55 protein-coding genes and 1 tRNA gene (1 of these 56 cut by a window edge) are annotated in these 55,618 nt (G+C 59.4%); 31 read left to right on the top strand and 25 right to left on the bottom strand.

The features are described from left to right. From ACIOWE_RS16320 to ACIOWE_RS16265, 12 genes are all read left to right on the top strand, one after another. On the top strand, positions 1-1,313 hold the 3' portion of the coding sequence (locus tag ACIOWE_RS16320) for a GumC family protein (protein WP_401393269.1). Its footprint begins 280 nt before the window's first position; the window shows 1,313 of its 1,593 coding nt (coding positions 281-1,593); the start codon falls outside the window, past its left edge; the stop codon is at positions 1,311-1,313. After that, positions 1,310-2,404, top strand: a complete 1,095-nt coding sequence (locus ACIOWE_RS16315) for a glycosyltransferase family 4 protein (protein ID WP_401393266.1) — start codon at positions 1,310-1,312, stop codon at positions 2,402-2,404. The genes ACIOWE_RS16320 and ACIOWE_RS16315 overlap by 4 nt, the downstream gene beginning before the upstream one ends. Then, positions 2,401-3,768 (top strand): O-antigen ligase family protein, encoded by a 1,368-nt coding sequence (locus tag ACIOWE_RS16310; protein ID WP_401393263.1) that lies wholly within the window; start codon positions 2,401-2,403, stop codon positions 3,766-3,768. The genes ACIOWE_RS16315 and ACIOWE_RS16310 overlap by 4 nt, the downstream gene beginning before the upstream one ends. Next, positions 3,765-4,733, top strand: coding sequence for a glycosyltransferase (locus ACIOWE_RS16305; protein ID WP_401393260.1), 969 nt, complete (start codon positions 3,765-3,767; stop codon positions 4,731-4,733). Before ACIOWE_RS16310 ends, ACIOWE_RS16305 begins: the two co-directional genes overlap by 4 nt. After that, positions 4,726-5,862, top strand: coding sequence for a glycosyltransferase family 2 protein (locus ACIOWE_RS16300; RefSeq protein ID WP_401393257.1), 1,137 nt, complete (start codon positions 4,726-4,728; stop codon positions 5,860-5,862). The genes ACIOWE_RS16305 and ACIOWE_RS16300 overlap by 8 nt, the downstream gene beginning before the upstream one ends. A 9-nt stretch (positions 5,863-5,871) precedes the next feature. Further along, complete coding sequence (locus ACIOWE_RS16295) at positions 5,872-6,885, top strand: polysaccharide deacetylase family protein (protein ID WP_401393254.1); 1,014 nt, start codon at positions 5,872-5,874, stop codon at positions 6,883-6,885. Continuing rightward, positions 6,882-8,189, top strand: a complete 1,308-nt coding sequence (locus ACIOWE_RS16290) for a lipopolysaccharide biosynthesis protein (RefSeq protein WP_201239003.1) — start codon at positions 6,882-6,884, stop codon at positions 8,187-8,189. Before ACIOWE_RS16295 ends, ACIOWE_RS16290 begins: the two co-directional genes overlap by 4 nt. Further along, on the top strand, positions 8,186-10,108 hold the full coding sequence (locus ACIOWE_RS16285) for a hypothetical protein (protein ID WP_401393251.1): 1,923 nt from the start codon (positions 8,186-8,188) through the stop codon (positions 10,106-10,108). Before ACIOWE_RS16290 ends, ACIOWE_RS16285 begins: the two co-directional genes overlap by 4 nt. A 215-nt stretch (positions 10,109-10,323) precedes the next feature. Continuing rightward, positions 10,324-11,013: an N-acetyltransferase gene (locus ACIOWE_RS16280; RefSeq protein WP_401393248.1), complete on the top strand. Its 690-nt coding sequence runs from the start codon at positions 10,324-10,326 to the stop codon at positions 11,011-11,013. A gap of 4 nt (positions 11,014-11,017) precedes the next feature. Further along, positions 11,018-12,202: a GNAT family N-acetyltransferase gene (locus ACIOWE_RS16275; RefSeq protein WP_401393245.1), complete on the top strand. Its 1,185-nt coding sequence runs from the start codon at positions 11,018-11,020 to the stop codon at positions 12,200-12,202. Further along, the gene (locus ACIOWE_RS16270) at positions 12,174-12,965 is read left to right on the top strand and encodes a ChbG/HpnK family deacetylase (RefSeq protein ID WP_401393242.1); all 792 of its coding nucleotides are present in this window, start codon (positions 12,174-12,176) and stop codon (positions 12,963-12,965) included. Before ACIOWE_RS16275 ends, ACIOWE_RS16270 begins: the two co-directional genes overlap by 29 nt. 114 nt (positions 12,966-13,079) lie before the next feature. Continuing rightward, on the top strand, positions 13,080-13,772 hold the full coding sequence (locus ACIOWE_RS16265; protein WP_401393239.1) for a GNAT family N-acetyltransferase: 693 nt from the start codon (positions 13,080-13,082) through the stop codon (positions 13,770-13,772). A gap of 127 nt (positions 13,773-13,899) precedes the next feature. Here ACIOWE_RS16265 and ACIOWE_RS16260 read toward each other — a convergent pair whose 3' ends face one another. Further along, positions 13,900-14,706 (bottom strand): class I SAM-dependent methyltransferase, encoded by an 807-nt coding sequence (locus tag ACIOWE_RS16260; RefSeq protein ID WP_401393236.1) that lies wholly within the window; start codon positions 14,704-14,706, stop codon positions 13,900-13,902. A gap of 205 nt (positions 14,707-14,911) precedes the next feature. On the opposite strand from ACIOWE_RS16260, the gene ACIOWE_RS16255 reads away from it, so the two are divergent. Next, complete coding sequence (locus ACIOWE_RS16255) at positions 14,912-15,205, top strand: type II toxin-antitoxin system RelE/ParE family toxin (RefSeq protein ID WP_201239010.1); 294 nt, start codon at positions 14,912-14,914, stop codon at positions 15,203-15,205. Positions 15,206-15,207: 2 nt separating this feature from the next. Beyond that, positions 15,208-15,516 (top strand): addiction module antidote protein, encoded by a 309-nt coding sequence (locus ACIOWE_RS16250; protein ID WP_401393232.1) that lies wholly within the window; start codon positions 15,208-15,210, stop codon positions 15,514-15,516. 57 nt (positions 15,517-15,573) lie between these two features. On the opposite strand, the gene ACIOWE_RS16245 is transcribed toward ACIOWE_RS16250, so the two are convergent. Continuing rightward, complete coding sequence (locus ACIOWE_RS16245; protein WP_401393229.1) at positions 15,574-16,473, bottom strand: LysR family transcriptional regulator; 900 nt, start codon at positions 16,471-16,473, stop codon at positions 15,574-15,576. A gap of 160 nt (positions 16,474-16,633) precedes the next feature. Here ACIOWE_RS16245 and ACIOWE_RS16240 point away from each other — a divergent pair, with 160 nt between their 5' ends. Both ACIOWE_RS16240 and ACIOWE_RS16235 read left to right on the top strand, forming a co-directional pair. After that, positions 16,634-17,656, top strand: a complete 1,023-nt coding sequence (locus ACIOWE_RS16240) for an alpha/beta hydrolase (protein ID WP_401393226.1) — start codon at positions 16,634-16,636, stop codon at positions 17,654-17,656. Between the two features lie 240 nt (positions 17,657-17,896). Continuing rightward, the gene (locus tag ACIOWE_RS16235; protein ID WP_401393223.1) at positions 17,897-19,324 is read left to right on the top strand and encodes a mechanosensitive ion channel domain-containing protein; all 1,428 of its coding nucleotides are present in this window, start codon (positions 17,897-17,899) and stop codon (positions 19,322-19,324) included. A 195-nt stretch (positions 19,325-19,519) separates the two neighbouring features. Here ACIOWE_RS16235 and ycaC read toward each other — a convergent pair whose 3' ends face one another. The 6 genes from ycaC to ACIOWE_RS16205 all read right to left on the bottom strand — a co-directional run bounded on the left by ycaC (position 19,520) and on the right by ACIOWE_RS16205 (position 26,082). After that, complete coding sequence (gene ycaC / locus ACIOWE_RS16230; protein WP_103520016.1) at positions 19,520-20,143, bottom strand: isochorismate family cysteine hydrolase YcaC; 624 nt, start codon at positions 20,141-20,143, stop codon at positions 19,520-19,522. Between the two features lie 69 nt (positions 20,144-20,212). Next, positions 20,213-22,051, bottom strand: a complete 1,839-nt coding sequence (locus ACIOWE_RS16225; protein ID WP_401393219.1) for an amidohydrolase — start codon at positions 22,049-22,051, stop codon at positions 20,213-20,215. Positions 22,052-22,083: 32 nt separating this feature from the next. Next, positions 22,084-22,710: an antibiotic biosynthesis monooxygenase gene (locus ACIOWE_RS16220; RefSeq protein ID WP_401393216.1), complete on the bottom strand. Its 627-nt coding sequence runs from the start codon at positions 22,708-22,710 to the stop codon at positions 22,084-22,086. Continuing rightward, positions 22,703-23,119 (bottom strand): DoxX family protein, encoded by a 417-nt coding sequence (locus ACIOWE_RS16215; RefSeq protein WP_401393213.1) that lies wholly within the window; start codon positions 23,117-23,119, stop codon positions 22,703-22,705. Before ACIOWE_RS16215 ends, ACIOWE_RS16220 begins: the two co-directional genes overlap by 8 nt. 118 nt (positions 23,120-23,237) lie before the next feature. Further along, on the bottom strand, positions 23,238-25,010 hold the full coding sequence (locus ACIOWE_RS16210; RefSeq protein ID WP_401393210.1) for a hypothetical protein: 1,773 nt from the start codon (positions 25,008-25,010) through the stop codon (positions 23,238-23,240). A 148-nt stretch (positions 25,011-25,158) separates the two neighbouring features. Next, entirely contained in the window at positions 25,159-26,082 is a 924-nt protein-coding gene (locus tag ACIOWE_RS16205) for a LysR substrate-binding domain-containing protein (RefSeq protein WP_401393207.1), read from the bottom strand. A gap of 212 nt (positions 26,083-26,294) precedes the next feature. On the opposite strand from ACIOWE_RS16205, the gene ACIOWE_RS16200 reads away from it, so the two are divergent. Both ACIOWE_RS16200 and ACIOWE_RS16195 read left to right on the top strand, forming a co-directional pair. Then, positions 26,295-26,732, top strand: coding sequence for a helix-turn-helix domain-containing protein (locus ACIOWE_RS16200; protein WP_401393204.1), 438 nt, complete (start codon positions 26,295-26,297; stop codon positions 26,730-26,732). 134 nt (positions 26,733-26,866) lie between these two features. Next, entirely contained in the window at positions 26,867-29,770 is a 2,904-nt protein-coding gene (locus ACIOWE_RS16195) for an ATP-binding protein (protein ID WP_401393201.1), read from the top strand. On the opposite strand, the gene ACIOWE_RS16190 is transcribed toward ACIOWE_RS16195, so the two are convergent. Further along, complete coding sequence (locus tag ACIOWE_RS16190; RefSeq protein WP_401393198.1) at positions 29,735-31,204, bottom strand: ATP-binding protein; 1,470 nt, start codon at positions 31,202-31,204, stop codon at positions 29,735-29,737. The two genes, ACIOWE_RS16195 and ACIOWE_RS16190, sit on opposite strands and share 36 nt — an antisense overlap. A gap of 90 nt (positions 31,205-31,294) precedes the next feature. Continuing rightward, positions 31,295-32,245 (bottom strand): GlxA family transcriptional regulator, encoded by a 951-nt coding sequence (locus ACIOWE_RS16185; protein WP_401393196.1) that lies wholly within the window; start codon positions 32,243-32,245, stop codon positions 31,295-31,297. A 221-nt stretch (positions 32,246-32,466) separates the two neighbouring features. On the opposite strand from ACIOWE_RS16185, the gene ACIOWE_RS16180 reads away from it, so the two are divergent. Beyond that, a complete protein-coding gene (locus tag ACIOWE_RS16180; RefSeq protein ID WP_401393193.1) occupies positions 32,467-33,189 on the top strand; it encodes a pirin family protein in 723 nt (240 codons plus the stop codon). A 49-nt stretch (positions 33,190-33,238) separates the two neighbouring features. On the opposite strand, the gene ACIOWE_RS16175 is transcribed toward ACIOWE_RS16180, so the two are convergent. Together ACIOWE_RS16175 and ACIOWE_RS16170 are read right to left on the bottom strand one after the other, a co-directional pair. Next, positions 33,239-33,715: a hypothetical protein gene (locus ACIOWE_RS16175; RefSeq protein WP_401393190.1), complete on the bottom strand. Its 477-nt coding sequence runs from the start codon at positions 33,713-33,715 to the stop codon at positions 33,239-33,241. 185 nt (positions 33,716-33,900) lie between these two features. Then, entirely contained in the window at positions 33,901-34,776 is an 876-nt protein-coding gene (locus ACIOWE_RS16170; protein WP_201239025.1) for a LysR family transcriptional regulator, read from the bottom strand. A gap of 110 nt (positions 34,777-34,886) precedes the next feature. Between ACIOWE_RS16170 and ACIOWE_RS16165 the strand changes: the two genes are divergently transcribed. From ACIOWE_RS16165 to ACIOWE_RS16155, 3 genes are all read left to right on the top strand, one after another. Beyond that, positions 34,887-36,134 carry a YbfB/YjiJ family MFS transporter gene (locus tag ACIOWE_RS16165; protein ID WP_401393187.1) on the top strand — a complete coding sequence of 416 codons (1,248 nt, stop codon included), beginning with the start codon at positions 34,887-34,889 and terminating at the stop codon, positions 36,132-36,134. Then, the gene (locus ACIOWE_RS16160; protein ID WP_401393184.1) at positions 36,131-37,129 is read left to right on the top strand and encodes an NAD(P)H-quinone oxidoreductase; all 999 of its coding nucleotides are present in this window, start codon (positions 36,131-36,133) and stop codon (positions 37,127-37,129) included. Before ACIOWE_RS16165 ends, ACIOWE_RS16160 begins: the two co-directional genes overlap by 4 nt. A 112-nt stretch (positions 37,130-37,241) precedes the next feature. Continuing rightward, positions 37,242-38,186, top strand: coding sequence for an alpha/beta hydrolase (locus ACIOWE_RS16155; RefSeq protein ID WP_401393181.1), 945 nt, complete (start codon positions 37,242-37,244; stop codon positions 38,184-38,186). Here ACIOWE_RS16155 and ACIOWE_RS16150 read toward each other — a convergent pair. Then, complete coding sequence (locus ACIOWE_RS16150) at positions 38,183-39,994, bottom strand: ABC transporter ATP-binding protein (RefSeq protein WP_401393179.1); 1,812 nt, start codon at positions 39,992-39,994, stop codon at positions 38,183-38,185. The two genes, ACIOWE_RS16155 and ACIOWE_RS16150, sit on opposite strands and share 4 nt — an antisense overlap. Positions 39,995-40,270: 276 nt before the next feature. On the opposite strand from ACIOWE_RS16150, the gene ACIOWE_RS16145 reads away from it, so the two are divergent. After that, positions 40,271-40,684, top strand: a complete 414-nt coding sequence (locus tag ACIOWE_RS16145; RefSeq protein ID WP_401393176.1) for a VOC family protein — start codon at positions 40,271-40,273, stop codon at positions 40,682-40,684. A 56-nt stretch (positions 40,685-40,740) separates the two neighbouring features. On the opposite strand, the gene ACIOWE_RS16140 is transcribed toward ACIOWE_RS16145, so the two are convergent. The 5 genes from ACIOWE_RS16140 to ACIOWE_RS16120 all read right to left on the bottom strand — a co-directional run bounded on the left by ACIOWE_RS16140 (position 40,741) and on the right by ACIOWE_RS16120 (position 46,171). Then, entirely contained in the window at positions 40,741-41,070 is a 330-nt protein-coding gene (locus ACIOWE_RS16140) for a hypothetical protein (RefSeq protein ID WP_201239031.1), read from the bottom strand. A 149-nt stretch (positions 41,071-41,219) separates the two neighbouring features. Continuing rightward, a complete protein-coding gene (gene rtcA, locus ACIOWE_RS16135; protein WP_401393172.1) occupies positions 41,220-42,245 on the bottom strand; it encodes an RNA 3'-terminal phosphate cyclase in 1,026 nt (341 codons plus the stop codon). Positions 42,246-42,253: 8 nt separating this feature from the next. Next, a complete protein-coding gene (locus tag ACIOWE_RS16130; RefSeq protein ID WP_401393170.1) occupies positions 42,254-43,042 on the bottom strand; it encodes a nucleotidyltransferase domain-containing protein in 789 nt (262 codons plus the stop codon). Positions 43,043-43,056: 14 nt separating this feature from the next. After that, positions 43,057-44,283, bottom strand: coding sequence for an RtcB family protein (locus ACIOWE_RS16125; protein WP_401393167.1), 1,227 nt, complete (start codon positions 44,281-44,283; stop codon positions 43,057-43,059). A 340-nt stretch (positions 44,284-44,623) separates the two neighbouring features. Then, a complete protein-coding gene (locus ACIOWE_RS16120) occupies positions 44,624-46,171 on the bottom strand; it encodes an RNA-binding protein (RefSeq protein ID WP_401393164.1) in 1,548 nt (515 codons plus the stop codon). Positions 46,172-46,375: 204 nt separating this feature from the next. On the opposite strand from ACIOWE_RS16120, the gene rtcR reads away from it, so the two are divergent. The 3 genes from rtcR (at position 46,376) to ACIOWE_RS16105 (ending at position 49,078) form a co-directional block, all read left to right on the top strand. Further along, complete coding sequence (gene rtcR, locus ACIOWE_RS16115; protein ID WP_401393161.1) at positions 46,376-47,977, top strand: RNA repair transcriptional activator RtcR; 1,602 nt, start codon at positions 46,376-46,378, stop codon at positions 47,975-47,977. A gap of 83 nt (positions 47,978-48,060) precedes the next feature. Beyond that, positions 48,061-48,339 carry a hypothetical protein gene (locus tag ACIOWE_RS16110; protein WP_401393325.1) on the top strand — a complete coding sequence of 93 codons (279 nt, stop codon included), beginning with the start codon at positions 48,061-48,063 and terminating at the stop codon, positions 48,337-48,339. A 196-nt stretch (positions 48,340-48,535) separates the two neighbouring features. Next, positions 48,536-49,078 carry an NADAR family protein gene (locus ACIOWE_RS16105; RefSeq protein WP_401393158.1) on the top strand — a complete coding sequence of 181 codons (543 nt, stop codon included), beginning with the start codon at positions 48,536-48,538 and terminating at the stop codon, positions 49,076-49,078. A 138-nt stretch (positions 49,079-49,216) separates the two neighbouring features. On the opposite strand, the gene ACIOWE_RS16100 is transcribed toward ACIOWE_RS16105, so the two are convergent. Both ACIOWE_RS16100 and ACIOWE_RS16095 read right to left on the bottom strand, forming a co-directional pair. After that, positions 49,217-49,438, bottom strand: a complete 222-nt coding sequence (locus ACIOWE_RS16100; protein WP_401393322.1) for a YceK/YidQ family lipoprotein — start codon at positions 49,436-49,438, stop codon at positions 49,217-49,219. Positions 49,439-49,581: 143 nt separating this feature from the next. Then, entirely contained in the window at positions 49,582-49,932 is a 351-nt protein-coding gene (locus tag ACIOWE_RS16095; RefSeq protein WP_401393155.1) for a hypothetical protein, read from the bottom strand. Between the two features lie 210 nt (positions 49,933-50,142). Between ACIOWE_RS16095 and ACIOWE_RS16090 the strand changes: the two genes are divergently transcribed. The 3 genes from ACIOWE_RS16090 (at position 50,143) to ACIOWE_RS16080 (ending at position 51,656) form a co-directional block, all read left to right on the top strand. After that, positions 50,143-50,493, top strand: a complete 351-nt coding sequence (locus ACIOWE_RS16090; protein ID WP_401393152.1) for a hypothetical protein — start codon at positions 50,143-50,145, stop codon at positions 50,491-50,493. A 311-nt stretch (positions 50,494-50,804) separates the two neighbouring features. Continuing rightward, entirely contained in the window at positions 50,805-51,233 is a 429-nt protein-coding gene (locus ACIOWE_RS16085; protein ID WP_401393149.1) for a hypothetical protein, read from the top strand. Between the two features lie 99 nt (positions 51,234-51,332). Then, on the top strand, positions 51,333-51,656 hold the full coding sequence (locus tag ACIOWE_RS16080; RefSeq protein ID WP_401393146.1) for a hypothetical protein: 324 nt from the start codon (positions 51,333-51,335) through the stop codon (positions 51,654-51,656). 5 nt (positions 51,657-51,661) lie between these two features. Here ACIOWE_RS16080 and ACIOWE_RS16075 read toward each other — a convergent pair whose 3' ends face one another. Next, positions 51,662-51,838, bottom strand: coding sequence for a hypothetical protein (locus tag ACIOWE_RS16075; protein ID WP_401393143.1), 177 nt, complete (start codon positions 51,836-51,838; stop codon positions 51,662-51,664). 397 nt (positions 51,839-52,235) lie between these two features. Beyond that, on the bottom strand, positions 52,236-52,370 hold the full coding sequence (locus tag ACIOWE_RS16070; RefSeq protein ID WP_401393140.1) for a hypothetical protein: 135 nt from the start codon (positions 52,368-52,370) through the stop codon (positions 52,236-52,238). A gap of 678 nt (positions 52,371-53,048) precedes the next feature. Between ACIOWE_RS16070 and ACIOWE_RS16065 the strand changes: the two genes are divergently transcribed. After that, a complete protein-coding gene (locus ACIOWE_RS16065; protein WP_401393137.1) occupies positions 53,049-53,504 on the top strand; it encodes a hypothetical protein in 456 nt (151 codons plus the stop codon). Positions 53,505-53,567: 63 nt separating this feature from the next. On the opposite strand, the gene ACIOWE_RS16060 is transcribed toward ACIOWE_RS16065, so the two are convergent. Further along, a complete protein-coding gene (locus tag ACIOWE_RS16060) occupies positions 53,568-53,954 on the bottom strand; it encodes a hypothetical protein (protein WP_401393134.1) in 387 nt (128 codons plus the stop codon). Between the two features lie 148 nt (positions 53,955-54,102). On the opposite strand from ACIOWE_RS16060, the gene ACIOWE_RS16055 reads away from it, so the two are divergent. Then, the gene (locus tag ACIOWE_RS16055; protein ID WP_401393131.1) at positions 54,103-54,276 is read left to right on the top strand and encodes a hypothetical protein; all 174 of its coding nucleotides are present in this window, start codon (positions 54,103-54,105) and stop codon (positions 54,274-54,276) included. A 791-nt stretch (positions 54,277-55,067) separates the two neighbouring features. Here the strand turns inward: ACIOWE_RS16055 and ACIOWE_RS16050 are convergent. Then, positions 55,068-55,144 (bottom strand) — tRNA-Pro (locus ACIOWE_RS16050). A gap of 89 nt (positions 55,145-55,233) precedes the next feature. Next, the gene (locus ACIOWE_RS16045) at positions 55,234-55,590 is read right to left on the bottom strand and encodes a MerR family transcriptional regulator (protein WP_401393320.1); all 357 of its coding nucleotides are present in this window, start codon (positions 55,588-55,590) and stop codon (positions 55,234-55,236) included. Positions 55,591-55,618: the final 28 nt, after the last annotated feature.

Raw genomic sequence — 55,618 nt, 5'->3', positions numbered from 1 at the left:
TTCGTCAGACCATCAGCGAACTGCGCGACAAGGGTGAATACACGCCTTCGCCGGGCGTCTTCAACAGACTGGTGAGCGAGCCGTTCAAGCGCTACGTCAGTTCGCCGCTGCGCCAGTACGTGATCAACCCGGTACGCAACATGCTCGGGCTGGAAACCGATCCAGTGCGTGACACTGCACTTGATGCGCTGACGCAAGAGGCCATCGACAAGCTGAAAATCGAGACCCTGCCGGGCTCCAACGTGATCTCGATCATCTACAGCTTCCCGGATCCGCACCAGGGCACGACGTTCGTTGCTGCGCTGCTGCAGAACTACCTGTTCAGCCGTCAGGCACTGCAGTCGATTGACTTGCCGCAATCCTTCTACGAGACGAAGAAGCATCTGTATCAGGTACGTCTCGATGGCCTCGAAGGCAACCGCCAAGCGCTGCTGGAAAGTGTTGGCTCGTCCGATCCGAAGGAAGAAATCACTTTCCGCCTCAACGCGATCAACACCGAAGAACAGGCCCTGAACCTGTATCAGGATCGCTTGTTGCAGAGCCAGCGCTGGCTGGAATACCTGAAAACCGCACTGACCGCCGCCACCAATAACAAGCTCAACGACTACACCTTCCCCTACACCTTCACCACCACCGTCGACAACGTGGCGTTCGAAGACCGGGAAATCAAACAGATGGGCGAGCAACTGACCACTCAGGTCAGCCGCTACATGAACGATCTGGCGGTGTTCCAGCCCGGCAGTGAACCGATGCTGCTGACCCGCGAGCAGATCGCCCGCACCCGTCAGCAATTCCTCAAAGTGGTGAGCAACCGCATTCAGGAACGCACCAACGATCTGGCCGTGGTCCAGCAGGTGATCGATCAGAAAACCGCGCGCATCGCCGAGTTCAAGCACCGCATCCACGAGTTGCAGCAGACCCAAAGCAAGCTGCGGCAGATGGACACCGAAATCGATGCGCTGCACGCCGCGTTCTCAACCTACGCCCAACGGTTTGCCGAAAGCAGCACCACTGGCGCGCTCAACGACGATCTGTCCAACGCCCGGGTGCTCAGCCCGCCGTTCGAACCGACCGAAGCAGCGTTCCCGAAACCCGGCCTGATCATTCCGTTCGGATTGTTCACCGGCTTGCTGTTGGCGATTGCCCTGGTCTACGTGCGTGAGTTCTTCGATCACCGCTTCAAACACCCGGCGCAAATCAGCCACGAGCTGGGCGTACCGGTGCTGTTGGTGATCAACGACCAGAACGCGCTGCCGAACAATCCGCACAAGAACTGGACGGTGCCAAGCTTCCTGCACTGGGTGCGCAATTGAACACCGGACCTTCCCCGAACGCCGCGCTGCCGATCATTCATTTGCTCAGCAGCGGCGGTTTCTACGGGGCCGAGCGGATGTTGCTGGATCATTGTCTGGCGACGCCGGGACAGCATCAGGTGCTGTTTCTCGACGCGCCGCCAGAACTGATCACACGCTTTGCTCAGGCCGGAGTGGACTGCTGGGGTTGCGCCGGGCTAGGGGAATTGTTGCGGCACTTGCGCCAGCGGCAAAGCGAACGGCCGCTGATCAATACGCACAATTTCAAAGGGCTGTTGTTCGGCTGGGTCGGCGCAACCCTGTTGCGCCTGCCGCTGGTGATCACCCAGCACGGCTTCACCCCGCGCAGTCGCAAGCAGAAGTTCTACACCTGGCTCAGTCTGCAACTGTGCCGCACCGCATCGGTGGATCGGGTGGTCTGCGTGGCGGAAAGCATCGCTGTGCTGCACCGTCAGGCCAGCGTACGGGCGGAGAAGTTGCAGGTGATCCCCAACGGCTTGCCCGCCGCCCATGGGCAGATGATTCATGACGCTGATCGGCTGCGCTGGCTCGCCGGTTATGTCGGGCGTTTGAGCAGTGAGAAAGGCCCGGATCTGTTTCTCGATGCGCTGATCCCGCTGTGTCATCAGCATCCGCAACTGGATGCGGTGATGCTCGGCGATGGCCCGGAGCGCGAGGCGTTGCAGGCACGTATTGATAACGCCGGTTTGCAGCAGCGGATTCGCCTGCCGGGCTACCAGACCGTCATGCAACCGTGGTGGCAGCGGCTCGATGCGCTGGTGATCAGTTCGCGCACCGAAGGCACGCCGATGATTTTGCTCGAGGCGATGCAGGCCGGTGTGCCGGTGGTCGCCTTCGGCGTGGGCGGGATTCCCGATGTGCTCGAGCATCGGCACAACGGCCTGCTCGCCGAACCCGCCGACAGCAGCGCCCTCGCCCGTCAACTCGACACGCTGTTGACTGAACCGAAGCTGGCCCGGCAGCTGCGCGACAACGCAAAACGCACGCAACAGGATCGCTACGACCTCAAGGCTCTCGCCGAACGCTGGTCGCAGCTGTACATCCGCACGGCACGGGAGGCACGCGCATGATTTTCCCGCTCTCGATCGTCAGTTTGCTCGGTCTGGTCTGCATTGCTTTGCTGGCCAGCCCTTATCCGTATCTGGCGCCGGGAGCGGTGCTGGGCCTGGTGGGCTTAGCGGTGCTGTATCGCAAGCCAACCTGGGGCCTGCTCGGGATCGCGACGCTGATGCCGTTCGAAGGTTTCTTCAAGGACAGTTCACTGTCCGGCAGCAAACTGCTCGGTGCTTCGCTGGCGGTAATCCTGATGTTGCAACTGGCACTGCACCAGATTCCCTCGGAACGCCTGCGCAGCAATATCTGGCGTTACCTGCTCTGGTTCATGGTTCTGTACTTTCTCAGCCTGCTCAATACCGATGACATGGGCATGTCGCTGGCGCATCTGCGGGAACTGAGCGTCGGTCTGATTCTGTTTGTTATCACGTTGTTGATCGGCCGCGAACTGAACCTCGACCTGTTCGCCCGACTGGTGACCCTGGCCGTCACCACTACCTGTGTAATGGCAATGTTTTCGACCAAATTCCAGGATCAGGGTCGTGCCGCCGGCCTGCTCGAAGACCCCAACGCCTTCGCGATGTTGATCGCCTTTGCCATTCCGCTGGCACTGCTGCTGGTGATCCGCGGCCCGAACCTGCTGCATCGATTGTTCTGGGGCGGTTGCTGCTTGCTGTTGCTTGGCGGCATGACCAAAACCGAATCGCGCTCGGGGCTGGTGGTGCTGGCCTTGAGTCTGTTGATTGGCTGCTGGCATTACCGCGCACAACTGTCACTGATTCGGCCACGGCACCTGGGCTTTGCGATGCTGGGCGCCGCGATTGTGATCCCGCTGGCGATCTATGCAATGCCCGCCGGTTACATGGCGCGCATCCAGTCGCTGAGTATTCTCAGTGCCGGCTCTAAAGCCCAGGACGAATCCCTTGGCCGTCGCGCCTCTTACATCGTGGTCGGGGGCCAGATGATTCGCGAAAGCCCCCTGCTGGGCTCTGGCCCTGGCACCTTTCCCTTGCACTACGCCACCACCGGTTACGCCAAGGTGTTTTCCGCCAACCGCAAGATCGGCGACCTGTACCGCCGCGCCCACAACACCTACCTGGAAATCTTCAGTGAACTGGGAATTCCCGCCGGCCTGCTGTTCGTCGGCATGCTTGCGCAGGGCCTGCTCAACCTGATCCGTGCGCGTCGCGCCTGGATGAACAAAGGAGACAGGGAGCAAGCTGACCTGATGACACACCTGAGCGTGAGCTTCCTGTCGCTGACGTTGTTCCTGATGTTCCTCAGTGCACCGAACCAGAAATACGTATGGATCATGCTTGCGCTGGCCAGTGTACTGCGCCTGAAGGCCGAGCAAGCACCAGCGAAGGAGGCCATGGCATGAGTCGGATCAGTATCGTCATCCCGATGTACAACGAGGCCCGCCACATCGGTCGCACGCTGCTGGCCGCGCAAAAAGCGGCGCACGTGGCCAATGTCGACTGCGAATTTATCGTGGTCGACAACGGCTCGACCGATCAGGGCCCGCAGATTGCCCGCCAGTTCGGCGCGCAAGTACTGGTACTGCCCGGTCTGCTGATCGGCGCACTGCGCAATCGCGGCACCGCCATTGCGACGGGTGAATGGCTGGCGTTCATCGACGCCGACATCGAAATGCCGGAAGACTGGCTGCCCCAACTGTTCGACATCGAAGCCAGCGGCCAGGGCGATATCTTCAGCCTGGATCTACACACTCCCACCGCCGCACCGTGGTACGCCACCGCGTGGCAGCGCCGCACCTTGCGTCCGAACAGCCATACCAGCCAAATCGTCGACTGGATGCCCAGTTCCAACTTGCTGATGCTCAGGAGCTGGTTCGACAAGGTCGGCGGCTTCAATGAAACCCTGCGCACTGGTGAAGATAAAGAGTTCACGTTGCGCCTGCGCGAACACGGCGCCCGGCTGTTGTCGATCAACCAAAGTGTCGCCTTGCACTGGGGTTATGAAATGAACTGGCGCGAATGGATGGGCAAGGAACTGTGGCGCCAAGGCAGTCATCTGCAACTGCTGCGCACCCACGGTTTCAGCCTGCGCCTGCTGCGTTTTCCGCTGCTGTCGATTGCCATGTGGATTCTCGATTTCCTGGCCATCTCGGCACTGTTCAACGGCTTCCCGCATCACGCCGCGATCATGGTGGCCCTGACCAGTGTGCCCGGGCTGGTGCTCAGCGTGCGACAGAGCATCAAGCACCGCAACATCGGCCTGACCCTGCAATTGTGGGGTTTGCACTGGGTACGCCTGCACCTGGCCGGTGCGGCGTTCATCCTCAGTCTTTGTCATTGGAAAGCAAGGAGGCCTGCCCGTGGCTGAATTCATTTTCTGGTTGTGCCTGTTGATGCCGGCGTACGCCTATCTGGGGTACCCGCTGTTGTTGACGGTCGCCGGGCCGCTTTTTCCTCGACACAGACCTGCGCCGCTGCCTGCGCAAAAGGTCAGCGTGGTCGTCGCCGCGCACAATGAGCAACGCAATATCGAGAACAAACTGCGCAATCTGCTGGCCCAGGACTATCAAGCCGCCAGCTTGCAAATCATCGTCGCCAGCGACGGCTCCACGGATCAGACCGTGGCCCTGGCGCGCAGTGTCAACGACCCGCGCATTGAGGTGCTCGACCTTGCGCGCCAGGGCAAGAATAGTGTGCTCAACGCCGCTGTCAGCAGCTGCACAGGCGATATCCTGGTGTTTACCGACGCAGATGTTCACTGGCTCGACGGCACCTTGCAGTCACTGTTGGCGCCGTTTGCCGACCCTGAGGTCGGTGGTACTGTCGGCAACATGAACATCCCCGTCCCGGGTTCAGGCCTGAGTCTGGGCGAAAGCCTGTATCGCCACTACGAAGCGTGGTTGCGACGCGTGGAAAGCCGCATGGGCTGCACGGTCTCGGCCGACGGTGCGCTGCAGGCGTTGCGGCGCGAGCTTTACCAACCAATTCCAGCCCTGGTCAACGACGACTTCTTTATCAACACCTGTGCACCAGTCACGGGCAAGCGTGTCGTCTATGTCGACGAGGCCAAGGTGCTCGATCAAGGCGTTGACGAGGCCGAACGACAGTTCAGTCGCCGCCAACGCGTCACCGTCGGTGGTTTGATCAGCCTGTCGGCAAGGCGTGAACTGCTCAACCCGATGCGCCATGGCTTGTACGCCATCGCGCTGATCAGTCACAAGCTGATCCGCCGCCTGGCACCGGTGCTGCTGTTGCCCCTGTTCCTGGCCAACCTCTGGTTGCTCGATGAACATGGTTTCTACCGCCTGACCCTGGCCGCCCAGTTGCTCGGCTACGCCTTCGCCGTGGCCGGTCTGCTGGACGTGCGTCACCGCCTGCCCAAACCGTTTCGCCTTGCCGCGTTCGTGCTGGTGACCCTGGCGGGAATGATCGTCGGCCTATGGCAGTTCTTGCGCGGACACAGCTACAACCAATGGAACCCCGACCAGACTCGATGAGTGCCTGCCATGCCAATCAAGACCAGTATCAAAAAAAGTATCAAGCGTGCCAGCGGCTGGGTGTACTTGAACTCCTCCCTGGGCAACCGCCAATTGCGTGGCGCCGGGGTGATTCTGATGCTGCACCGCGTGCTGGCCAACGACCGCGCCGCCGATCTGCCGCACCGCAACGAACTCTGTGTGGGACCGAAAGCCTTCGAGCATTTGCTGGTGTGGCTGCGCCGCCATTTCGATTGCGTGCCGCTGATGGAGATCCTCCAGCCCAATTCGTTGCGCACTGAGCGCCCACGGGTGGCGCTGACGTTCGATGATGGCTGGCGCGACAACGCGGTCAATGCCTATCCGCTGCTGCAAAAACATCAGGTGCCAGCGAGCATTTTTCTCTCTACCGATTTCATCGGCAGCCGTCAGCGCTTCTGGTGGGAAAGCCTCGGCGAAACCCTGTGGGGCAGCCACGGTGAAAAAGCGCGGATGCATTTGATCGAATGCCTGCACGCCATGCATCACCCATTGCCGGTGCTGCTCGACGACATTGATGTTGATCGGCGCAGTCTGGCGCTGCTGCATTACCTGCAAGGCTTGAAGTCGATTGACCCGCAGGAGCTTGAACGGCTGACCGACGAATGCCCGCAAGAGTCGCAACCGCAAGCCCTCGACTGGCATCAAGTGCGCGCACTGGAAGCTTCCGGGCTCGTGCGTTTCGGCCCGCACGGCGCCAGTCACGCGATCCTCACCGGTCTTGACGATGTGCGGCTGGACGAAGAGATCAGCCGCAGCCGCGATGCTCTGCACAACGGCTGCAACCGGCCGCTGCCGGTGTATTGCTACCCCAACGGCGACAACGATGAACGCGTGCGCCAACAGATCGCCAGCCATGACTATCCGTTTGCGCTGGGCACCGGCACCGGCATCTATCGCGGTGAAGGCGATCCGCTGAACCTGCCGCGTTTCGGCGTCAGCCAGCGCACCGCGCGCAATCCGGAACTGCTGTCGTGGCGGATCTTTCGCGGGGCGCGGCCATGAGCCGAGGCAGTTACCTCAAACATCTGGCGCTGAGCATGGGCACCAAACTGGCGATGATCGCCCTGCGTTTGCTGCGCAACGTATTGCTGGCGCGGATTCTTGGGCCGAGTGAGCGTGGCTTGTTTGCGTTGCTCAGCACGCTCCCGGATCTGATCAGCGCAGCGACCAGTGGCGGCTTGAATTCGGCGGTGGGTTATCAGGCGGCCAAGCAGCGGCCGATGGGCCTGCTGCTCAGTCAGGTGTTGGTGTTCGGCTGTTTGCTCGCCGCGTTGCTGACCTTGCTGGTGGTGGCGTTGGTGCGCGAGTTTGGCGGTGAACTGGATGTGACCGTGCAACTCGGCCTGCTCGCCTGGTTGTTGTTGCTGGCCGTGCCGCTGACGGTGCTGAAAAGCGGTCTGCTGACCTTGCACAACGCGTCGGGCGGCGTGGTCGCCTTCAACGCCTTGCGTCTGGTCGAATCTCTGGCACCGCTGCTGCTGTTTCTCGGCTTGTTCTGGATGTGGAAAAGCGCCGCCCTCGAAGCGGCGTTGATCAGTTGGCTGGCCGGGATCAGTCTGGTGGTGCTGGTCGGTTGGGTCTGGCTCAAACGCGCACAACCGTTGCAACTGCAATGGGACCGCGCCAGTCAGAAAGAACTGCTGCGCTACAGCGCCCGCAGCCATCCTGACTTGCTCTTTCAGCAGGTGATTCTGCGCTCGGATTATCTGTTCATCGGCGCCCTGCTCGGCAGCACCGCCCTCGGCCATTACGCCATGGCCAGCGCCGCTGCCGAACTGCTGCTGATCGTCCCGGAAGCGGTGACCACGCCGCTGATGAAACGCCTGCTGCAACAGGACGAAGGCATGGACAAAGTCACCCCGCTGGCGTTGCGCCTGACCGCGACCGTGATGCTCGGCGCTTGCCTGACCATGGCGGTGATCGGCGAATGGCTGATCGTCACCCTGTTCGGCGTGGCTTACCAACCGGCGTATCCGGCGCTGCTTGCGCTGCTGCCAGGACTGTTGGGCCTGTGCTACGCGAGCATTCTGCGCCTCGACTTGCTCGGCAAGAATCGTCCCGGCACGGTGTCGCTGCTGATGGGTCTGGGCGCCCTGCTCAATCTGGCGCTGAACCTGGTGCTGATTCCGGCCTATGGCATTGTTGGCGCGGCGGCGGCTTCGTCGATTGCCTATCTGGCGGTCACCGTAGCGATGCTGGTGCTCTACTGCCGGTTGAGCGGCGTGCCGTTCTGGCAAACCCTGATCATCCTGCCCAGCGACATCACGCCGATGTGGCTGATGCTGCAACGCCGGAAAGCCGCATGAAAGGCCTGGCCCTGCTGCTCGGTCTCGGCCTGTCGCTGGACGCGTTTGCCGCGTCGATGCGCTGGGCGGATATTCGTGACGGGAGCCTGTATCTGCGAGCGGATCGCCCTGACACCGTGACCGTGCGCTGGGTCCCGGCGTGGCAGGCGGATGCCAACGAAGAGCATCTGTACCTGCTCGATGGCGAAGGCAAATTACAAGGCGATCGGCTCATCAAAGCCAGCGAAACCGGTGGTAGCCAGAGTTGGCCGTTGATCCCCGGCGCCAGCAGTTATCGGCTGGAGATTCCAGGCTACAGTTTCCGCCGCTATCGGGTTGAACACGACGAACGTACGGTGGCGCTGTTCGCACCGGCCAAGGTGCATTTCAGCGTTGAGACCCGAAGCGGCGATGATCTGTATTTTCGGATCGCACCGGGTGAACACGCCATTCTTGCAGGCAAATACCACGGTGGCGTCAGTGCCCTTCAGGCACAGCGGGTCGGCGATGGACTGCCGCTCTCGTTGGCGCTGAAACCCTACCGTGCCTATTGGCATTTCGATCAGATCGCATTGCCCGTCAGCGACCGCGAGCAAGTCTGGCGTCTGCGCTTGCAAGGTAGCGGCAAAGCAGCATTCTGGCTCGACGGCACGGCCAATCTGTTTGCACAGAATCCGCAGCAACTGCAACCGCTACGCGAAGACGTTGGGCAGACACGTTTGACCCTGCACGAAAAAGTTCTCGGACGCACGCCGGATCTAGGCATCGCCCTGCCCTACGTGATGCCGCCACAGACCAGCCATGTCTTCCTCGATGCATTGCAACCGACAGCTGCCAGCTACTACAGCTTCGTCGACGTGACAGAGAAAAATCCGCACTTCGAGGATGCCTTTCGCCAGATCTATCAGGATCGTTTCGGCATCCGGCAGGACATCACCCTGCTCGCCGGCAGCCAGCGCCAGCACGACCTGCGCGTCAATGCGCAAACCAACAGCGGCCTCGAAGCCTGGCTCGCCGGCACCCGCGCGCTCGGTGGCAAAGGCACTCATTACATCGGTTTTGCCGACGAGCCGAACCTCAACTATGCGAGCTACGACCAGTATCGGGAGGTTTTCACCAACATGGCCCGGCAGGTACGCCGTGACCCGGCCAATGCCAAGGCTGGCGTGCGGATTGCGATGCCGGCCAGTTCAAGGTTGGTTAACGGGCCGCTCGCCGAGAACGCAGCGGACAAGCGCGGCATCGACTGGGCGCGGCGCCTGCTGAGCGAATCAGCCGATCAGGTCGATGCGCTGGCATGGCACGAATGGATGATTCGCGACCTGCTGGCTACACGTGTCTACCGCGACAGCGTACGACGTGCGGCTGAACTGGTGGGCCTCGATGGCAACGGTCAACCGCGCAAGGCCCTGCTGCTGGATCAGACCAACTTGTCCAGTGGCTCAAGTCTCAGCCCCTACGATCAGGAAACCCATTACACCTCGCTGTGGTGGGCTTCAGTTGTCATCAATGCATCACAGGACGGTTTGCTGACCATGCTCGGCTGGTTTCAGGCTGCCGACGAGCCGGAATACCCCAAGGGCATGCTGCGCGTCTCGGAGGATGAACAACACTTCGAGCTGAAACCCGTGGGCCTGGCCCAACAGTTCATCCAACAACATTGGCTGCACACAGTGCTGTGGCTGGAAAACGACGCTTTTGAAGTCGATGTACTGGCAATGGCCGGCGACGATAAACGCGGCCTGCTCGGCGTCAACAAAGGCACGCGTTTACAGCGAGTCGAACTGAGCGGCACCAAGTGCCCACTGAACAATGGCGCACTGCGCTACTTCGGAGCCGACAATCGCAGTCGCGACGCGCCAGTGACCTGCCGCGACGGACGCGTCAGCTTCGACTTGCCAGGGGAAACCCTGTTTGCATTGAGCTGGATCGCGTCATGAAGCCAATTCCGATTATCAGAACATGTAAGGCGAACATAGATTTGTGGGTAGGGAGTTTTTGTGGCGAGGGGATTTATCCCCGATCGGCTGCGCAACAGTCGTCGCTTTTAACCTGTAAATGCGGGGCCACTTCGCAGCCCATCGGGGATAAATCCCCTCGCCACAGAGCCCCTCACCACAGTCATTCGCCTTGCCGGAACTCCGGAGCACGCACAATGGGCATCGTCAGCAAACTCAGCGAACACATCAAGCAAAAAGGCCTGCGCGTCACCCTCGCCAAAGCGTGGAAGCACTACGTTTTTTCCCATCAGGAATTGCTCTGGATGGAGCGCGACCTGGTCAGCCCGGTACCGCCGCACAGCCTCAAACCTTACCCGCCATTACGGGTGGTGAAGATCACACCAGACAACGCCAGCGCCTTCGCCCGCTACTTCGGCGACCGTGTCGGCACCATGGCAGAGCTGGCCAGCGAGGGCCACACCGGGCACATGCACCTGGACGATCAGGGCGATGCCGTGGCGTTCATCTGGGGCAGCGCGCGGGACTATTTCGACCGCCATTACTACGGCTGCATGTTCCCGGTAAAACCCGGCGAGTTCTTCGAATTCGGCGGTGAACTGACTCGTGCCTATTGGGGCACGGAGTTGTCCGTGGATCTGCAACTGGAGCTGTGGAAAGCCATGGCCGCCCAGGGCTGCGACAAAGTCGTCGATGTCTGTGAGTTCCACAATATTCCGGCACTCAAGCTGCACCTGCGCATGGGCTATACCGAACAGCAGCGGATCATGAACGTCTACACCCTGTTCAACCGCTGGCGCTTCTACCGCGAAACCCGCTACAGCGGCTCGCGTCTGGATGCATTGCGCAAACCTTCCCGTCCACCTGTTACAGCTACGGCGGCCTGAGCCTATGGTGACGCGATTCGAATGGCGCACTTCACTGTGCGCCGCCGATTTCCCGGCAACAGCGTATGAAGCGCTGCGCCTGCGGGTGACGGATCACACGCCGTTCAACAACCTCGGTTGGTTGTGTGCGGCCGAGCAGGCACTCGGTGAGGGTGAGCGTCTGCACACCCTGCTGGGTTGGGAGGCGGATGAATTGCGTCTGTGCCTGCCGCTGGTGGCGAGTCGCGAACGCTTTTTCGGCGTGCCGTTTCGGGTGCTGCATCACTTGGGTTATCCGCTGGCGGATCGCTTGGCGTTGCTGTCCTTGCTGGACAGCGAAGACATGCACAAGGCCTTGCGGTTGATCCGCCAACGTCTGCCCCACGCGCTGCTGCAGCTCAATGAATTGTCCGAACCTGCCGGTGAAGAAAGCGCGCTCACCGAATGGATGGCGCTCAGCTCCACTGCTGAGCGGCGACTGAGTTGTCGAGTGCCGGTGCATCTGATCAGCGAGGCGGATCATCAGGAAGTCTCTGGCGATCCACGCTACAAACTGCGCCGGGCGCGCAAACGGATTGCCGCGTGTGGCGCCGAGGTACGGCGGATCATTCCCGATGCGATCAGCATGGCGCCGCTGTTACAGGTGATCAGCGAAGTCGAGGCGGTGAGCTGGAAAGGTGACGAAGGCGTCGGCATTTTCGCCAGCGAACGCAGTCGGCACCTGATCGAGCGCGCCTTCACCGCCCTCGCCGGCCAAGGTCTGGTGCGGGTGGTGACGCTGGAGCTGAACGGGCGTTGCATCAGCTATCGGCTCGGCCTGCTCGAACAGGGTCGCCTCTACGATTACAACCTCGCCTTCCTGCCGCAATACGCCGATCTCGGCAGCGGCCGGGTGTTGCTGGAGGAATGGATTCGCTGGGGGCTGGACGAGCACTGGCACTGGATCGATGCCTCGCGGGTCAGCCTGGAAAACTCCAGCCATCAACTGCATGAACGCGTGACCGGGCAACTGGAGCACTGGCGCTGGAGTTTTTATTCCTGGCGCCCGAGTGGCCTCGTCCTAGGTCTGGGCTTGCGTCTGTGGCATCGACTCAAGCCGCGCGTGCAAGCCTGGCGGGCGCGGCATGCCGAGCCAGTGAAACCCACCCTGAAAGCCGTCGCGATCACCACGGAGGGCGAACATGCCTCGCCAAGTCATAGTCAACGCTGACGATTTCGGCCTCAGCCCGAATGAAAACACGGTGATCTTCGCGGCGTTTCAGGCCGGGGTCATCAGTTCCGCCACCGCCATGGCCAACATGCCGGCGTTTGAAGCGGCGTGTGCCATGGCTCGGCATCCGGTGCTGGAAGGCCGGGTCGGACTGCACTTCAACCTGACTTACGGGCGTCCGTTAAGTCAGGCGATTCTGTTGCGCCGCACGTTCTGTGACAGCCAAGGCGTGTTCGACCTCAACCTGCCGCGCCACCGTCTGTGGCTCAGCCGTGAGGATCGCGAGGCGGTGCGTGAAGAGTTGCAGGCGCAGTGGCAGCGTTGTGCCGATCATGGCGTGCGCCCGAGCCATATCGATTCGCATCAGCACGTGCATAACATCTGGCCGATCGGCGAAATCGTCGCCCGCTTCGCAGCGCATCAGGGCGTACCGATTCGCCTTGCGCGCAACCTTGGGCAAAACCTCAATCTGCCGAAACGCGTGTTCAAGGGTTTACTCAATTGGCGTTTGCAGGGTCTGGCCGGTGTCACCGCCGATTATGTGTGCACGCCGATCGACCTGCGTAACGACATCGCGCCGACCGACGGCGTGTTGGAAATCGTCGCTCATCCGACTCAGCTTGGCGCCGATTTTGGTGACGCCTACCTCAATCCCGACGAATCCCTGAGCCGCGTGCTAGAGCAGCGGCTGGCGGGGGTTCCACGGGTTTCCTACGCCGACTTGAACAAGGATTTTCTACGCGGTGCTGCGGCACTCGATTGACTTACATACCTTGCAATACTTTCGAAGATGGCACTTTGAAATGAATTTTCACGGGTGATCTATACCCACAAAAGCACCATCCACAACACCCGGGCTACGGCCACGGAGGGCATCATGAGCGTCATCGAAAAGCTACAAGAACGCATCCGTCACAAGGGCATTGGTCGCACCTTCGGCACGTTGTGGAAACGCTACGTGTTCTTCCATTGGGAACTGCTGTGGATGGAGCGCGACCTGGTCAGCCCGGTGCCGCCGCACAAGTTGCGCCCTTACGATGGCCTGCGCAGAGTCGACATCACGGCGGAGAATGCCATTGCGTTCAGCAAGCATTTTGGCGACCGCGTGGAGACCATGGCGGAGTTGGCGACCAAGGGCCACACCGGCCACATGTACCTCGACGCTGACGGCCACGCGGTAGCGTTTATCTGGGGCAGTATTCGCGACTATCACGACCAGCATTACTACGGTTGCAATTTCCCGGTCAAACCCGGTGAGTTCTTCGAATTCGGCGGCGAAATGACCCGTGCCTATTTCGGCAGCAGCCTGTCCGTGGACGTGCAGGTCGCGCTGTGGGAAGCCATGGCGGCGCAGGGTTGCAACAAGGTGGTGGATGTCTGCGAGACCCACAATATTCCGGCGCTGAAACTGCACATCCGCATGGGTTATCACGAACAGGGGCATGTCACTCACGTTTATGGACTGTTCGGTCGCTGGAGGTTTTTCCGTGAAACGCGGTACGAGGGCTCACGGCTTGAGCCACTGCGTAAACCGGGGCGGCCGGTGGTGAGTGCGGCGGCGCAGGCTTGAGTCAGATCTGAAATGTTTAGCGGCAGTGATGCCGTCATCGCGAGCAGGCTCACTCCTACAGGGGAATGCATTCCAAATGTAGGAGTGAGCCTGCTCGCGATGAGGTCAGTGGCCGCGACGATGAATATCAAGATTTTGTGGCGACCAGGGTAAAGCACATCGGCATCTGCGCTTCCTGATTCAAATACCGGTCATACAGCTCTTCCCGGTTCGAATGCGGGTATTCCTTGAAATGCGCAATGTTCAGCCCCGCCGCAATCGCGCCGCTGAAGATCGCGCCGAGGTTGTGCACGAACCAGTACGACTTTGCCGCCTGCTGCTCGACCTTGCCGACATAGACAATCGGCTCTTCCTGCACGAAAGGCTCGGCGCGGAAGTAGGAAGTGGCAAGGCGAAACGGATCTGCCGCATCAGGATCGACCATTTCCAGAAACGGGTGGGTTTCGTAGATCACCAGTTTCCCACCCGGTTTCAGCGTTGAGGCGACGTGGTGGAAAAACTCGCCGATATCGGGCATCCAGTTCAGTACACCGATAGTGATCAGCGCCACGTCGAAGCGATTCTGCAGCGACGCCGGCAGGTGATGGATATCGGCCTCGATGAATTCGGCGTTGTGTGCTGAGCGGCGGTTCAGTTCACGGGCCTGCTCAAGGAAGGCCTGCGATTGATCGACACCGACCACCCCGCGCGCGCCGAGGGCGAACAGCGACAGGCTTTCGCGACCGTTGTTGCAGCCCAACTGAATCACCTCTTTGCCGTCTACGCCGACCTGCTCCAGCAAGCCGCGCAACGTGTCATCGAGGCAAGAGAAATCAGCCTGAGCAACGTCGTTCAACAAGGTCTGCCAGTCAGGGGAATCCTGATGATGGCGGGCGGAATCGTTCCACGCCTGTCGATTGCTCTCGATGGCGTTTTTATTGTTCGGCACTTCCATGGCGCACTCCGGGTACTGCTCGTGATTGAGCGGACCCGAGTCTAGATGAGCCCGGCAATGCAGATTGTTGCAATCTTGTAAGCCACCCCCTGCGGCAACTCCTACAAATGAGAAAACTCTCGCCTACAAATACCGACGATTTTTCTAGATTTGATAGGAGACTTGGCTGACTGCTTGTCTGTATCTACTTGGATACAGTCAGGTAATGAATTATCTTATTCGACAAACAGCGGTCTTCCAGGCTTGGCACCAATCGGTTCGAGACCTGCGAGCCAGGGTGGCCATCGCTCGACGCATTGATCGGGCCTCAAATGGGAATCTCGGCGATGTAAAATCAGTGGGTGATGGCGTATCTGAAATGCGCGTAGATGTGGGTGCGGGCTTTCGGGTGTATTTCACGATACGTGACGGTGCAGTCATCGTTCTATTGGCTGGAGGCGACAAATCTTCACAAAGCGCAGACATCCGACGCGCACAAAAAATGGCTAAGGAGGTTTAACCATGAGCCAGACGTTGACGAATTTCGACGTGGCAGCATTGCTGGACAGTGACGAAGCCATCAGCGAATACCTGTCTCAGGTTCTTGCAGATGGGGATAACGAAGAGTTTCTTCGCGCAATCGGCTATGTGCTCAAAGCGCGCGGAATGACGCAGATCGCCAAGAAATCAGGTATGGGTCGGGAAAGTCTGTACAAGGCGTTCGCGCCGGGTGCGAAACCGCGCTTCGACACGGTTTTGAGAGTCATGCATGCCCTCGGCATCGAACTGTGTGCACAGCCGGGGCATGCGATCACTCATCCAATTGCTTGAATCCATGGCAGCCAGGGTTAGCAGGCGCAGGCTTACAGATTTTTATCTGCGTACAGCTTAGAGGGCGACATTGGTTTGATTCAGACGTTCGCGCAGGAATTCAACCAGTGCCTGCACCGGGCGCGACGCCTGGCGATGCTGCGGATACACCGCCGATAACGTCAGCGGCTCCGGACGAAGATCATCCAGCACCGGCACCAAGCGCCCGTCCTTCAATGCCGCGCCGACGATGAACGTTGGCAGATAAGTAATCCCCATCCCCTGCACCGCCGCATCCCTGAGCAATTCGCCGTTATTGACGCGCATGCGCCCGGTGACATTCACCAATTGCGGCTTGCCCTGCCCGGCATTGAACCGCCATTGCACCGAGCGCCCGTGGCCATAAGGCAGGCAGTCGTGGCTGAGCAGGTCCTCAGGCTTGAGTGGTGTACCGCGCTCGGCCAGATACGCGGGGCTTGCGCAGTACACCCGATCAATCGACGCAATGCGCCGGGCGATCAGCGTCGAGTCTTCCAGCACACCAATACGCAGCGCCAGGTCATAACCTTCGCCTAACAGGTCCACCGGCCGATCACTCAAATCGACCTCCACCGTGACCTCACGATAACGCTGCAAAAACAGCGGCAGCAGGCAACCGAGATGCGCCACGGCAAACGACAGCGGCGCACTGATGCGGATCGTCCCGCGTGGCTCGGCAGTCTGCCCGGCGATGCCCTGCTCGACCTGTTCCACCTCCACAAGCAAGCGTAACGCTGACTCGTAATAACTCTGACCCAGCGGCGTGACGTCGAGACGGCGGGTCGAGCGGTTGAGCAAGCGCACGCCGAGGCGCTCTTCGAGTTGCATCAAGCGGCGGCTGACGAACTGCTTGGACAGGCCCAACTGATCGGCCGCTGCGGTGAAGCTGCCGGAGTCCATCACCTGGCAAAAAATACGCATGTCTTCGAACGGGTTCATTGTCACTCTCTGGTGGACAGTTAAACGCTTTATAGCCGCTTTTTCACTTCTCGGCACCCCATTAATCTGTGCTCACGGTGTTGCTGAGGCCTGAAACCCAGCGCCACAGCAGCCCGCAACCCAGGCAAACAAATCAAAAATATTCAAAAGGATTTCCACCATGAACCTCGTCAAAAAAACCCTGACCGCTTCCCTCCTCGCCCTGTCCATCGGCAACGCCTTCGCTGGCGAAAACACCGGTGTCGAACACAACACCCAGGCCTTCCTCGATGCCCTCGCCGCCGGCGGTGGCAAACCTCTGGAGCAACTGAGCCCGAAAGACGCCCGTGCGGTGCTGACCGGTGCTCAGGCGTCGGTGAAGGTTGACCTCTCCGGTGTCGAAGTCAGCGATAAGGCGATCACGGTGGACGGCCAGACGCTTAACCTGAAAGTGGTACGCCCGGCCAAGGTCAAAGGTGAGTTGCCGGTGTTCATGTTCTTCCACGGTGGCGGTTGGGTGCTGGGCGATTATCCGACTCACCAGCGGCTGATTCGTGACCTGGTGGTGGGCTCCGGCGCTGTTGCGGTGTACGTCGATTACACGCCGTCGCCGGAAGCGCAGTACCCGACCGCGATCAATCAGGCTTACGCCGCAACGAAATGGGTGGCTGAACACGGCAAGGACATCGGCGTCGACGGCAAGCGCCTGGCGGTGGCCGGCAACAGCGTCGGCGGCAACATGGCGGCAGTCGTCGCGTTGATGGCCAAGGAACAGAAAGCTCCGGCGCTGCGTTTCCAATTGTTGATGTGGCCGGTGACCAACGCGCAGTTCGACGACGGCTCGTACCAGCAATTTGCCGAGGGCCACTTCCTCACCAAAGGCATGATGAAATGGTTCTGGGACAACTACACGACCAACCCGGCCGAACGTGCGCAGATCCATGCCTCGCCACTCAATGCCAGCGCCGAACAGCTCAAAGGCCTGCCCGCCGCCCTGGTGCAGACCGCCGAATTCGATGTGTTGCGTGATGAAGGCGAAGGCTATGCGCGGCACCTCGATGCGGCCGGCGTGGCGGTGACCTCGGTGCGTTACAACGGGATGATTCATGACTTTGGTTTGCTCAATCCGCTGAGTCAGATCCCCGAGGTGAAAGCGGCTGTGCGTCAGGCGGCGGCTGAGCTGAAAACCCATTTGCAGCCTTGACGGCAAAAGATCGCAGCCTTCGGCAGCTCCTACAGAGGGCCGTTGCGGGCTGTGATTTTTGCGTTTGATCGTGTGGCGAGGGAGCTTGTCGGATCGCCGCACCGTCCCGCTTGAGTGCGCAACACTCACAAAATCTTCGTTAAACAGATAATTTTGCGGCCGCTGCGCAGCCCAGCGGGAGCAAGCTCCCTCGCCACAACAGCCCTTCGCCCCCACACTCGTGCAGATCCGGAGTCTTCCATGTCCTTCCTCCTCACCCACCTGCTGTCCCTGAGCGCTGCTCTGCTGTTGGTTGATGCGGTGCTATGGCACTTCTCGCCCTTCACCCATCGTGCGCCGCGAGTGGGTGTGCGACTGGTGCTGTTTCTGGCGTTCAGCGCATTGGTGATCAATGCCGGTGTCAGCCCCTTGCAGGCGCCGCTGTTTGCCGATGATCGCGTGGCGCAACTCGGCGCGACGGCGTTGGGCATTCTCTGGTGGCTGTACGCGGCGCGTGTACTCACCGAAGTCATCGGTCTGATTCTGATGCGCCGCATCGGCCACAGCGGGCGTTTGCTGCAGGACGTGATCGGTGCGCTGGTATTTCTCGCGGCCATCATCGCGGCGGCCGGTTATGTGCTGGAGTTGCCGGTCAAAGGCCTGCTCGCAACGTCCGGGGTGGTGGCCATCGTCGTCGGTCTGGCGCTGCAAAGCACCCTCGCCGACGTGTTTTCCGGGATCGTCCTCAACACCACCAAACCGTATCAAGTGGACGATTTCGTGGTGATCGACGGCGTCGAAGGCAAAGTCCTCGACATCGACTGGCGCGCCACGCATTTGCTGACCAGCGCCGGCACCATGGCCGTGGTGCCGAACTCGGTAGCGGCCAAGGCGAAAATCGTCAACCTCAGCCGTCCGAGCAACATGCACGGCGTGTCGATCAGCATCCAGGTCCCGAATCACATTCGCCCGCGCCGAGTGCTCGACGCCCTCGACCGTACGTTGCAAGGCAGCAGCAGTCTACTGCTGACCCCGGCGCCCAAAGCCGTGTTGAAAGAGGCTGGCGAAATCACCTCGGCATACGTCGCCAGCGGTTTTATTGCCGAGTTGAGCAAGAAAGGCGAAGTGCGCAATCAACTGTTCGACCTCGCTCACCGTCATCTCGAAGCAGCCGGGATTTCGCGGCATCCGGACGGCGTGATCGAGCCGTCGACCCGTGGTCGAGCGTTGCTGGACGAGGTGAAAATCTTCCGTTCGCTGAGCCCCGAGGAACGTGACCGTCTGGCTGAATCGATGGTCGCGCAGCAGTACGTTGCGGGCCAGGTGGTGCTGGGTCTGGATGACGTGCCGGACAGTCTTTTTGTGATCGCCACGGGCGTGGTCAGTGCGACCGTTCCCGACGGTGACGGGCAGACCGAGGCCGGGCGGATGGGGCCGAGTGAAGTCATGGGCGAGCAGAGTATTCTCGCGGACACGCCGTCGCAGGCTACGTTCACGGCGCTGACGTCTTCGATCATTTATCGACTCGACAAGGGCCTGACGCGCCAGTGCATGGAGCAGCGCGGCGAGGTCGCGACGGCGTTGAACAAGTTGCAGGCGGTGAGACAGCAGAACAGTCATTTGGCGTTGCTGGCGAAAACGGCGCCGTCGCGCAAAGGCGGATTTCTTGGTTGGCTGCAAAAACGCTGACCCGCAAGAAAGGCAAACACCAAATCCTGTGGCGAGGGAGCTTGCTCCCGCTGGGCTGCGCAGCGGCCCCAGTATCTCGTGAGCGCTGCGCACTCAAGCGGGACGGTGCGGCGATCCGACAAGATCCCTCGCCACAGGAAATCAGGCAGCACATAAAAATGCCCGCAATCAAGCGGGCATTTTTAGTTCAAGCAATTACTTGGCAGTGAACTTGGTGTAGCTGTTGATCAGGTTGCGGTAGTTCGGCAGACGTTCCGACAGCAGGTGCGCCAGACCTTCCATGTCGTTGCGCCAGTCGCCCTGCAGCTCGCACGCCACCGAGAACCAGTTCAACAGTTGTGCACCAGCCGCCGACATCCGCGCCCACGCCGCTTGTTGCACGGTGGTGTTGAAGGTGCCGGACGAGTCGGTCACCACGAACACTTCGTAGCCTTCAGCGATGGCCGACAGGGTCGGGAACGCTACGCACACGTCAGTCACCACACCGGCGATGATCAGTTGCTTGCGGCCGGTGGCCTTGATCGCTTTGACGAAATCTTCGTTGTCCCAGGCATTGATCTGGCCTGGACGCTGAATGAACGGTGCGTCCGGGAATTGCTCACGCAGTTCAGGCACGATCGGACCGTTGGGACCGGCGTCGAAACTGGTGGTCAGAATGGTCGGCAGTTTGAAGAACTTGGCGATGTCGCCCAGTGCCAGCACGTTGTTCTTGAACTCGTTCGGCGTGAAGTCCTGCACCAGCGAGATCAGACCGGTCTGGTGGTCGACCAGCAGCACAACCGCATCATCTTTGTTCAGACGCTTGTAAGGAACGCTCATGGGGAAACTCCTGGTTGGGTGGATGTGATGTCAAGCGCCGTACCGAGTGGCCGGCGCTTTTTGGGGAAATCAGAAAGCGAAACAGGAACAGCCGAACGCGCCCCAGAAACCGGCGAAGTCGCTGACCGGCGCGTTCGACAACCGCGCTTTTTCATGACTGTGCGAGTGCACCGCGCAGGCGCCGACGCATTGGTGAACCTGTGCCTGCAATGGCGAATTCGGCCGCCAGTGGCCCGGGACTTTCACCACCGGCGACCAGTCCGGCAGCACCGGCACGCTGGCCGGGCCGAGGTCCGCGAAGTCGCCGGCGGCGTAAACGATCTTGCCGCCGACCACGGTCAGCACCGACTCGATCCACTTGATCGCTTCTTCTTCGACGTGGAAGAAATCCGCACTCAGCGCCGCCAGATCCGCCAGTTGCCCGACCTTGATCTGGCCTTTTTTGCCCTGCTCCGAGGAGAACCAGGCGCTGCCGTGAGTGAACAATTCCAGCGCAGTGGTGCGCGGCAAACCTTCTTCGTACAACGCCAGGCCACCGACGGTGCGGCCGCTGACCATCCAGTACAGCGACGTCCACGGGTTGTAGCTGGAAACCCGCGTCGCATCGGTACCCGCGCCGACCGGCACGCCTTCGGCGAGCATGCGTTTGATCGGCGGCGTCGCTTCGGCAGCCTGCTTGCCGTAACGGTCGACAAAGTATTCGCCCTGGAACGCCATGCGATCCTGAATCGCGATGCCGCCGCCCAAGGCTTTCACCCGCTCAATGTTTTGCGGCGTGATGGTTTCGGCATGGTCGAAGAACCACGGCAGACCGTTGAACGGAATGTCGCGATTGACCTTCTCGAACACGTCGAGCATGCGGCTGATCGATTCGTTGTAAGTGGCGTGCAAACGGAACGGCCAGCGCTGCTCGACGAGGTGGCGCACCACCGGCTCCAGCTCGGCTTCCATGGTTTGCGGCAGGTCCGGGCGCGGTTCGAGGAAGTCTTCAAAATCCGCCGCCGAGAACACCAGCATCTCGCCAGCGCCGTTGTGCCGCAGGTAGTCGTCGCCCTGATGCAATTTGACGCTGCCGGTCCAGTTCTGGAAATCGGTCAGCTCTTCCTTGGGTTTCTGGGTGAACAGGTTGTAGGCAATGCGCACGGTCAACTGGTCGTCCTTGGCCAGTTGCTCGATCACCTGATAATCGTCCGGGTAGTTCTGGAAACCGCCACCGGCATCGATCGCACTGGTCAGGCCGAGGCGATTGAGTTCGCGCATGAACTGGCGGGTCGAGTTGACCTGATATTCCAGCGGCAGCTTCGGTCCCTTGGCCAGCGTCGAATAGAGAATCATCGCGTTGGGTTTGGCCACCAGCATGCCGGTCGGGTTGCCATTGGCGTCACGGACGATCTCGCCGCCCGGCGGGTTCGGCGTGTCACGGGTGTAACCGGCCACGCGCAACGCCGCACGGTTGAGCAGCGCGCGGTCGTACAGGTGCAGGACGAACACCGGGGTGTCCGGTGCAGCCTGATTAAGTTCTTCGAGGGTCGGCATGCGTTTTTCGGCGAACTGGAATTCGTTCCAGCCACCGACCACGCGCACCCATTGCGGGGTTGGTGTGCGGTCGGCCTGATCCTTGAGCATGCGCAGGGCATCGGCCAGCGACGGCACGCCTTCCCAGCGCAGTTCGAGGTTGTAGTTCAAACCGCCACGGATCAGGTGCAAGTGCGAGTCGTTGAGGCCGGGGATGACGCAGCGACCGTGCATGTCGATCACTTGTGAGGCCGGGCCGCGCAGGGCCATGGCCTGGGTATCGTTGCCGACGACCACGAAGCGGCCGTCCTTGATCGCCACGGCGCTGGCCAGAGGCTTGGTGCGGTCGACGGTATGAAATTGACCATTGAAGAGAATCAGATCGGCGCTCATCGCAGTTCCTTCGAGAAAAAAATGAATGGGATTCAGCGTGACGGGTGTTCTGTGGGTTCGACGTGGGTATGCGCCTGACTGGCTTCCAGCCACGGCGCGAACAGACGGGTCACGCGGGGCATGAACACGTACACCACCGACAGCACGATGGTCAGGGTGATCAGGAACGTCGCAACCACGTAGTTGGAAAGCAGCGGGTGCAGCTTGAGCAGCGGCCCCCAGATCAGCGGCACCAGCAAGGTATGCGGCAGAATCACCAGCAGGGTGATCACCGCCTGTTTCCAGCGCGGCGGCGGCGAAGCGGCATCGGCCAGCGGTGCAAACCAGAATTCGTTGATCGGCGCGACTTCGGTCTGATCGCCATCGGCGAGCATCGGCGTGGCTTCATCGACCAGCGCCTGACGCTGCGGCGATTCCAGCCACAATTGCATCGCCTCGGTCGAGCAAAAGCGCAGCACGCAGGTATAAGCGTCGAGCCCGGCGAGCTTGCCGCGCACCACGTCCACGCCCAGATGCCCTTCGCGCTGCCCCGCCACCCGCACGATATTGCGCAGCCAGGCTTCATAGGCGGCTTCGAATCCAGCCTTGACCCGGTGTTTGACGATCAGCGTCACGGTCTCATCGGACCCCGGTGCTTTTGGACTCAGGACTTCAGGCATAACGCAGCACTCCGGGCAAACGGACATTGAGCGCCAGCCGTCCCGGCCCGGCGATAAACACAGTGGCAAACAGGATCAACAGCAACCAGCCGAACTGCCCTTCGGCCACACTCCATTGCGGGTGCACGACCAGCAGCGCCACCAGCAGCACAAACAGAATAGGCAAGCACGCCAATCTCACCAGTAAGCCGGCGACGATCAGTAACGGACAGAGGACTTCGGCGAAGATCGCCAGACACAAGGTCAGGTGGGCGCCGAGGTGAAAAGGATCTTCGATCAGCGCCAATTGCGCGCTGAAATCGAGCAACTTCGGCAAGCCGTGCACCCACAGCAGAAACAATCCGCCGCTGACCCGCAGAAACAGCAAACCGACGTCGCGCGCCCGTTCATCGTTTTGTATGGCGTTCATGACCCCACCCTTGAAATGTCATTGGCCTGAATCATGCCAATGATGGGTGGGGGGAAATTGCACGGATGTGCTCAGTTGCGACGGCGGTTATACGATAACGCTGGCGGCAGGTGTGGGGTCAAGGCACCGCCCGAATGGTGTATTCACGGGTTTGAAAAACCACCGCAGTATTAACGTTCGCAACCTGATCCAGATTGACCCTGAAACGAATGATCAATTTGCTGCCATCTTTCAGCTGCCGCAGATAATTGGCCGAAATAAGGGGGCTGTAACTGCCGTTCGTAACCCAGGCACGATGCACCATGTTAGTCGTGCCCACCCACATTGTGAGATTGTGCGTTCCAGTGTCTCTCTGCCCTTCCAGAGAAAGCCAGAGACGCTGGTTCGCTGAAATGTGCGGCCAGACACCAAACAACAGGTTGCCGCCGGACTGAACGTCCTTCAGATCCAGAATGTCGGAGCCGTTGGCTTGAGTGATCACGGGGGCATCGAGTTGGTCTAATGCAATGGGCAGCACGTTGAGAGGCAGCGGTAACGAAGTCACCGGTTCGGAGATTCCCCGCGTATAGGTGAAGGTCACCTCCATATTCTTCCCGATGCTGAAGGCCACCAGTGGTACCGGCAATGTAATTTTTCTCGGGCGCGCAGTGCCGGCAGCCACCGGCGTGGTGGTATGCGACCCCGCAGCGGGTGTACCTGCGGCGGCGGTTACTGTCACGCTCAGCAGATCGCTGGGCTGCATGTCGTAATCCAGCACGGCCGTCAGGGACCTTGTCGCCTGCAGTGGATCAAGATTGGCGTTATCAGGAGCCTCCTCGATCGAGAGCTGCCGACCTTCAGTCGGGTTAACGGTGATGGTCCAGGGATCGGACACCTCATCATCGCCATACATGGCCTGGGCTGTGAACGTGTGCTTACCGACAACCAATCCGGACAAGGGGAACTGCCAGATACCGGCCTCGGCACGAACCGTTCCTCTGGGGTCAGGCCCGTCAAACACCACTAATTGCTCGCCCGCCATCGCCGTACCGCTGATCGTTACGCTGGTGGCGAGGGTAGCTTGCCCATCGGGGATCTCTTGTAGCTCAGGGTCTCTGACCGAGCGGATTTCAGGTTTGAGCGGAGTGGGTGTTGCGCCGGTCCTGACAATGTAGTGGCGAAGCGCAAAGTCGGTTGCATCGGTTTCAACCAGGCTGCCGTCGAGCGATGCGCCGAACTCAATGGTCAAAACGCTGCGATCCTTCAGTCCCCGCAGAGGACCGGCCGGGAAGTCTTGTGCGAAAAAGCCGAAGCGGAAAAAATCCATACCAACCTGACTACCCGGCGCACTCCAATATTGTTGATCAAACACGCTACCATCGGCGTTCGTCCCTTTAAACCGGGCCCAGAAAAATTGCCGTTGGTCGATCAGAGGCCATGCATTGATTCTCAAGATAAACTGCTGCAGATCCCGCACGAACAGATCCAGACCCTCACCCTCCTTTTCAGCCGATTCGATAGTCGGCCTGGGCAAATCACCTTGTGCCACTGGCAACACGTACAAAATCAAAGGCTGGGAAGTCACCGCAGGTGCATTACCGCGAATGATGTCGTAGGTCAACGTGACTGTCTTGCCTTGATTGATGGCTGCCAATGAAGGTGCCAGTCGCAATTCCACCGGGCGTTTGTCGCCCACTTCGACAAAGCCTGTGACGTGTGAACCTTCGGCGGGTGTGCCCGATGCGCCCTGCCATTTGACACTGATTTTGTCCGTGGGCTCGAGGACAGCGTCCGAGGCGATCGTCAGCGAATACTTGACCAGCACTGGATCGAGAAGGGTGTAAGTCGGGCTTTCCAGAACATAGGGTCGGGGCAAGTCATCAATGGTTATCTTGACGGAGGTGCTGCTCATCATTCGCTCCTGTGCGTGATTGACGTTGCCCCGGAGGACATTGGCTCATCACACACCGGATCGGTCACTTGCGCTACTGTCAGAAATTACAGGTGACGGCGTATTCCGGACGAACGGCAACAGCTGAGCAGACGCCATGGCACAGACGTTACCTGTGTTCGATTTCCAGCGTCGCCGACATGAACTGACTGATCCGCGACCGCAACCACTTCTCCGCCGGGTCGTTGTCATGGACCCCGCTCCAGGCCATCGACAACTGCGCTGCTTCGATCGGAAACGGCGGATCTTCCGCACGCAACGCACAGCCTTCAACCAGTGCGCACGCGGCGTAGTCCGGGACGGTGGCGATCATTTCCGTGCCGGCGAGCAAGGCGCGCAAGCCGCTGAACTGCGGCACGCCGAGGACCACGCGGCGCTGGCGGCCCAGCTTTGCCAGGTCCAGATCGATGTTGCCGCTCAAGTCGCCGGAGAACGACACCATCGCGTGCGGGCGTTCGCAGTATTCGTCCAGTGTCAGCGGCCCCGGGCGATCATCACCGCGCAGGACCTTGCAGGGGATGTCGCGCAGTTTTTTGCGCTTGGCGTTGGCGGGCAAATCGGTGGTGTAGCTGACACCGACGGAGATTTCCCCGGACGCCAGCAGCGCCGGCATCAGCAGGAAATTGGCACGGCGCACCACCACGACAATCCCCGGCGCCTCTTGTTGAAGCTGTCGCAGCAACGGCGGAAACAGGCCGAACTCGGCATCGTCCGAGAGGCCGATGCGAAACACCTCGCAACTGCTCGCCGGTTCGAACTCCTTGGCACGGCTGACCGCCCCGGAAATGACGTCCATCGCCGGTTGCAGTTCCTTGAGAATTGCCAGGGCGCGGGCGGTAGGTTCCATGCCGCGACCGTTGCGCAGCAGCAACGGGTCATCGAACAGATCCCGCAGACGGCCGAGCGCCGCACTCACAGCGGGTTGGCCCATGAACAGTTTTTCGGCGACGCGGGTCAGGTTCTTTTCGAACATCAACGCTTCGAAAATCACCAGCAGGTTCATGTCGACGCGACGCAGATCGTTACGGTTCATCGGCTCGATTTCCTTCTATGGCCAGCCACACGCAAGTGCTACGCACTTTACCCGATCAACGGGCCGGTAAACCCCATACCAGAGCGAAATTAACAACGATTAACTCGTCAGCCACGGCGTCGTCTCCAACAATGAATCCCTCTGCGCAGCGTTGTTTTTTGATCTGAGGGAAAGCGCCGACCGTGCCTTCCCCACCGACACGGACATTGGCCATGGCTCATTTGCAACCTACCCTCGCCCTCGCCCTCGCCCCTGCCAGCGAACCGCGCAAAAGCGGGATCGGTGGCCTTAGCCCGCAACGCATACGCCAAGTGAAACAACTGATCCTCGACCGCCTCGACGAAAGCCTTGAAGTCAGTGAGCTGGCCCGCGCCTGCTCGCTGTCGCGCAGCCACTTTTCCCGGGCCTTCAAGTGCAGCACCGGGCTGTCGCCGCAGGACTGGATCCGCAGCCAACGTATCGCCCGTGCCAAACTCTTGATCCAGCACACCGACCTGAGCCTGACGCAAATCAGCCTGGAATGCGGCTTCTGCGATCAGGCGCATTTCTGCCACATGTTCACCCGCAGCGAAGGCATCAATCCATTTGCCTGGCGCTGCCAGGTCATGCGTGAACACAAGAGCCACCGCTCAACGTCCAGCGCGCTTTGAACTCAACACCTGCGCCACCCGTTGCACTGACGCCAAAACCTGAGGATTATGCCCGGACATCCCGGAATAGAAGGCCTGCGCGTGCGCCCGGCCCTGCTCCGACCTGTCCGCCGCAGCACCGCAGGAGTGAGCTGTTGAGTCTTTCGCCGAATCAGGCCCTCGGTTTTGGTCCCTACCGGATTCATCCGGGGCAACGTCTGGTGCTCGAAGGTGATCAGCCGTTGCGCCTGGGTCGGCGGGCGATGGACATTCTCTTGACGTTACTGGCCCATGCCGGGGAAGTCGTCAGCAAGCAACAGTTGATGGCCGAAGTCTGGCCGGACAGCGTCGTCGAAGACATCAACCTGCGGGTGCACATGGCCGCACTGCGCAAGGCTCTTGGCGACGGACAGGCCGGCCAGCGCTACATCATTACGGTGGCGCAGCGCGGTTACAGTTTCGTCGCGCCGATTCTGCTGGAATCCATCGAGCAGCGGCCCGCAGGCAGTACCGCCGGGCGGCACAACCTGCCACTGCGTCGCACGCGGATGATCGGGCGGCAGGCGTTGGTCGACCACCTGATGACACAATTGCCACGCCAGCGCTGCATCACTCTGGTCGGCCCCGGCGGCATCGGCAAGACCACGGTAGCGTTGCGCGTCGCCGAACAGTTGATCGGGCACTACCGCGATGGCATTCGGCTGGTGGATCTGGCGCCGCTCAACGACCCTCGACTGATTGCCTCGCACCTCGCCGCCCTGCTCGACCTGTCGTTGCTCGACGGCGATCCGCTGGCGTGTCTGGTCAACGGCTTGCGCCAGCGGCAGATGCTGCTGGTGATCGACAACTGCGAACACCTGATCGATGCCGTCGCGATGCTCAGCGAAAGCATTCTGCGTGCAGCACCGAAGGTGCATATTCTCGCCACCAGCCGCGAGAGCCTGCGGGCCGAAGGCGAATTCGTGCAACGGCTGGAATCCCTTGAATGTCCGCCGCTATTGGTCGAACTGGACCGCGCGCAGGCGCTGGATTATTCAGCGCTGCAACTGTTCGTCGAACGGGCCTTGGCTGCGCAGGAAAGCTTTGAATTAAGCGACGCCCAACTGCCCCAGGCGATTGAAATCTGCCAGCGTCTGGACGGTATTCCACTGGCCTTGGAACTGGCGGCGGCGCAAGTCGTCGAGTTGGGGCTGGATGGCTTGCTGAGCCAGTTGCAGGGCCGCTTGCCGCCGCTGGCGGTGGGCAACCAGAGCAGCGCTGAGCGCCACCTCACCTTGCGTGCCACGCTGGACTGGAGTTTCAACCTGCTCGACCGTTGCGAGCAGACCTGCCTGCGCCGACTCGGCATATTTCGCGGCGGTTTTACCTTGGAGTCGGCCGCAGCCGTCATCATCGGTCAGCAGATCGACCCCGGCATGGTGCTCGCCTCGATCACGCAACTGGTGGCGAAATCCCTGCTCAGTGTCGAGGTCGGTGATGAGGAGGTGTTCTATCGCCTGCTCGACACGACCCGCCGCTATGCCCTGGAAAAACTCGATCTCGCGTGTGAACTCGACGAGACCCGGCAACGCCACGCCGAACGCTGTCTGAACCTGATGCATCAAGCACAGGCCCATTGGGAAAACACGTCGACTTCGCTGTGGATCGATCGCTACGCACGCGGTCTGGAAGATTTGCGTGCCGCGCTGGACTGGAGCCTCAACGATGGTGGACCGAAGGATCTGGCGATTCAACTGACCGCAGCTTCGGCACCGTTATGGCAAGAGTTGTCGCTGCTCAAGGAATACGGCGCTTACGTGCGTCAGGCACTGAATCTGCTCAATGGCCCCCATGAAGCCAGTCCACAGCTGAAAATCGCTTTGAAACTGGCGCTCGGCAGCGCTTGCTACCACACCTGGGGCGGCACTCCCGAGACCATCAAGGCTTTCGTCGACGCCCGCCAACTGGCGCAGGCACACGGCGATGTCGCCGGGCAACTGCGGGCGATATCCGGACACCTGGCGGTCAACCTCAGTTGCGGGAACTACCGGATGGCGCTGGAGCAAAGCGAGCAATTCGACCGTCTCGGCCTGCACGGCGACCCGCTGCTGTCGCTGAGCACCCACCGCTTGCGGGTGCTGGCCCTGCATTACGCCGGCGACCAGGGGCAGGCGCGCACGCATGCCGAGCAGGTGATCGAGCGCATGGCCCACAGCGGCCACCTCAATCGGTTTACCCACGGTTTTGGCGTGCAGTACGATCAGAGCGTCGCCTCGCTGACTGTGCTTGCCCGGGTTTTGTGGATGCAGGGGTTTCCCGAGCAAGCGTGGCGCACGGCGCGACAGGCACTGGACATCGCCGTGCAGATCAACCACGGTACGTCGATCTGCTACACCCTGGCGCTGGCCAGTTGTCTGATCGCCCATTACAACGGTGACCGGCAGAACGCCCGGGCACTCCTGCATCTGTTGCTTGAGCAATCGCAGAAGCACTCGGTGCTGCTGTTTTACACCTGGGCCCGGCACTACGCGCAGGTGATCGACGCCGACAGCGCCACGTCGATGCCGGCGGATGGCAGCGGGTTGATTCGGGAAATCATGGTGACGCTGGACGAGCGGTTTGTGGATGCTGATTTGCTCGCGCGCGCGCAGGCGGGGGATGCGGGGTGGAGCACGGCGGAGATCTTGCGGGCTCGGGCGAATGTATTGTTGGTTGGGGATTCGGGGTGTCCGGGCGGGCCCCTTCGCGAGCAGGCTCGCTCCCACAGTTGTACTGTGTCGGTCCCGGATCCCGGGTACAAGCCTGCTCGCGAAGGGGACTGCCCAGTCAACGCCAACGTTCAGGAAGCAGAAGCCATTCTCCAACAAGCTCTGTCCATCGCCAGGTCCCAGGGAGCCTTGGCCTGGGAGCTGCGCAGCGCCATCTCGCTGGCCCGGCTCTGGCAACAACAATCGCGGTATCGCGAAGCCGTGGATCTGTTGACCCCGATCTACCAACGCTTCAACGAGGGCTACGCCACCCCGGACTTGCGCAACGTGCGCGAACTACTCGACGAGTTGCGCGACCCCGTGCACGCCTGATGCCTGGCGGTTCCGGCTGAGGTAACGCGCATGCCGGCGCTCAAGATCAATCCCTTCGCCGCTGCGCTCGAGTTGCTCACGGGCATAACGCCGGGTGGTATTGAGCAGGCGGTATCTGCATGAATCGGCGCCCTGCTCCACCGTCAGCAACGACTTGCAGGCCAGGCGATCGATCACCGCCGCCAGCGTCGACGAGGCCAGTTGCGTGCAACTGATCACGCCCAGCGCCGCCTCCAGGGTAAACGCCATTTTGAATACCGATAACCGCTGCAGCACGCGCTGTTCCTGTTCGCTCAAGCGCAGATAGCTCCAGTCGAGTGCGGCTTGCATGGATTGATGGCGCGGCACCGCCGTGCGCCTGCCATGGCTGAGCAGTTGCAAACCGTTGTTCATCTGCGCCTGCAAGCCGACCAGGCCGAGGGCATCGATCTGCGCCGCCGCCAGTTCGATCGCCAACGGCAAACCATCGAGTTGACGGCAAATCTCGCGCACGCTTTGCAAGTCTTGCTCACGCAGACTGAAATCATGCTGTCGCGCGCGGGCGCGGCTGACGAACAACTGCACCGCCGAATAGCCCATGGCTTGTGCGATGCAATTGACCGCCGGACTTTTCGGCATGGCCAGCGGTGGCACGGGTTGCTGGGTTTCCAGACTGACCTGCAAGGCTTCGCGGCTGGTGGCGAGAATGGCCAGCCGCGGCGCGGCGTCCAACAGCGTTGCAACCAGTGCTTTGCAGGCATCGCGCCGGTGTTCGCAATTGTCCAGAACGAGCAACGCATGACGAGCGCACAGCGTGGAGATATCGCAATCAACGACGCGCAGCAGGTGTTCAAGCAAAGGAGTTTCTTCATCGACCTGCGCCAGATCGATCCACCACACACCCTCACGAAAATGTTCCAGCAGCAACTCCGCCACGCGCAGGGCCACAGTGGTTTTACCCACGCCCGGTGGACCTGTGACGGTCATCAGGCGACACAGCGGCATGCGTCGGACCATGCCGCCCACCAGCGAATCACGACCGGTCACTGGCGTCAGTCGTGCGGGCAAATTGTGCTGGGGAGCCTGCAAGCGCTCGAAGACCCATTGCGCCTCGCTGTCGTAATGCACCGGGGCGATAAAGCTGTAACCGCACTGCGGCACATTGACGATATAACGCTGACCGTTTTCACCATCGCCCAGTGCCCGGCGCAACGCCGCAATGTGTACGCGCAGGTTGATCTCTTCGACCACCGACGTCGGCCAGACAAGGGCTATCAATTGCTCCTTCCTGACCACTCGCCCGGCGTGTTCGACCAGTATCTGCAGAATGTCCAGCGCCCGACCGCCCATGCGTAACTGCCGGTCCCCGTCGAGGATCAGCCGCTGGCGCAAATGAAACGCGTAAGGGCCAAAACGCAGCACCGCCGCCGAATTCATATCGTTGAGGTTGTTCATGCCAACTATCTTGGCAGCCTCAGGTGACGGCACAACCTGCACAGGGGGCGCAACACGGACATCCGGGTGCACCAGACGGACACAACCGCTCTAGCTGAACTGTTCGCGGTACTGCGCAGGCGTCAGACCGAGCTTTTCAGCGAACAACGAACGCATGTGCCGCACGCTGCCGAAGCCGCTTTTATAGGCCACGGTTTTCATCGGCAGATCGCTGGTTTCGAGCAAATTGCGTGCGCAATCAATACGCGCACTTTGCAGAAACTCCATCGGCGTCATGTTGACGTCCCGGGCAAACAAGCGCGCGAAGTGCCGTGTACTCATGTTCGCCAGTGCCGCCATGCGCTCAACGGTGTAGGCCTCGTCGAGATGTTCAAGCACGTAATTCTGCGCCCGGGTGATCGGGGTGTCCTGTGGCGCCACGGTGGCCAACAACGGGCTGAATTGCGCCTGCCCGCCCTGGCGCTTCATCACCACCAGCAAGACTTTGGCCACGTCCTGCGCGAGTTTCTTGCCATGGTCACGGGCGACCACGGCCAGCGCCATATCGATGCCTGCGGTGACACCCCCCGAGGTAATCAGATTGCGATCTTCGACATAGATCTGATCGGTGGTGACCGAGGCCTTCGGGAAACCTTTGATCAGGCGCTCGGTGTAATTCCAGTGCGTGGTCACGCGGTAGCCATCGAGCAACCCGGCGTGGCCCAGCACAAAGGCGCCGGTACAGATCGAACCATAGCGCTCGGCGCGCTGCACGGCACCCGGCAACCAGTCGAACAACACCGGGAATTTCTCGTTGTAAGCACCGGGGCCTCCGGGCACCAAGAGCAAATCATAGTGCTCACTGTCGTCTTCGACAGGCCGATCGGCCTGCACCCACAAGCCATTGGAGACACGCAGCTTCCCGCGCTCGGTGCCGAGGGTGACCAATTGATAATGTGATTCTGCTTTGAGGAAACGATTGGCCACCGAAAACACTTCCATCGGCCCGGCCATGTCGAGCAGCAGAAAGTCAGGGAACAACACCATTGCCACGGTTTTCATGGGGAGACATCACTGAGATCAAAGAAAGTAAACGCAGGAGAAAGGTTGAGCATTATGGCCAAGTGCAGCCTGACTATCGGAAATAATTGCGTGAACTTGCGTGCAAAACTGTCAACCAGATCAGGACAGTCTTTCAATTTTCATCTACTTATTGCACCCCTAGGTAAACAGTAAGCTTCTCCTCACTCGGACGAATTCACGTCCTGAAAGGAGATTTCATCATGCTGACCCTTCGCAAAGCCTCCGATCGTGGCCTCGCCAATCATGGCTGGTTGAAGTCGTTCCACACCTTTTCTTTCGCCAGCTATCGCGACCCGCGTGAGCAGGGTTTCTCCGACCTGCTGGTGATCAACGATGACCGCGTTGCCGCCGGCAAAGGCTTCGGCCAACACCCGCATCGCGACATGGAGATCTTTTCCTACGTACTGGAAGGCGCGCTGGAGCATAAAGACACCCTGGGCACCGGTTCGGTGATCCGCCCCGGTGATGTGCAACTGATGAGCGCCGGCAGCGGCGTGGCACACAGCGAGTTCAACCATTCGGCGACCAAGCCTGTGCACTTTCTGCAAATCTGGATCGTGCCGGAAGTCGGTGGCGCCAAACCGCGCTATCAACAGGAGCATTTCAGCCCGCAGAAAAAACGCGGTCGGCTGCAATTGATCATCTCACCGGACGGCAGCGACGGTTCGTTGACCGTGCGCCAGGATGCGCGGGTCTATGCCGGGCTGTTCGATGGCAACGAGCGCGCCACGCTGGAACTGCAGGCCAATCGCTACGCCTACGTACACGTGGCTCGCGGCAGTGTTGAACTGAACGGCCAGCGATTGCAGGAAGGTGACGGCGTGCGGGTTCGCGAGGAACAGGTGTTGAACTTGTGCAATGGCGTGGATGCCGAGGTACTGGTGTTCGACTTGCGGCCACAGGAATTGCCGCAGATGCCATGAGGCAGGGTTTCACTGCTCATAAAAACGGCCTTCAGTTGAAGGTCGTTTTTTATTGTGGCGACACTGGCGATGGCAGCTCGGCGGGCCTTGGTGCACCGACATCCTTGCCCGCTTGAACCGCCGTCAGGGTTGTTTGTATCGCTACATACAGGTTGGCCTGACTGGCAAAGTAGCCACCGATGACAATGCTGACCACGCCAAACAAATGCACAGCCGTTGCCATCCAGACATTAGCCTTCACGGTACTTGCTTGTCTGAGCGCCTCTTTCGACTCTAGGGCAATTGAGTCGAGGCGTTTATCGCGCTCGAGCCGAATGCGTTCATTTGCTTTGTCCCGCTCTGCCTGAGCTACAAGAAAAGCATCGATTCTCCCTGATACAGCCTCCACCCGAGCATCCATCCTTGTCTCGATGGTCTCGATTCTGGCGTTGAATTCTTCACGACTGATAGCGTTCATGGCGGGAGTGCTCTGACCTTTGCTCGAAGCGTTCATGTTTTGGTATTGCTCAAATTCCCTGGCGTTCAATCCGATCCCCTTCCTTGGGTTACCGATACCTTCCCTGATACATCGTTTGATGGGTGAGCGCTGCGTCTCTCATCAAGCTGGAGCAACAGTAAAGCCCCTGACCAAAGCCCACAAGCCAGCGGATTCTGCGCTGGATGTAGGTCTTTTCGTCAGGCTGCGTAGCCTTCCCTCGGCAGCCGTCGCACTCACTGATTCTCCGTCGCAAACACCTCGACAATCTGCTCGATGACCGCCCTGACCCGCGCGGTATGGCGCAAATCCGCATGGGTCACCAGCCACACCTCATAGGGTTGCGGGCAACTGCGCTCCGGCCAGAGCCTGACCAAGCCATCGCGTTCGGCCATATAAACGGTCATTTCTCCTACACCGATTCCGGCCGCAATCGAGCGGCGCACCAACAGGCTGGAACTGAGACTGGCGACAATTCGCCCGCGATGGATGGGCTCGCTGACCAGTGTCAGGTCCTTGCGACTCTGCAAATAAGGCTGATAAACCACCAGGTCATGCCCCTCGAACGCCGTGCCCGGCTGCGGAATTCCCTTGGCGTCGATGTAAGCCTGTGAGGCGAACAATCCCACCGGCCAGCGCGCAATCCGCCGGGCGATCAGGTCGGGATTGTCCGGTCGGGTGTTGCGCACGGCGATGTCCGCTTCACGCTTGGCCAGGCTGAGGATCTGCGTGGACGCATCCAGTTGCACGCGCACGTCCGGATGCTGCTCGTGCAGGCGAGCGATGGCCGGGATCAGGAAATCGATGGCCAGCGAATCGGTGGTGCTGACCCGCACGTTACCGGTCAAACGATCGTCCAGGCCTTGAATCTGCCGCTCCAGTTCAAGTGCCGAGTGCTCCATTTTCTCGACGCTTGCAAGCGCCGCTTCGCCAAGCGCCGTCAGAGCGTAACCGTCGGAAGTGCGCAAGAACAACGTTGCGCTCAGGGACTTTTCCAGCGCGGTGATGCGCCGTCCGACGGTAGCCTGATCCACACCGAGGACGCGCGCCGCGCCCCGTAGCGATGACTCGCGGCAAACCGCCAGAAATACCCGTGCATCATCCCAGTTCATATCACTCCTCATGATGCAAATTTGCATCAGTAAGCCGCTTAATCGCTGCGCTAATGCAGCAACAATAGCCGATATGCTGAGCGCCATACACCTTCCTCAGGAACGCTCTCATGCGTACTTCATCCTCAGCGTCAGCCATCTTCGCCGGACTCTGTGCCAGCCTGGTCAGTATTGGTCTGGCACGCTTTGCCTACACACCGTTGATTCCCGAGCTGATTCAGGCGCAGTGGTTCTCCGCCCATGATGTGATCTACCTTGGCGCGGCCAATCTGGTTGGCTATCTGATCGGCGCCCTGCTCGGTCGGCCGATCGCGCGTCAGCTCGGCAACCAAAACGCCCTGCGCTTGATGATGTTGCTGGTCACTGCGGCCTTTTTTGCCTGTGCGTTTCCGTTGTCGCTTAGCTGGTTCTTCGGCTGGCGGTTGCTGTCGGGGATTACCGGTGGCGCGATCATGGTGCTGGTTGCCGCGACGGTGTTGCCCCATGTGCCAGCGTCCCGCAAAGGTCTGGCCAGCGGCGCGATCTTCCTGGGCATCGGGCTGGGCATCGCCGGCTCGGGAACCCTGGTGCCACCGCTGTTGAGTCTGGGCCTGCAAGCCACGTGGTTGGGACTGGGCGCATTGTCGTTGCTGCTGACCGCGCTGAGCTGGTTCGGCTGGCCATCTGACTTGCCGCACACGGTGGCCTCGCCATCGAACACGGCGGCCCAACCTACACCGCCCGGCGTTTATTTGCTGTTTGCCCAATACGCTTTCATGGCGGCCGGTCTGGTGCCCGCCATGGTGTTCCTGGTCGATTACGTCGCTCGCGGGCTCGGTGCCGGGGCGCATATCGGTGCGCTGGTGTGGGTGATGTATGGCCTGGGCGCGATTGTCGGGCCAGTGAGTTATGGCTTTCTGGCGGACAAGTTTGGCGCCCGGGCGAGCATTCGTCTGGTGCTGGTGGTGCAGGCGATTGCGCTGGGGCTGCTGGCGAAGTCCCACTCCTTCATCGCGCTGGCAGTGCTGGCGGTGGTGCTCGGCTCGTTCCCGCCCGGCATCGTGCCATTGGCCCTGGCCCGCGTGCATGAGCTGGTGCCGGAGCACCATCGCCAGCAGATCGCCTGGAGTCGCGCCACCGTGTCGTTCGCCACGTTTCAGGCGCTGGCCGGGTTTGCTTATTCAGCCGTATTTAATGCCACGGGCGGCCATCACGCGTTGCTGTTCGTGATCGCCGGTAGCGCGATTTTGGTGGCGTTGCTGCTGGAGCAGGCGATGAACCTTTGGTACCGCTCCCACAGGGTTGCGCCGATTAACGGGAATTTTTGCACTGCACGGACCTCCCATCTACAGAACCTTTATGAGCAGGAATTGAAATGACTTTACCCAATGAAATGACCCGCATCGAAATCACCGAACCCGGTGGCCCTGAAGTGCTGCAAGCCAAACGCGTACCGTTGCCGGTGGCCGCAGAAGGTGAAGTGTTGATTCGCGTCTACGCGGCCGGCATCAACCGTCCGGACGCCTTGCAGCGTGCGGGCAAATACCCGATGAAACCCGGCATGAATCCAATACCCGGTCTCGAAGTGGCCGGCGAAGTGGTGGCCCTCGGCGCCGGGGTCAGCCAGTTTGCTGTGGGTGATCGAGTCTGCGCGCTGACCAACGGCGGTGGCTACGCTGAATACTGCGCAGTTCCGGCCGGCCAGACGTTGCCCATTCCCGATGGGCTCGACTGGGTGCACGCTGCCGCGATCCCGGAAACTTTCTTTACCGTGTGGGCCAACCTGTTTGGTCTCGGCGGCGCCAGCCGTGGCCAACGTGTACTGATTCATGGCGGCACCAGCGGCATCGGCACGACGGCGCTGATGCTCTGCCGTGAATTTGGCATCGAAGCCTTTGCCACCGCCGGCAGCCCCGAAAAATGCGCGGCGATCAGTCAACTGGGCGGTCAGCCAATCAACTATCGCCAACAGAATTTCGCTGAGGTCATCGCCGAGAAAACCGCTGGCCAAGGTGTCAATGTGGTTCTCGACATCATGGGTGGCTCGTACCTCAACGGCAATGTCAGCGCACTGGCGATGGACGGGCGTGTGGTCATGCTCGGTTTCCTCGGCGGCGCCCGGGCCAACGATGTCGATCTGCTGGCAATCCTCGGCAAACGCGCGGTGGTGACCGGATCGCTGTTGCGTGCCCGCACCAGTGCGGAGAAATCCGCCATCGCCGATCAACTGCGCGAACACGTCTGGCCGCTGCTGAACGCCGGACGCTGCCTGCCGATGATCGACAAGGTCTACGCACTCACCGACGCGACTCAGGCGCATGCGCACATGGAGGCCGGTGACCATATCGGCAAGATCGTCCTGCGGGTGGACTGAACCGTCGCAGCATTTTGTAATTGTTGCATCCGCACGGTGGTCGAAAATATCGCGCGCAGACCGAGTCATCTGGTAAAAAGCCTTCTTTGTCTGCGCTGCGGTGAAACGTTTAATGTTCCTTTCCTTCATGAATCGACTGCGCCGTCGCCGCCTGGCATTCGCCTGCATGGCAGCGTTGATTATCGGCGTGCCGACAAGTTGTGCCGTGCTGGAACATGCCGAGCGCAAACTGCTGTTTCGCATCGAGCCCGGTACTGCGGGCTGGTACCACGGTTTGCCGGGCAGCGTGCAGGAACTCGATCTGCAACCGAAGAGTTTCAAGGCCGGGCAAAATATCCACGCCTGGTGGTGGCCGGCGGAAAAGGCCAATGCCCCGGCGATTCTTTATCTGCACGGTGTGCGCTGGAACCTCACCGGGCAATTGTTTCGTATCGAGCAATTGCGTGCGGCGGGCTACTCGGTGCTGGCCATCGATTACCGCGGGTTCGGCAAGAGCAAGGGTGATCTGCCCTCGGAAAGCAGCGTTTACGAAGATGCGCGAGTCGCGTGGGAGCGTTTCAAACTGCTGCAGCCAGATCCGAACAAACGCCTGATCTACGGCCACTCTCTGGGCGGCGCCGTGGCCATCGATCTGGCTGCCGAGCTTGGAATGGAAGCCGCCCGCGATCACACCGCACTCCCCGTGCGCGGGCTGGTGATCGAGTCCACCTTCACCTCGCTGGCGGACGTTGCCGCAGCCGTGGCCAATACCTCGCTGCCGGTACGCTGGCTGCTGTCGCAGAAATTCGATTCCATCGACAAGATCGCCGACATTCATATGCCATTGCTGGTGGTGCACGGTCTGGCCGACGCGTTCGTGCCGTCGCGCTTCAGCGAGCAACTGTTCAACGCCGCGCAACAACCCAAGCGGCTGTTGCTGGTACCCGGTGCCACGCACAACAACAGCATGGCGCTGGGCGGGCAGAATTATCGCAAGGCGATCGATGCGTTGATGCAGAGTAAATCGGCTCCGCGTGTCGCCGGGCCGACCCTGCTGCGCAGCGCGCAGGACTCTTAACGGTAGCCGCGAGCCTGCAAATCGAACAGTTGCGCGTAATGCCCGGCACGGGCGATCAGTTGATCATGATCGCCCTGCTCCAGAATCTGCCCCTGCTCCAGCACAATGATGTGGTCGGCATTGCGCACGCTGGAGAACCGGTGAGAGATCAGCAAGGTCATGCGCCCTTCGGTGTGTTGACTGAAATGCTCGAACACCGCAGCCTCCGCCGCCGGATCGAGTGCTGAGGTCGGCTCATCGAGGATCAGGATGTCGGCATCACGACGCATGTAAGCCCGTGACAAGGCAATCTTCTGCCATTGCCCGCCAGACAGTTCCTGGCCACCGGCAAACCAGCGCCCCAGTTGAGTCGCGTAACCTTGGTCGAGCCCTTCGATAAAGGGCGCTGCCATGCCTTCGGCAGCGGCCTCCTTCCAGCGCTGCTGATCGTTGAACGCCAGCGTATCGCCGACACCAATGTTTTCCCCGACGCTGAATTGATAGCGGATGTAATCCTGGAAAATCACCCCGATGCGTTGACGCAACGTGGTTTCCTGCCAATCCTGCAAGTCGCTGCCATCGAGCAGAATCCGCCCTTGATCGGGACGATAGAGCCGGGTCAGCAACTTGATCAGCGTGGTCTTGCCGGAACCGTTCTCCCCCACCAGCGCCATGCTTTTTCCCGGCACCAGATGCAGGTCAATGCCTTGCAGTGCCGCACGACTCGCACCGGGGTAACGGAAACCGACGTTCTCGAAGCGCAAGCCATCGCCCGGTTGCGCGCCGATGGTCAGGTGACCGGTGTCGGCGAGTACCGGTTCCGCCAGGTATTCATAAAGACTGGTCAGGTACAGGCCATCTTCGTACAACCCGCTGATCGCGCTCAGACTGCTGCTGACCGCACTCTGCCCTTGCTTGAACAAAACCAGGTACATGGTCATCTGGCCCAGGCTGATATTGCCATGCACGGCATCGATCACGACCCAGGCGTAGGCCAGATAAAACGCCGCTGTGCCGAGCAATCCGAGGCCGAAGCCCCAGCCATCGCGGCGCAACGTCAAGCGGCGGTCTTCGGCATACAGCCTGGAAAACGTGTCGCGATAGCGCTGCAACAGCAGCGGCGCGAAACCGAACAGCTTGACCTCTTTGATGTAGGCCTCGTGGGACAGCAGGGTTTCGATGTAACTCTGCTGGCGACTTTCCGGCGCACGCCGGGTGAACAGACGAAAAGCGTCACCGGAAAAATGCGCCTCGGCGAAAAACACCGGCAACGCGCCGACCACCAGCAGCACCAGCGCCCACGGCGAAAAATGCACCAGCAGCACGCCGAAACTGATCAGCATGATCAGGTTCTGGATCAGCCCCAACGACTTCATGACCAAGGCCAATGGCCGGGTCGAGGCTTCGCGACGCACACGCACCAGTTTGTCGTAGAACTCGGAGTTCTCGAACTGCACCAGCGCCAGGGTCTGCGCTTTCTCCAGAATCAAGGTGTTGACCTTCTGCCCCAACTGCACACGCAAGAGCGACTGCTGCACCGACAACGCCCGTTGCGTACCGGACAACAACGCCAACACCCCGGCCTCCAGCAACACATAACGCAACACCGGCCACAACGGCGCACTGCCGTTCTGCGCATGCAACTGCATCGCCGCGACCACCGCATCGACAATCCGCTGCCCCAACCATGCCGCCAGTGCTGGCAACAACCCGGCAATCAAGGTCGCCAGCACCAGCCCGAGGAACAAGCCGCGCGACGTGCCCCAAACCAGTCGCAAGGCTCGTTGCGCCTGGTCGAGCAACGACGTGAAGCGCGATAGAACAGGCATAGGGCATTGAGCTCGGCAGAGGATGAGAGTGCGTCATGGTACTCCAGCGCGACGATTGAATTTCCAGCGTCGGAAGTTCCTCGGGATACTTGTACCTGATATCCCCCAGAGATATCGGCGGCATTGCGCAGTGCTAAGTCCTGCGTTTTTCATGAGAAAAACGTCTGGAAGGCTTTGCCCTTCCCGGCGTCCAATGCTCTGCTATGTTTTAACCGCCCATCGCGGAACCCGGCGAACAGTCGCCACTCTCCGCGTCTGACAACCGGGAGCAGAGACATGAGAATCAACCCGTACCTGATCTTCAACGGCGATTGCCGCGAAGCCTTCACGTTCTATGAGCAAGCCTTGCAGGGAAAGCTTGAGGCGATGATGACGTTCGGCGAAACGCCGGCCGCCGAGCATGTGCCGAAAGAGCACCACAATCTGATCATCCATACCTGCCTGAAGGTCGGGGATCAGATGATCATGGCCTCGGACACCACGCCTGACCGGCCGACTCAGGGCATGAGCGGTTGCTCGATTTCGCTGAATGTCGACAGCATCGCCGAAGCCGAACGGGTATTTAACGCATTGGCCAAGGACGGGCGCGTCGACATGCCACTGGAAGCGACCTTCTGGGCTGCACGCTTCGGCATGCTGGTGGACCGTTTTGGCGTGTCGTGGATGGTTAATTGCGAGAGTGAAAAATAGCGCTGGCGGATCGTCAGGCATAAAAAAGCCCAACCTGTTCAGGTTGGGCTTTTTGTTCAGCGCTGGGCCAGTTCGTGTCTGACGCATTGCTCATAGTAGGTCTGCTTGACCGCCGCCGGTTTGAGCTTCGAGGCGCTGTTGTAGGTCTGTTCGGTAATGCCCATGGCGGTCATGCGCATCCACGGTTGCTGGAATTTGCGCACCTGCAATTGTTTACGCGCGCCGTACAGGGACATCCCCGATAGCTTGGATTGTTGCGCGCCTGCGGCAATATCCGAACCCCAGGTACAAGCAAAGCGATGGCTTTTGCTTAACTCTTTTGCCTGGACTCCCAAGGCAACAACAGCCAGGGAAAGCGTTGCAACGGTTATGACAATCGTCCGCATATAGCCAACCTAACCTTTTGAAAAAAGGCGATTTTGCCGACGAAGCAGTCACTCGGGGGCCAGCAATTTGCCGCTTTTTGGCAATATGCAGCAACAAAAAACGGGACAGCGCGATTTCGTGATGAAATCCCGCTGTCCCGTTGTGTTGTTCAGATCGCGCTGACTTCAACACGCAAGCGATCTGGCCCCTCCTCCCGACATTCGATGCTGACCGGCAAAAACTGCTCGATGACGGCGATGTTGCTGTGCAGATGTCCGGTCATGCGCGGCGTAGTAAACGCTCCACCACCAGCCAGCGCCATCGGCAGCAACAACTGATCGGCGAGGTGCTCGGCCACCGCTGCACCGCTGCGCAACCAGTCCGCGGCCTGATTGATTGCCGTATCAGCGACCTTCTCCGCCCGTAATGAAACCTGACCAAACGCGCTGAACACTTCAGTCACGTGCTCGAATGCGTATTCCAGCAACAGCACGTTGCCCGGTCCACGCGCCGGATCGAGCGTGACGTGCTGCAACACCTCCGATGGCAGGCGCAAACGCTTGGCCACTTGATTCAGTTCTCGCTGGGCGACCGTGGGCGCAAGCCCCGCCGTCAAGGCCGAGGCGTGCTGCGAAATCGCAACGCCACGCTCACACAGATCGAGTCGGGTCAGCACTGACGGCTGCACCTTCGCCTCGATCTCACCACCCCCTGCCGGTACAAAACCGTGTCGCAGCAGGTCAAGCTCGATGTTGGCGCCCATGCGCCGCAGCAGTGGCAACCAACTGCGGGTGAGGAAATCCATCGGCGGCGCCAGCGGATTATGAGTGCCCCCGCAGATCCGCACCCGACTCGCCTGCGGTGCGCGCATCAACGCAGGCAACAGCGTCTGCAACACCAGCGTGCAACTGCCGGCCGTGCCAATCGCGAATTGGTAATCGCCACCGCGAATTGCTCCCGGCTCGAAACTCAATGCCTGGGAGCCCAATTCCGCGCCCAAAGTCTTTGCGCCACACACCTCGGCCGCCGCCAGCACTGCCGTCAGATGCTGACGCAGCAGTCCCGGACGGCTGCGCCTAGCGCGAATCTGTTTAATGCGAAACGCCCGGCCTGTCACCATCGACAGGCTCAAGGCACTGCGCAACACCTGGCCGCCACCGATGGCGCCGTCCAGTTCAATCACTTCCTGTTTCATTACAATCCTTATGCGTACAGCCCAACAGTATCCCTGAGGTACTGGTCCAGCCGTCGCGAGTCTTCCTGAGTTCTTTTTAATGTAGGCACTTCGCGCTCAAGCTCAGCCGCGATGAACCGGTGCAGCGCCGGTCGACGCGGCCCGTAGGCGCTCTCGTCGGCATTGCGTTTAAGGGCCAGCAGTTCGTCGACTTCAGCGAGCAACGCAGGATCATCGACCGTGGTCAGCAGATCGGCGAAGGTCATCGGTGGCCGACCGCGGCCCTGATCGATCCAGCGCACCGCCAACAGTGGCCGCAGTACGTAGAAGTACTTTTTGAATCGCACGGTTTCGCCTTGCAGGTAGCCGCGAAAGTTCTTCTTGGCCATCGACAGATAGTGGCTGCGTGCGGCCGGTGGGCTATAGAACGCCTCCGCCAGTTCTCGCAGCTGCATCACCGCTGCCGTTTCGCGGCGATACACCAGCGGCGAATCAAGCCACTCCAGCAGCGTCGGGTTGGACTTGCGCAGCAACCCGAGGGTCTTGCGCAGTTCCCAGCCACTGACGTCGAGTTCGTCGTCCAGCGGTCGCTCGATCACATCACGCGGGGTGTCGACCTGAACGAACCAGTCAGGCTTTTCCACGTACACAAACCGTACGTCGTAATCACTGTCGGTCGAAGCAAAGCCCCAGGCCCGGCTTCCAGACTCACAGGCGTACAACACCGTAACGTTGCGCTCGCGCTCTATGCGCGCCAACTCTTCCAGCACCCGTGCGCGCATCGTGCTGCACAATGGGTGGCGCTCTTCGAATTCCATGACATCTGTTCCTTTTATCCTTTGACGCACACCACCTGACGCAGGGTGTGCAGCACTTCCACCAGCTCACGCTGGGCGTGCATGACTTTGTCGATGTCCTTGTAGGCCATCGGAATTTCGTCGATCACTGCCTCATCCTTACGGCACTCGACGTGGGCCGTGGCGCGGATCTGATCCTCGACGGTGAAGGTGTTCTTCGCCTTGGTACGACTCATGGTGCGGCCGGCGCCGTGGCTGCAGGAGCTGAACGACTCTTCGTTGCCCAGGCCGCGCACAATGAAACTCTTCGCCCCCATCGAGCCCGGAATAATCCCCAGCTCGCCCTTCTTGGCCGACACCGCACCTTTGCGGGTAACCAGAATGTCTTCGCCGAAATGCCGCTCTTTCTGCACATAGTTGTGGTGGCAGTTGACTGCTTCCAATGCCACTTCGAACGGCTTGCGGATGATCTGCCGCGTGGCCTGAATCACCGCTCGCATCATCAACTCACGGTTCTGCTTGGCGAAATCCTGCGCCCAGCCCACCGCTTCCACGTAGTCATCAAAGTGCTGACTGCCTTCTTCGAAGTACGCCAGGTCGCGGTCCGGCAAGTTGGCGATGTGCTGACGCATATCCGCCTGGGCCAACTGAATGAACTGGTTGCCGATGGCGTTACCGACACCGCGCGAACCACTGTGCAACATGAACCAGACCCGGTTGGCTTCATCCAGGCACACTTCGATGAAGTGGTTGCCGCTACCCAACGTGCCCAAATGTCCGCGGTTGTTGGTGTTGGCCAGTTTCGGGTACTTGTCGGTGATCAACTTGAAGCGCGGATGCAACGCCGCCCATGCCTGATCGGCCTGTTGCGGAATCTCGTCCCACGCGCCCTTGTCACGCCGCGAGCGGGTCGAACTGCGACCGTGCGGCACCGCTTGCTCGATGGCACTGCGCAGACCGAGCAGATTGTCCGGCAGATCGGCTGCGGTCAGCGACGTGCGCGCAGCAATCATGCCGCAACCGATGTCCACGCCGACCGCTGCCGGAATGATCGCGCCGACTGTTGGAATCACGCTGCCGATGGTCGAGCCCTTGCCCAGATGCACGTCCGGCATGACCGCCAGATGCTTGAAGATGAACGGCATCTTTGCGGTGTTCATCAACTGCTCGCGTGCCTCTTTTTCCACCGGAACGCCTTCGGTCCAGAGTTTGATCGGCTTGCCGTTAGCGACTTCGAGCAGTTGGTAAGTGTGTTCTTTCATTTCTCTATTCTTTATTCATTGGCCGATGATTCGGCGTTGTTCCGTTCGTCGCAGCGACAAAAACACAGACACTGTGGCTCCGCCTGATTTAAGCCCCCGTTGCCGGGGCGGGATTCGAACCCGCGTTTCCTATGGAGTACCTGTCGCATTCGCTGCCAAATAACTGCAAATAAGGTGGCACGACAAAAGTGGGTGACTGTTGCGCGTTGCCGCGCTCCGGGATTAACCGGACTCCAATGTACAGCCACCCGGCATTCGTGCCGTCACACACGCTGACAAGGGTTTGATGAGACGTCTTGGATGTAGTCCCATCGGCATTCAGCGCCTGTGATAAATCAATTCATTGCATGCTTTCGATCGCTTCAACCCAATGCCGCGCACCGTAATGACCGCTGGTGAACTGCTCGATCACATCAAACACCGCATCGCTGAAACCACCGATATTCAAGATGTCATCGCGATCCGCTGCCTGCGTTGCATGGCCAGGCTGGATATCAATGCACGCCAGTCGCGCCTGCGGGTTGATCTGCTTGATCCGTTCCCATTGACGCAGGGTCTCACTGGCGCCCCGACGTCGTGCGTCGATCCAGGATTCGTTGTCCGATACCAGAATCAGCGTGTCGACCCTGGCCTTGCTGTCGGCCAGTTTCGCCAGCGGTGCCGAGCAGTTGGTGCCACCGCCAAAAATGCCGGCGAGTTTTTCCGCGTTACTGATCACACTGTCACGCGGGTTGAGCTGGATATCCACCACGCCCACTTCGAACGGCATCACTCGTGCCAGCGGTTGTTTGCGCAAGACTGCTGCGGCCACCAGCGCCGCTACGTCGATGCAACGCACCACCGAGGTCGCGCCCTGGCGATAACCGGTCGCCGGGCTGCCCATCGAGCCCGACACATCCGGGCAAACCACCACTGAGCCTTGCAGTTGTGGCACGTTGGCCAGCGACAACTCCAGTGCATCCTGCAACGCTTCGCGAATCCGCGCCGGAATGTCCTCACTCATCATTCGATAAGCCGCCAGCAACTGGTACGGGTACACCCGCGCCTTCGCGACCTCTTGCGGATCCGCCAACCGGGCCGCGACATACTCGACGCAACCCGGCACTTCAAACGCACCGTGGCGAGCCAGGGTGTTGAGGTTGATACGCAGCCCCTGCCAGCCCATGTTGCGTGCCTGAGCGGCCCATTGTTCCTTGCTCAACGTTTCGTTGCCGAGCAACTGAAACGGCACCGCTGGCACTTCCCCGCTTGCACCGCTGCGAAACGCCAGCAGATCGCGAGTCAATTGCGGAAGAGCCTGCACATCCACCGGTTTGCCGATCAACCAGGCGAAGAACGCTTCGCGCCAGGCTTCGGCAGGTTTTGGATGAACCATCTTCACTACATCCGCCAACGACGGCTGATTGCCAATCGACGCTTGCAGGAGTTGACGCTCAGTCGCGCTGTTCAACCAGTTCTGCACCAAGCGCTTTGGCTGCGAGCCGAGAGATTTGCGCCCGGTCGCACCGCTGCGGAGGATCTGCACAAAGTTGCGCAACATTTTGCCGCTATCGATCACTTGCTCGAACACCTGTGGCACCAGCATCGAACGCTGAGCGGTCAATGCGGCCAGCAGCAAGGCCGGCATGTCTTTCATATGGCCTTTTTTACGAGCGTAAATCGCGGCTTTGGCGACGAAGCTGCTGTCCAGTTCGGCCACCAGCTTCAACACTTGCTCCAGTTGGCTTTCAGCAGAGGCGTAAAAGGTCTGGTTGAGGCAACCGGTCACTGCCAGTTGAGCCAGTTGATGCTTGGGTGTGTAGGCATAGGCCGAGGCACCGGAGGCATTCAGCGTGTCGCAGGCTGGCAGGTGATTCGATTGCGTATTGAAGAGATTCTGGTTGGCCATCGTGGCGTCTCGCTGTGTTGTCCCGTTCGTTGCAATAGGTATTGCAGCCGCTGTGCCAGTTTTGTTTTTCCGAATTGAATTATTTTTATCTATTTGATTTATAAGGTTTTTTATTTTTGTTCGTTCTTCTACCGATTGAATTCGCGACAAGCCACCTTCAGAAAAACTATCATTGGATATCGTTTTTTATCCTTTGAGATAAACATGCCAAACAAGCGCACAGTCGCCATCGGTTTTATCGGAGCCACCCTTGATCGCGTCGGGAAAGGCGCCAACCGCTGGAGCCACTGGCGCCCCAGCGTAGGGTTGTGCCAACAGCCGGACGTGCTGATCAATCGCCTGGAACTGATCCACGGCATCGACGCCCGCGATGTCAGCCTCGCCGAGCGTGTTCGTGCCGATATCCAGCAGATCTCACCGGAAACCGAAGTGCGCCTGCACCCGATGTCGCTGCGTAATCCGTGGGATTTCGAAGAGGTCTACGGTGCACTGCACGATTTCACTACCGCCTACGATTTCGACACCGAGCGGGAGGACTATCTGGTTCACATCACCACCGGCACCCACGTCGCGCAGATTTGCTGGTTCCTGCTGACCGAAGCGCGCTACCTGCCGGCACGCCTGATCCAGACCTCGCCAGCCAAACGCAAAAGCGAAGACGAACACGCCACCGGCACTCACGCGCTGATCGACCTCGACCTGTCGCGCTACGACCGCATCGCCTCGCGCTTCGCCAACAAACGCCTGGAGGGCCTGGAGTTCCTGAAATCGGGCATCGCCACGCGCAACGCCGCGTTCAACCGCTCCATCGAACAGATCGAACGCGTGGCGGTACGCTCGAAAGCCCCGATGCTGCTGATCGGCCCGACCGGCGCCGGCAAATCCTTCCTCGCCCGCCGCATCTTCGAGCTCAAGCGCAGTCGCCATCAGATGCAGGGCCGCTTTGTCGAAGTGAACTGCGCCACCCTGCGCGGCGACGGCGCGATGTCCGCGCTGTTCGGCCACGTCAAAGGCGCTTTCACTGGCGCGCAAAATGCCCGCGACGGTCTGCTGCGCGCAGCGGATGGCGGCATGCTGTTTCTCGATGAAATCGGCGAACTCGGCACAGACGAACAGGCCATGCTGCTCAAGGCGATTGAAGAGAAACGCTTCTTCCCACTCGGCTCGGACAAGGAAGTCGACAGCGACTTCCTGATCATCGCCGGCACCCACCGCGACTTGCGCAGCCGGGTCGCCGAAGGATTGTTCCGCGAGGACCTGTACGCACGCATCAACCTCTGGACCTTCGACCTTCCCGGTCTTGCGGGACGCCGCGAGGACATCGAGCCAAACATCGATTTCGAACTGGAGCGCCATGCCCGTGAACATGGGCAACTGGTGCGTTTCAATCTGGAGGCACGCCGCCGCTACCTGGCATTCGCCAGCTCCCGAGAAGCGGCGTGGCTGGGTAATTTTCGCGAACTGTCGGCGTCGATCACGCGGATGGCGACATTGGCCGACAGCGGACGAATTGATGAGGCGCAGGTGCAGGAGGAAATTGATCGGTTGCGTTATGCCTGGGGCTTGGCACAACCGGGCGCCGTTGCCGAGGATTTACCCGGTGATGGCGAGAGCATGGATCTGTTTGATCGATTGCAGTTGAAAGCTGTGCTTGAGGTTTGTCGGCAGGCGGACAGTTTGTCGGACGCCGGGCGACGGTTGTTTGGAGTGTCGCGCCAAGCGAAGGCACAACCCAATGATGCGGATCGACTGAGGAAATATCTGGCGCGATTCGGGATTGAATGGAGCCAGGTGGCCAACCGGTAATTTTACCGCTCGTCCAGCGCCATGCACCTTTGCCTTTCTCGCACTTCCAATGAGTACGTTCCCACACGCGGAAGACCTAGATGATGAACAAGAATATTGCTTCGCTGTCGCTCGCCAGCCTGCTGATTATCAGCCCGCTATATGCCTCTGCAGTTGAGAAAACAGCAGCGGAAACGGCCGCCCCACCGACCGCCCTGCCGGGCGTCAATCAATCCGCAAGCTCACGCGAAAACGATGAAAAGGCGAACAAAAAGGGCGAAGAGGCATCAGGTTCGAATTCGGGCGCAGAGTCCCATGAGACGGCAAAAGATGCAGCGACTTCGAGTGATTCACAAGACAACAAGAAGCAGACGAAGCCATAGCGACGAATGCGATTTGCTGGCTTGAAAATCCGCGATTCGAGTGGACGGAGAGCATTGGACGCCGCCGAAACTTGAAACGCCTGCAGTCTGCCGGTATTAAGTTCGCCTTTAACGGCAAAAACGCAGCCGACTTAACAGGCGCGAACTACTCGCAGTCAATTTCCGAATTCAAAAAACTATCGCCAAGGAAGCACCATTGGACTCTAAATATCTCGAAGATCTGCGCTCGCGCTTCAACTCGGCGGAAAACCTGGAATTCACGTTTTTCTGGGGACACCAACCAAGCAAGAAAGGCGTTACCGCAGCGTGCTTCAGCCAGTGGTACGTCGCTGAATTCAAGGTCGACGGGCAATGCTACCCAACCGCCGAACACTTCATGATGGCCGAAAAGGCAGCCCTGTTCGGCGATCATGAAATTCGTGCTCAAGTGCTCCAGGCGACCACTCCTGAAGCAGCTAAAGCACTGGGCCGCAAAGTACGCGGATTCAATAACGAGGAGTGGCTGCAACACCGGTATGACATTGTCGTTCGCGCGAACCAGGCCAAGTTCTCGCAAAACCCTGAGCTGAATACTTATCTCAAGGGAACGGGCGCTCGCATCATTGTTGAAGCAAGTCCGGTTGATAGCATTTGGGGGATTGGCCTGACCAAAGATGACGCAAAGGCGAACAATCCCAATCTCTGGGAAGGTTTGAATCTGCTGGGATTTGCGCTGATGCAGGTTCGCGACGGCGATTGATTGAGGCAAACCCATAACGGCTATTTTCTTGATGCAGTATGCCCAGACTGTCGGCGGTCGCCGGCCTGGGCATTTGTCTCCGAGCAAGATCAAAGAAACGCGGACATGACAATGCGCCGGGCAGATTCCAACGCAGACTTAAAGGTTGCAGCTGTACTGATATTCGAAAGGGAAAAATACGGTATCGACGACCAACGAAAACGGAGCGTCGAGCAATACAAGCGGGATCAGTTTCCCATGGGATATGTCGACCAGCCACCAGTCAAATCGAACGCCTATGTAGGGGCAACGATGCTTGTAATCCATTCTGGTAGCAGTTGCCACACACCCACCCAGCAAGGTGAGCAAAGCTATTAGCATCAAGTTGCGAAACACGTAACGTCCTTATTACTTACTTTCCAGTGCTGCATAGACGCTGTTGCGAACGGTTAGTCACTGCGCTTTGTGAGCTGCCTTTCCATTGGCCATTTCAGGCGTATGCGAATCAGATCCAAGAGATTCAACTAGACATCAAACTGGCGCCGATAAGCAGCAACGTGCTCAGGAAAGATCTCGCCATAGTCCGGGTACTCGATACCGAGTACGGTGAGCTCTATTTCATCCGGCCCGCAATCGGCCGAGTTGTCCGCAATCGATACGCCGGCAGCGCGAACCTCCTCGCCTCCCGCAATGCGAACAACGAAGTTGAAGCGCCGCTGATCAAGCCGAGTAAAGGCCCTGATCTGCTCTTGGACGCTGGAGTAGTCAGGACCTGGAACAAACACGCCGAAAGCAACTCCCATCGGCGGGTCGCCAAGCTCGAGATCGGACCACCCGATATGTTGCCCATTACTGAAAATCTCGAATAGAAACATCAGCTACTTAGAAAACCAGGTTGAATTTCTCGCAGGGTAACTCAGTTGCCAGCATCACTGAATGTCACGGAACAACATGCAGACGCCACCTTGGTGACTATTCAAACCATCCCGGCGACGTGGCTTTTTTGAGACGACTCATTCAGCGAGTCGGGTATCATTTGTCTTCCAATAATTTCCGAGAACACAATGCTCATGCATGGACGCTTCTTGTTGGCTGCACTGGTTATCGCTCCCTCTCTCGCGATCGCAGCACCTTCTCTCTACGCCTACGACGAAGCCCCTACAGATGGCTATATGTACGCCATGAGGTATCAACAGGCGAAACTGGCTTGCGGGTCACTTCCGGACGACCTTGAGATGGACTACGCGAAGGCAATGCGATTGACTGCAGAAGCCAGCTCTGAATTTGAGAAGACCTATACGAAAGGTTTGGCAGCAAACCCACGGTGGCGTAAACCTGCAACAGCTGAAGAACAGGAGGCCGAGTGCAGTCAAGGCCAGGTGGCGCTTCGAGTGACGGTCAGACTTGCGCGCCAGTGGTTTCCTGGCGGCTGGTAACGCTCAGCAGCGTTCGTAAAGTGCAATCCGACCTACTCGACCTTGCGGCTCGGTAGTTTGAAGTCAGCCACCCGATCAGTAACGTTTCAGATCCGCATTAACACCAAGACATATCCGCCATTTTCGCTGGTTCCTTGAGCAAGTTAGCCGCGACACCACCCGAACGCACTCCTCTCCACGCCCAACGGCATCCAGCGGAGCGGATGAGTCGATCCGCGTTTCATCGGCCATCAAAGACCAACGCCTCTAACTTGAGGTGACGCTACCGGCATGGTCAAATAAGTAATGGCCCTTTGCTATGGTGATCTCAGTTGAAGCAACATCGCGGATTGATTATCTTTTTTTCGGCAACGACGTTGCTCTTTATCTTGGCCCAGGTATGGCACGCACAATCTGCCCCGGAAGAGAAAAAGGAGGAGCGGGAACGCCAGCTCAAGGGGCTCGCGCTCATCATGAGTGCCCAGTCCGGAAAAGTATCTGACGAGTCAACTCGCATCGATTCGGTGACCTACAGCGATGAGGTCATGCGTATCTCTTACACACTCACAAAAGTTACTAAAAACGAAATCGATTCTGATGAGTTCACCAAGGATGCAAAAGCGCTTGCAGCTTCTGCATTCTGTAATGAAAAAGGTTTAGGACAATTCGTGAAATCGGGTCTTTCCATTGATCTCCTTTACAAAGATTCAACCAACTCACCGATAGTCGAGTTTCAGATAGGCAAGTCCGACTGCCTCTGAAGCCCCCCCTGAAGCCCGCCTCTGTCGCGGGCTTTTTTCTGCGTGCTGTACCCGCTATGAGTCCGCTCAGCTAGTCATCATCCTCACGACCGAACCCGAATGCACTCCCGTCCGCGCCCAACGGCAACCAGCAGAGCAGATGAGTGCATCCGCGTTTTGTTGGATCAACAAGGTGCTGCGCAAGATGGCGGACTAGGTACTCGGCAGAAGCTTGATGAACTGATGGCCTGGAACGAAATCGAGGAAATCAGCGAGTCGGTGCAGAACCTGACTCTTAACGATCATGCGCTCGGGCCATCGCTCTCATATCAGGCTATTCAGAGTCCGCGCCACAAAGTGCTAATAAGTGAAACCGTGGCGCGGATGTTTCGGAATGAGAGCTTGGCTGAGCTGAAGCGTGATTCTGGCGACGAGGCGTTTTGATCGTTTCAAGCCTTGGTCGATTGAGTGAACATCCAGCCAAATAAAATCACACAAATGATAGGTCGGATCAGATCCGTTGCCGAAGCCGCGCCGTAGAACATTTTTAGCCCTATCAATACCATCGACACCAGTCCCGCAAAAGCGCCGATTCCAGCGGTCCAGCGGAAATATCTTGGAAACATTATGTAACTCCCTTCTGAAGGGACGGCATCGTAATCTCATTTAGCCACTACTTCAATCTAGGTTGTCGCTACGATTGTGGGCTGTTGAAACTGACCGTTACAGACCTAGGTGGAGTTGGATGCCAGCGGGATTGAAGAGTAGGCCATGGCCAAGTCTGGACAGGAGCGATCGGAGAAGGCTGCACAGAAGCGTATCGAGTTCGACGAAAAGGAGCTGCGGCAACGGTGCCGACTCGGAACAAGACAGAAGCTGGAGGGGTTCATGGCTTGAAACGAGGATACCGAACAGGCTTATGTGATTGAGGGTTGCCTTCGGTATGTGCATTCGCTTGGGCCTGAAGCTGCACGGGAAGCGTTGAAAGCGCGCCACGAGATTGGGATTAGCAATAACGTGGCGCTAGAATTTCTCAATCAGAGCCTCATGGAATACTGACTCATCGAAAAATACGTATTCGTGTGTTGCGTCCACCACGCGCACAGCGTTCTCGTATTCGAAAGAACGTCCATCGTGCAAATCAATTTGAACGGCCATGTCTACCTCCTTGAAAAATGGATATGTGACTATGGCACACGACCTTCACTCGCCAAGAAAGCTCTCCATGCCCACAGAAGACCTCGGCGCTACTTGCGCTGGATCGGCCGGCGCATCCTCAAGCAGATCACACCCACCTCGTACGGATGACCACGCCCGCCAAGCGGACAATGGCAGCACTGGCGAGGGCGAATGATCCTTGGCGAGCAATCCAACAACTGGCAGTCGCTGCGCAGCTTAAGCCCAGATAGCGTTTGTGGTCTGTATTAACGGCGCTTCAATCCCCTTTAAACGTTCGGTTTCAAGCCACGTCCTCGTACGGTCGACTTCAAACCGTCTAGGAATTGATGCCTGCCCGGCCAGCAACAAACCACTTAAAACATAAGTACCGCAGCCTTCGCAGTCGTAAGTATTCCCGTCGTGCATTTTAACCAAGGGCTGAACACTTTAACCGCAGATATGACAGTTCATGAAGATCTCCTTTTCTGAGCCGTTCAATGTAGCTGATTCCTCACGACCTTCCACCGCCCGGGCATGCCCCGGCATAGGACGCCCCATGCCCACAGAAAACAAACCGGCCGAGCCGCTGAAGGTTGAGCGCTCGACAGTCACGAATCTGGTGATCACCGGCGCGCCGATACCCGACCCGATCACTGTGTTCCTCGAGGACTTCGGCCGTTGCAACTGCCCGACCGAAGCCAATCAAACCACCAGACCGCCCAGGGCAAGATCACGATCAACTACTGGGACAAAAGCTGGAACGCCTACTGGGGTGGTATGGGCCCGCGCACCGTCGCGGAGTTTGTCGCCGACTGCGACTGGCATTACATCCTTAACCGCCTGGATCGCGGCATCAGCAGCACTCGGTTCAGCGGGAACGCGCTTCACGCATTCGCGAAAAAGTGCATTATCCAGCGCCGCGGGCAACAGACCGGCCGTCACGAATGGGAGCTGGATGAGCTAAATAAGGGTGAAGCCCGCGAGCTCTGGCACGACATCGATGTTCTGCGCAGCGTCGAGTCACCAAACGAATGCTGGCATCACAGTAAATTGCTGACCGAGCTTTTCGGTGATGAGTGGAACTACCCCGTCGGCGACGGGCTGTCGAGGAAAACCACGAGTTCACGTACCTAAAGCGCGTTGTCTAGGCAGTTCAGGAAGCGCTGCGGCAGGAACAGCAGCAGGTGACTGCATCAATCATTTCTGATCGGGATATCTGCCAATCTCCTCACGAGTAGGCATGGTCCAGTCCGAGGCGCGTCTTTCATAAATTGAGTCGGGCTCATGCGCCTGGTAACCGAACATCAGTAAGTAAAGCCCCAGAGCCACTGCTGCCAATACCGCCCTACCTACAGGGCTCGCATCTTTCGGTAGACCACCAGGGCCAATAGCTACCCAACCGCCTCGTAGGTAAGCAAAGACGGCCTGCGTAAACCACGCTTGCGCCGCAATACATGTCCAGAACTGATTCCACTCCCCCGTAAAACGCCAAAAAGCGCTAACAATGGATGCGATGACCATGGCACTCAGGATCAAGTAACGAAAACGCTTGAGAGTACTCAGAGCCCGGTATTCCTGCTCCATATTTCTCCTTTTTTGGCTTCAAGCAAAAATGATCTGACCACGCTGTCGACACCTCAAATATCGGCCGATGTGCGCTGGATATAAATTCAAAACACCCGTAACTCCCTCCCCCCTTCAAAGTCAGCCGCTATAGCGGCAAGGAATCCGCATGCGACTCAAAAAAGCGGAGCGCGAACTCGTTCGCCTGAAATACGGCGGGCACTGCGCCTACTGCGGTGCAGTGCTGGGTGAGAAGTGGCACACCGATCACTTCGAAGCAGTGCGGCGCGGCACCAGGACGGTCAGAAGATCGCCGGACACGCCAGAGAAACCTGTGAGTTAGCAGCGGATTTGGCACCGACCAGGACCTTGCAAGAGATTCCGAGCTGACCGCGAGAAGCCGCGGCCGACGGATCTTTCGAGGGTTCAGCGGCACTCAATCGGTGCCAACTACCTGCAAAATGGTTTGTCACCAAAACAGCAAGAAATCGGGTGAATTTGCGGTCTGTTTGGCACTGCGGTTTGGGCCCAACGGCGTTGAGTTTGGGGGGCTGATGGACGTTACCTTGCACGTTGGAGTTGATCACAAACAAGCTCTAGGCCTTTTGATCAAAGGGTATACAGAGGGCCGTGGGGCCGTCAGCAACTGACTCTAGCCAAAGCGCCAGCCTCACAGCCCTCCCCGCCTTCCCACCGCGTGTTCCGATTCCCAAGCAGACAATCGGAAATCTGGTCAAAACCCGCTTCCGATTGTGTTCAAAGGCACGGCCGGCGGGGCATACAGCCGGTTTCGCTGATCTGGGATGGTGACCGTTAAGAACGAAGAATCGGAACTGAGCTTCCAGGGTTTAGCGCCGCGGAGCCGGTGAGGAAAAACGCCCTAATCGCCCGGAAACAGGGCTTTTGGCAAGGCTATCTGACATGCGAAAAAGCTGAGAAAGAAGATAAATATCAAACAGGATTGGTGCCAAAGGCAGCGCGAAAAAGGGCCAAAAACGGCGTGAACTCACAGCAACCGATTCGCGAGGACCGGCGCTGACCATCTTGAGGAGAAAGACGGGATGAACCCCCGCAAAAGTCCCTACGCATGAAAAATCCCAACTCGCAAAAGTTGGGCTAAGTCATTGAATTATATGGTCGGGACGGAGTGATTCGAACACTCGACCCCTAGCACCCCATGCTAGTGCGCTACCGGACTGCGCTACGCCCCGACTGATGTTGCAGCTCGCTCTTCACCTCGAAGAGCGCTCAAGAATATATCGCAAGCTTTTGAAAACTGGAAGTATTCAAACGCAGCTTTTTATTTCTTGAGTACCACCAGCACATCTTCGAGTTCGGCGATCATCTGGCGGATCATTTGCTTGTATTGGGTGGTGTCGTCTTTGGCTTCATCGCCGGACAGACGCAAACGTGCGCCGCCGATGGTAAACCCCTGATCGTAAAGGAGCGCGCGGATCTGCCGGATCATCAGCACGTCCTGGCGCTGATAATACCGGCGGTTTCCGCGGCGTTTGACGGGGTTGAGCTGAGGAAACTCCTGCTCCCAGTAGCGCAGCACGTGTGGCTTTACGGCAAACAGCTCGCTGACTTCACCGATGGTGAAGTAGCGTTTTCCCGGGATGACGGGTAGTTCGTCGTTATGACTTGGTTCCAGCATAAGCCTCAACTCGGGCCTACAACTTCGG

The organism is Pseudomonas sp. NPDC087598, assembly GCF_044743525.1.
Taxonomy (GTDB): domain Bacteria; phylum Pseudomonadota; class Gammaproteobacteria; order Pseudomonadales; family Pseudomonadaceae; genus Aquipseudomonas.
The sequence above is the reverse complement of the archived record's forward strand: the minus strand, read 5'-3'. Positions and strand labels throughout refer to the sequence as shown.

What these genes read in the sequence shown, in the direction of transcription:
- ACIOWE_RS16180 (WP_401393193.1), top strand. Translation starts at nt 32,467, where the DNA reads ATGCTGACCCTTCGCAAAGCCTCCGATCGTGGCCTCGCCAATCATGGC.
- ACIOWE_RS16185 (WP_401393196.1), bottom strand. Translation starts at nt 32,245, where the DNA reads ATGAAAACCGTGGCAATGGTGTTGTTCCCTGACTTTCTGCTGCTCGAC.
- ACIOWE_RS16225 (WP_401393219.1), bottom strand. Translation starts at nt 22,051, where the DNA reads ATGAGCGCCGATCTGATTCTCTTCAATGGTCAATTTCATACCGTCGAC.
- ACIOWE_RS16155 (WP_401393181.1), top strand. Translation starts at nt 37,242, where the DNA reads ATGTTCCTTTCCTTCATGAATCGACTGCGCCGTCGCCGCCTGGCATTC.
- ACIOWE_RS16095 (WP_401393155.1), bottom strand. Translation starts at nt 49,932, where the DNA reads ATGTTTCTATTCGAGATTTTCAGTAATGGGCAACATATCGGGTGGTCC.
- ACIOWE_RS16170 (WP_201239025.1), bottom strand. Translation starts at nt 34,776, where the DNA reads ATGAACTGGGATGATGCACGGGTATTTCTGGCGGTTTGCCGCGAGTCA.
- ACIOWE_RS16285 (WP_401393251.1), top strand. Translation starts at nt 8,186, where the DNA reads ATGAAAGGCCTGGCCCTGCTGCTCGGTCTCGGCCTGTCGCTGGACGCG.
- ACIOWE_RS16125 (WP_401393167.1), bottom strand. Translation starts at nt 44,283, where the DNA reads ATGAAAGAACACACTTACCAACTGCTCGAAGTCGCTAACGGCAAGCCG.
- ACIOWE_RS16070 (WP_401393140.1), bottom strand. Translation starts at nt 52,370, where the DNA reads ATGGCCGTTCAAATTGATTTGCACGATGGACGTTCTTTCGAATACGAG.
- ACIOWE_RS16130 (WP_401393170.1), bottom strand. Translation starts at nt 43,042, where the DNA reads ATGGAATTCGAAGAGCGCCACCCATTGTGCAGCACGATGCGCGCACGG.
- ACIOWE_RS16210 (WP_401393210.1), bottom strand. Translation starts at nt 25,010, where the DNA reads ATGAGCAGCACCTCCGTCAAGATAACCATTGATGACTTGCCCCGACCC.
- ACIOWE_RS16205 (WP_401393207.1), bottom strand. Translation starts at nt 26,082, where the DNA reads ATGAACCGTAACGATCTGCGTCGCGTCGACATGAACCTGCTGGTGATT.
- ycaC (WP_103520016.1), bottom strand. Translation starts at nt 20,143, where the DNA reads ATGAGCGTTCCTTACAAGCGTCTGAACAAAGATGATGCGGTTGTGCTG.
- ACIOWE_RS16055 (WP_401393131.1), top strand. Translation starts at nt 54,103, where the DNA reads ATGCGACTCAAAAAAGCGGAGCGCGAACTCGTTCGCCTGAAATACGGC.
- ACIOWE_RS16145 (WP_401393176.1), top strand. Translation starts at nt 40,271, where the DNA reads ATGAGAATCAACCCGTACCTGATCTTCAACGGCGATTGCCGCGAAGCC.
- ACIOWE_RS16060 (WP_401393134.1), bottom strand. Translation starts at nt 53,954, where the DNA reads ATGGAGCAGGAATACCGGGCTCTGAGTACTCTCAAGCGTTTTCGTTAC.
- ACIOWE_RS16240 (WP_401393226.1), top strand. Translation starts at nt 16,634, where the DNA reads ATGAACCTCGTCAAAAAAACCCTGACCGCTTCCCTCCTCGCCCTGTCC.
- ACIOWE_RS16280 (WP_401393248.1), top strand. Translation starts at nt 10,324, where the DNA reads ATGGGCATCGTCAGCAAACTCAGCGAACACATCAAGCAAAAAGGCCTG.
- ACIOWE_RS16140 (WP_201239031.1), bottom strand. Translation starts at nt 41,070, where the DNA reads ATGCGGACGATTGTCATAACCGTTGCAACGCTTTCCCTGGCTGTTGTT.
- ACIOWE_RS16310 (WP_401393263.1), top strand. Translation starts at nt 2,401, where the DNA reads ATGATTTTCCCGCTCTCGATCGTCAGTTTGCTCGGTCTGGTCTGCATT.
- ACIOWE_RS16260 (WP_401393236.1), bottom strand. Translation starts at nt 14,706, where the DNA reads ATGGAAGTGCCGAACAATAAAAACGCCATCGAGAGCAATCGACAGGCG.
- ACIOWE_RS16245 (WP_401393229.1), bottom strand. Translation starts at nt 16,473, where the DNA reads ATGAACCCGTTCGAAGACATGCGTATTTTTTGCCAGGTGATGGACTCC.
- ACIOWE_RS16120 (WP_401393164.1), bottom strand. Translation starts at nt 46,171, where the DNA reads ATGGCCAACCAGAATCTCTTCAATACGCAATCGAATCACCTGCCAGCC.
- ACIOWE_RS16150 (WP_401393179.1), bottom strand. Translation starts at nt 39,994, where the DNA reads ATGCCTGTTCTATCGCGCTTCACGTCGTTGCTCGACCAGGCGCAACGA.
- ACIOWE_RS16200 (WP_401393204.1), top strand. Translation starts at nt 26,295, where the DNA reads ATGGCTCATTTGCAACCTACCCTCGCCCTCGCCCTCGCCCCTGCCAGC.
- ACIOWE_RS16235 (WP_401393223.1), top strand. Translation starts at nt 17,897, where the DNA reads ATGTCCTTCCTCCTCACCCACCTGCTGTCCCTGAGCGCTGCTCTGCTG.
- ACIOWE_RS16165 (WP_401393187.1), top strand. Translation starts at nt 34,887, where the DNA reads ATGCGTACTTCATCCTCAGCGTCAGCCATCTTCGCCGGACTCTGTGCC.
- rtcR (WP_401393161.1), top strand. Translation starts at nt 46,376, where the DNA reads ATGCCAAACAAGCGCACAGTCGCCATCGGTTTTATCGGAGCCACCCTT.
- ACIOWE_RS16190 (WP_401393198.1), bottom strand. Translation starts at nt 31,204, where the DNA reads ATGAACAACCTCAACGATATGAATTCGGCGGCGGTGCTGCGTTTTGGC.
- ACIOWE_RS16220 (WP_401393216.1), bottom strand. Translation starts at nt 22,710, where the DNA reads ATGCCTGAAGTCCTGAGTCCAAAAGCACCGGGGTCCGATGAGACCGTG.
- ACIOWE_RS16045 (WP_401393320.1), bottom strand. Translation starts at nt 55,590, where the DNA reads ATGCTGGAACCAAGTCATAACGACGAACTACCCGTCATCCCGGGAAAA.
- ACIOWE_RS16255 (WP_201239010.1), top strand. Translation starts at nt 14,912, where the DNA reads ATGAATTATCTTATTCGACAAACAGCGGTCTTCCAGGCTTGGCACCAA.
- ACIOWE_RS16265 (WP_401393239.1), top strand. Translation starts at nt 13,080, where the DNA reads ATGAGCGTCATCGAAAAGCTACAAGAACGCATCCGTCACAAGGGCATT.
- rtcA (WP_401393172.1), bottom strand. Translation starts at nt 42,245, where the DNA reads ATGAAACAGGAAGTGATTGAACTGGACGGCGCCATCGGTGGCGGCCAG.
- ACIOWE_RS16290 (WP_201239003.1), top strand. Translation starts at nt 6,882, where the DNA reads ATGAGCCGAGGCAGTTACCTCAAACATCTGGCGCTGAGCATGGGCACC.
- ACIOWE_RS16075 (WP_401393143.1), bottom strand. Translation starts at nt 51,838, where the DNA reads ATGTTTCCAAGATATTTCCGCTGGACCGCTGGAATCGGCGCTTTTGCG.
- ACIOWE_RS16215 (WP_401393213.1), bottom strand. Translation starts at nt 23,119, where the DNA reads ATGAACGCCATACAAAACGATGAACGGGCGCGCGACGTCGGTTTGCTG.
- ACIOWE_RS16080 (WP_401393146.1), top strand. Translation starts at nt 51,333, where the DNA reads ATGCACTCCCGTCCGCGCCCAACGGCAACCAGCAGAGCAGATGAGTGC.
- ACIOWE_RS16160 (WP_401393184.1), top strand. Translation starts at nt 36,131, where the DNA reads ATGACTTTACCCAATGAAATGACCCGCATCGAAATCACCGAACCCGGT.
- ACIOWE_RS16270 (WP_401393242.1), top strand. Translation starts at nt 12,174, where the DNA reads ATGCCTCGCCAAGTCATAGTCAACGCTGACGATTTCGGCCTCAGCCCG.
- ACIOWE_RS16110 (WP_401393325.1), top strand. Translation starts at nt 48,061, where the DNA reads ATGAACAAGAATATTGCTTCGCTGTCGCTCGCCAGCCTGCTGATTATC.
- ACIOWE_RS16250 (WP_401393232.1), top strand. Translation starts at nt 15,208, where the DNA reads ATGAGCCAGACGTTGACGAATTTCGACGTGGCAGCATTGCTGGACAGT.
- ACIOWE_RS16305 (WP_401393260.1), top strand. Translation starts at nt 3,765, where the DNA reads ATGAGTCGGATCAGTATCGTCATCCCGATGTACAACGAGGCCCGCCAC.
- ACIOWE_RS16295 (WP_401393254.1), top strand. Translation starts at nt 5,872, where the DNA reads ATGCCAATCAAGACCAGTATCAAAAAAAGTATCAAGCGTGCCAGCGGC.
- ACIOWE_RS16275 (WP_401393245.1), top strand. Translation starts at nt 11,018, where the DNA reads ATGGTGACGCGATTCGAATGGCGCACTTCACTGTGCGCCGCCGATTTC.
- ACIOWE_RS16100 (WP_401393322.1), bottom strand. Translation starts at nt 49,438, where the DNA reads ATGCTAATAGCTTTGCTCACCTTGCTGGGTGGGTGTGTGGCAACTGCT.